Origin of the sequence: Exiguobacterium sp. s59 (assembly GCF_018617475.1) — a bacterium.
Classification (GTDB): Bacteria; Bacillota; Bacilli; order Exiguobacteriales; family Exiguobacteriaceae; genus Exiguobacterium; species Exiguobacterium aestuarii.
Genome location: NZ_JACSKG010000005.1, coordinates 1 through 57671 on the forward strand (window position 1 = coordinate 1; position 57671 = coordinate 57671).

A 57671-nucleotide genomic window follows, 5' to 3' on the forward strand; every position below is an offset into this window, starting at 1 on the left:
GATATAGCTCTTAAATTGACGAAGCTTGCGCTTCATTCAAAAATTGTAAAACTTATTTTTGCCTCATCGTTCAGTTTTCAAAGTTCGTCAGTTTAAATGGTGGGCCTAAGTGGACTCGAACCACCGACCTCACGCTTATCAGGCGTGCGCTCTAACCGGCTGAGCTATAGGCCCATAAAAAAGAATGGTGCACCCTGAGAGATTCGAACTCCCGGCCTTTAGATTCGTAGTCTAACGCTCTATCCAGCTGAGCTAAGGGTGCATATGGTGCGGTCGAGAGGACTTGAACCTCCACGGTGTTAACCACCACTAGGCCCTCAACCTAGCGCGTCTACCGATTCCGCCACGACCGCAGCGTATAAAGTTAAAAAGGAAAATGGTGAGTCATGCAGGGCTCGAACCTGCGACCCTCTGATTAAAAGTCAGATGCTCTACCAACTGAGCTAATGACTCAAATAAAAGCTGGGCTGGAAGGGATCGAACCTTCGCATGTCGGAATCAAAATCCGATGCCTTACCACTTGGCTACAGCCCAACGTAAATGGCGGTCTTGACGGGATTCGAACCCGCGATCTCCTGCGTGACAGGCAGGCATGTTAACCCCTACACCACAAGACCAGATTACGTTTTTATTTGAAATGGTGGAGGATGACGGGATCGAACCGCCGACCCCCTGCTTGTAAGGCAGGTGCTCTCCCAGCTGAGCTAATCCTCCATATATGGTGACCCGTACGGGATTCGAACCCGTGTTACCGCCGTGAAAGGGCGGTGTCTTAACCGCTTGACCAACGGGCCAGTGTATGTGTCTTCTAAGTAATTTTAAGTGGCGGAGACGGAGGGATTCGAACCCTCGCACCGGTTTCCCAGCCTACTCCCTTAGCAGGGGAGCCCCTTATAGCCTCTTGGGTACGTCTCCAAAATAAAATGGCTCCGCAAGTAGGATTTGAACCTACGACCTACCGGTTAACAGCCGGTTGCTCTACCACTGAGCTATTGCGGAACGTTGCTTGAAATTATCGAAGTAACGATTTATATTGTAACCGCAAACCAGAAACCTGTCAATCACTTTCTTAGAAAAACTTTCAATTCGCATGCCGTCTCTCGGCGACTTCTATAAGATATCACGGTACAAAAAGACCGTCAACACTTTTTCTAAAAAAAATCAGGTAAAATGAAAAACATTTTACCTGATTCGAGTTTCTTCTTATTAACTGTTCGGTTCAAGCATCGTTAAACTAATTCGTCCTCGGTTCACATCCACCTGTTCGATCCATACCGTAACGATATCACCGACCGCCACGACATCTAGCGGGTGCTTCACATAACGATTTGATAATTTGGAAATGTGAACAAGTCCGTCCTGTTTCACACCAATATCCACAAACGCACCAAAATCAATGACGTTCCGAACGGTGCCTTGGAATTCCATTCCGACTTGAAGGTCTTCAAGACTCATGACATCCGTACGCAGTAATGGCTTTTGAATGTCTTCTCGTGGATCTCGACCCGGCTTCGCTAACGATTTTAAGATATCCTCAACCGTCGGCAGTCCTGCCTCTAATCGCTCACTCAATGTATGTGCATCAACTTGTTGTAGTCGTTCACGTAATGCAGCCGTCCCAACTTCCGCTTTCGAAGACCCAATCTCTTTCAAAATCGATAATGCAAGCGGGTAACTCTCTGGGTGAATCTCTGTCTGGTCGAGAACATCCTTCCCATTCATGATTCGCAAGAACCCTGCCGCTTGTTCGAACGCCTTCGCTCCAAGACGTGGAACTTTCTTAATTTCCTTCCTTGTTTCAAAGCGTCCATTCGCTTCTCGATATACCACAATATTTTTTGCGGTCGTTTTATTGAGTCCCGACACGTAAGTCAATAAAGACTCCGAGGCACGGTTCACGTCGATTCCGACCATGTTGACGACACTCTCGACGACGAATTCTAAAGATGCCTTCAGTTTATTCTGGCTCACGTCATGCTGATACTGCCCGACACCGACGGATTGTGGATCGACTTTGACGAGTTCCGCCATTGCATCTTGGATTCGACGTGCAATCGAGACCGCTGACCGTTCCTCGACTTTTAAATCCGGAAATTCACTTCGTGCGACTTCCGATGCGGAATAGACACTCGCTCCCGCTTCGTTCACAATCGCGTAGGCAATCTCACGTTCCGCTTTCTTCAACCAATCCGCAACGAATTGTTCGGTCTCCCGTGATGCAGTTCCGTTTCCGACTACAATGACGGAGATTGGATATTTTTTCGCAAGTCTCGTCAATACTTTTTCAGCGCCGGCGATATCGTGTTTCGGTGCTGTCGGATAAAAGACACCGACCTCTTCGACTTTCCCGATTTCGTTCACCACCGCCCATTTACATCCTGTGCGATAAGCCGGGTCAATCCCTAAGACGACTACCTCACGAAGAGGTGGTTGCATGTAGAGTTGTTTTAAGTTTTTTGAGAAGACATCGATTGCTTGTTCTTCTGCCTTTTCTGTCAACTCACCACGAATCTCTCGTTCAATTGCTGGGAAGACTGATTTTTTATAAGCTTCTGTCACAGCCGCTTCGACAACTTCACGCTTTTCTTTCGGAAGTCGTTCATATGTACGAAGGGCTTGATCCATGAAGCGTGTCTCGTCAAAAATGACTTTCACTTGAAGGACATCGGTACGCTCCCCACGGTTCAAGGCGAGTACACGGTGTGGGACAATCCCAGCAATTTTTTCTTCATATTCATAGTACTGCGCAAAAATCTCTTTTTCGTCTTCCGCTTGTTTTTTCTTCTTCGAGCGCAAAAGTCCTTCTTTGCGTATGCGGTCGCGAAGCATCTGGCGTAGTTTCGCTTCCTCGCCCCATTCTTCCCCGATGATGGCATGAACGAGCGGAAGCGCTTCTTCTAACGTGACATCCTTCAAGAGTTTCTCAATCACATCTACCGAGTAAGGTGATTTGTCACGGAACCAGTCTGCAAGTGGTTGCAACCCTTTCTCCCGTCCTTGTTCTGCTTTCGTGCGTCGTTTCGGGCGATATGGTAAGTAGATGTCTTCAACTTGTTGAAGGGTTGTCGCTGCTTCCAACGCTTTCGCAAGTTCCGGCGTGTTCTTTTCTAACTCTTCTAACTTAGCAAGAACATCCATTTTTCGTTTTTGTAGACTTTCTTCATATTGAAGGGCGTCCAAGATTGCTTTAATTTCAACTTCGTCTAGATTTCCCGTCATCTCTTTTCGATAACGAGCCATGAACGGAATCGTCGCCCCTTCAGATGCGAGCTGTTGAACCGTCTCCACTTGGTTCACTTTCAAGTTTAACGCTTTAGCCACTTTCGTAATCACTTGAATCACTTCCTTTTATGATCTCTTTCAAAGTGTAGCAAACATTCAAACAAAAAAGCGATGACTCGATTAGTCATCGCTTGAGAATACTTCATTGAGTGGGACTTTGATGGCTTCACGCAGCTTTTCGAGTGCTCGCCGCTGCAAACGGGAGACGTGCATCTGCGAGATACCGAGAAGTTCCCCAGTCTCTTTTTGACTCATGTTCTTATAGTAGGCACATTCTAAGATGGCGCGTTCCCGTTCATTTAAGACGTTGAACGCTTTCTCTAGAATGAGGCGTTGGTCAACCGATTCATACCCACGTTCTTGGCTACCGACCAAGTCGAGTAACGTGACTGTGCTACCCTCATTATCCGCTTCGATCGAACTATCGACCGACAATGCTTGATAACTTTTACCCATCTCGAGCGTTTCGAGAATTTCTTCATCTGATACGCCGAGGTGATCGGCAATCTCATCAATCCGTGGTGAGCGTTGCAATTCAGTCGTCAATTCTTCGACCGTCTTCTTAATTTTAGGTCCGAGCTCTTTGATTCGACGTGGAACATGGACACTCCATGTTTTATCGCGGATGAATCGTTTAATTTCACCGATGATGGTCGGGACGGCAAACGATTCGAAGCTACGACCGAATTCTGGGTCAAATCGACGAAGCGCCGCCAATAACCCAATCATCCCAACTTGCACGAGATCATCGTGAATCGCTCGCCCTCGCGAGAACTTACGGGCGAGTGCTTCAACGAGGTCCGAATAGCGATTGATGAGTAGCATTTGCACTTCTTCGTTTTGATCGTCTTGTTGGTAGCGTTCAATCCACTCTAGTACCTCGTCATCACTGTGATGGCGTTGTTGAGATTTTGCTGGCACTCTGATCCACCTCGTCCCTGTTGAGGAGTTTTGTCATCGTCACTTTGACACCATTGTCTTTATTGATCGAGACATCGTCCATTAACGCTTCGATAAGGAAGAGACCAAGTCCTCCTTCGTGGAGCGATTCAATTTCTGTCGTCTCTTCGACCGGAGCCGCCTGACGCTTCACATCATCTGCGAACGTCTTGCCTGAATCTTCAATCGTGATCTCAAGACGATCTGCGTATACGCCACAAGCGAGTTTGACCTCTCCATCTTGATGATCATATGCATGTTGGACGGCGTTACCACATGCTTCCGAGACCGCGATTTTAATATCCTCGATCTCGTCGTACGTATATCCCATACGGTTAGCGATTCCTGAAACGACTAAGCGAACCACACCGACATATTCGGGTTTGGCCGGGAACGTCATGACCGTCTGTTCAACATTGTTCATTGCGTGCCACCTCTTACGTTCGAATTAATAGAAAGAAGTTTGTGGAGACCCGTCAATTCGAATAGACGATTGACTCGCTCCGTGACTCCGACAAGTGACAACTCTTTTTCGTTGCGCGTGGCAATTTTTAATGCGCCGACGAACACACCGAGACCTGTCGAATCCATATACTCCACTTCGTCTAAATGAACGACCACGTCTTGTTCACTGATGGCCGGATGCAATACTTCTTTCAATTTTGGTGCAGTATATGTATCCACTTCTCCGGATACGTAAAGGTGTAATTGTTCTCCAATGACTTGCTCACGAATCGATAAATCCATCGTCTATTCCCTCCTAAATGTCCGTACAGATAAATTGAGTACGATTTACTTTAATTCCCCACTATCAAAATCTTAAACCACATTTTAAGAAAATGTTTAAAAAAAGACCGATACCTATGTACCAGTCTTGATCTATGTAAGGCTAGAGAGGGATCAATCCCATACTAATCTCTAGCGCTCGGTCAACTTTATGCATCGTCTCATCATCGAGATGAGTGACTTTATCCGTCAGACGACGCTTGTCAATCGTTCGAATCTGTTCAAGTAAAATCACAGAGTCTCTCTCGAGTCCATGCTTCTCTTGATATACTTCCACATGAGTCGGCAGTTTTGCTTTTTGAATCTGAGCTGTAATCGCAGCGACAATGACGGTCGGGCTAAAGCGATTGCCGATGTCGTTCTGCACGATAAGAACGGGTCGAACGCCACCTTGCTCTGAGCCGACTACGGGCGACAGATTCGCATAAAATACGTCACCACGCTTTACGATCACTCTGCTCACACCCCACTTACTTGACGTAAGAGAGCGTGTTCGGCTTCGGCTTCAATCGTTAGCATCTCTTCTGCCATATTCAAGTTAAACGCGGCCATCTCTTGATAGCCTTTCGCCAATTCTTCACGCAGTGTTTGTTGTCGATCAGCAATTTCTTTAGACAAGTATGTCACTACATCGTTCAAGGACAGTGTTTCACGGTCTTTCATCGAAATCGGACCCCCTTGTTGCGAGAACCGATCTGGGACGGACGCTAGCGCACCCGCAGTTCGCTGCTTCAACATCTTACACCTCCAGAATCGTTTCATGGACTGGCGGAAAATCTCCCGCGTTCTTTATCAATATAACACGCGGGAATGGGAAAATATAGAGAAATCGAGAAAGAATTCAGATAATTTCACACGATTTGTGATTCACACATAGTGACGCGGTAATCGACTCGTAAGCTGGCAGACGATCTCATAGTTGATCGTCCCAAGATAGGAGGCGAGTTCATCAATGGCGACGTTTCCACCGACAAGCGTCACATCCGTACCTACTGGAAACTCTTCTGGGAGACGGATCATGAAGCGGTCCATGCAGACGCGTCCCACAATCGGGCAACGGACACCCTTTACCTCAACTTCAAATCCGCTCGCCTTCCGTAACCATCCGTCCGCATATCCGACTGGGACGGTCCCAATCCATTCATTGGCTGACGTCGTATAGGTCGCTCCGTAACTAATCGTTTGACCTGCCTCAAGTCGCTTCACCTGCATGAGCTGGCTTTTCAAGGTAAAGGCGGGGCGGAGAAACGAGTAGAACGTCTCCATCTCGTGTGATGGGTATAACCCGTAAATTGCGATACCAACACGGACCAGATTATAAGGAACGTCTTGTCCCGCCATCCGGATGGCCCCCGCTGAATTGGACGTGTGAATATAGCGGAACCGCTCGTGTAGCCCTTCCATCAAACGTTCGAATCGTTCTTGTTGCGTGTAATACAAGTCGCTATCGAGCTCATCGGCTGTCGCAAAATGGGTGTAAATCCCCTCTACAACAAATGAGTCGGTCGCTTCCTCGAGTAGCGCATCAAGCTGTTCGCGCGTACGAAGACCGAGACGCCCCATGCCTGTGTCGACTTTAATATGGACCGTCAACGGCTTTTCTTCTATATAAGCAGCAGCTTCTTTTACCCATTCAGCAGAAAAGACGGACAACGTGATGTCTCGTTCCGCTGCAATTCCCGCATATTGGGGAAATTGCGCCTCCATGACTAAAATCGGTGCCTTAATCCCTGCATCCCGAAGTTCGATTGCTTCTTCTAACAAAGCCACCCCAAGCATCGTCGCCCCGTTCTGGAGTGCAATCTTCGCTACTTCAACCGCCCCATGACCGTAGGCGTTCGCTTTGACGACCGCCATGATGTCTTGTGGGATTCGTTTGGTTAATTCTTTTATGTTATGGGCGATGGCCGCCCGATCAATCTCGATTCGACTTGGACGAAACATGTTGCCCCTCCTCTTCTAAGATGACTTGTGCGACGGCGTATGCACTGCTATGACTAATGCTGACATGAATCCGACCCGAAAAAGGCGCGGTCATGACAGGACGTCCCGTCTCATCCGGTAAAATTTCAATGTGACGCCATGATAAACCGTGTGCGATTCCAGTCCCAATCGCCTTGGCGTAAGCCTCTTTTGCGGCGAAACGTCCCGAAACAAACTCGATTTGACGCGGAAGTGGGTATTTTTGAACCATCTCATATTCAGCATCGGTGAGCAGACGCATTAAAAACCGTGGTTGTTTCATCGAGCGAGCCATCCGATCAAGCTCGACAATATCGACTCCAATTCCTACAATCACAGGACACTCGCTCCTTTCCTTTTTCCATCGTTTCCCTATACAATTGAGGAAAGAGGTGATGTTATGTTTAGTCGTACGGAAAATGTACAAACGTTTGTACGGGCATATCCACTCGTAACGCTGTTCATTGTAATCCAACTCCTTGTGTTTGTCATCGATTCTTTCGCTCCTGGCTTACGAATCGTGGCGACAGGCGGGTCATTCCATTTGGCACTCGCCGATGGACAATGGTATCGCTTGGTGACGGCCAACTTTATTCACTTGAGTCTTGGTCATCTATTGTTTAACTCGTTTGCACTGATCATCTTCGGACCTGCGATGGAACGTATGGTCGGGCATGTGAAATTTGCCCTGTTTTATGTATTCGCCGGAGCACTTGCCAACTTGTTCACCTATTTCACCGTCAGCAACTTGTTTTATTTACAAGCCGGTGCGTCTGGTGCCATCTTGGCCATTCTCGGATTCTACGTGTTCATCGGTCGTTTCCGTCGCACGTTAATGCTTAGCCAAGATGCCCGCTTGGTTTACATTTTCGTCGCCATCAGTGCCGCCTTCACATTGATTGGTTCGAATGTTTCGCTTTGGGGACATGTTTATGGCTTTTTGGCAGGATTTTTACTTGCCATTCCACTCTCGCGATTCACAGTTCCGTATACGCGCCCGATGCGCTATGGAAAGTATAAGCAACGTTCGTATGCACCCCCGATTGTTCATTCCGGAGACGGAAAATGGTTCTTCTACATCATCATCGGACTGGCTATCTTCGGTTTATTGGCACAGTTCCTATAACGAAAGGGTGACACATGGCGTGTCACCCTTTGTTGTTACGTCACTAATGTCAGCATCAATGCTTTTTGTGCATGCAGACGGTTCTCGGCTTGATCGAACACCCATGACTGTGGTCCATCGATCACATCAGCCGTCACTTCTTCCCCGCGATGCGCCGGTAAACAGTGAAGGAAGATTGCATCGGTTTTCGCAAGAGCCATTAGGTTACTGTTCACTTGGAACCCTGCAAATTTCATCAATCGTTCATCGGCTTCCTCTTCCTGCCCCATACTCGCAAAGACGTCCGTATAGACAATATCTGCTTCATTTGCAGCAAGCGCCGGATCATCAAACAACTTGATGCTACCTCCAGTCGTCTGCGCCAACTTTTGTGCATTCTCATAAATCGCTTGATCGACGGTGTATCCGTTCGGCGACGCGATTCGAATATGCATCCCACTCAGCGCACCGCCAATCATGAGCGAGTGCGCCATATTGTTCCCGTCTCCGATATACGTCAACACTTTCCCTGAACGACTTCCGAACTGTTCTTCAATCGTCAACAAATCCGCGAGCACTTGGCACGGATGATGCAGATCCGTCAGTCCGTTCATAATCGGAATCGTTCCATGTTGCGCCAACGTCTCCACCGTTTCATGCGCATACGTCCGAATCATGAGCGCATCCACATACCGACTCATCACTTGAATCGTGTCCGTCAATGGTTCCCCGCGCCCGATTTGCAAATCTTGACCGCTGAGGAAGAGCGGGTACCCGCCTAGTTCGACGACACCCACCTCAAATGACATGCGCGTACGAGTCGATGCCTTTTCAAACAACAAGGCGACTTTCTTACCTGTCAGCGCTGTCGCAAAAGATTGAGGCGACTGTTTGACGTCATGTGCCAACTGAAGCAACGCATCGAGCGTGTCCGGTGTCAATTCTTCCATCGTCAAAAAATGTTGCATCGTCTTCACTGTCATTTAGCTACGCCCTCTTTCATTTGAATGGATTGTAACGATTGAACTTGATTGTCGGCCAGTGACTGACTCATTTGATAATACTGAGCCAACTGTCGCGACGAGATAATATGAACGCCGTTGCGGACGGCGGCTTCACGTGATTCCCGCTCATCGGTCGCATCCGAGAATAACACGGCGACATCTTGGAAGTCAGTGACGTCTGCGAGCGGTGTATCCCCGAAGTGCTCAAACCCTTCCCCAAAAGCAATCTGCGAACGTGTCATCACCCGCGTCGTCAGCGCATCATAGGTGAACCGCTCCGGCACATATGGATGTGAGCTGAACTGGAGCGTCTCGCCTGTCGAACGCATGACCGGGCCTGTCATCGGGTCGACGCCGGGCAACTTGACGTTCGAGAAGATTGGCGTCTTCACCGCATAGTTCGTCAATGGGCGAACGCTTGTCGGAACGTAATCAGCTAACGACAGACCATACGCTGCATAGGTCGCCCATTCGATTAACGGTTCGCCCGTCACTTTGCTGACAATCGGAACGGTCCGAGATGCACGCGGATTGATTTCGAGGACATAGATCGTTTCTTCGTTTAACACAAACTGAATGTTCAAGGCCCCCTTATAATCGAGTGCCTGCCCGATTCGTTTTGCAATCGATTCGACTTTCTCTTGAATCGACTTACTCGTCTCGACTGGCGGTAAGACCATCGTCGAATCTCCCGAGTGAACACCTGCCGCTTCAATTTGTTCGAGGATGACTGGCACATACACCGTTTCCCCATCTGTCACACAATCCACTTCGAGCTCACGTCCTGGAACGTATTGATCGACAAGGATTGGATAGGCAAGATTCGGTAACGCATCTGCCAACTGTTCCTCCGTATGAATGAGCAGCATCCCCTTCCCACCAATCACATATGACGGGCGAAGGATGCATGGATAACCTAGCTGTTGTACCGCTTCATTCAATTCTTGTTGGGAAGACACTTCCTCTCCCGGAATGTGTTCGACCTCAATCGAATCAAGGAACTGATAGAAACGATCCCGGTCTTCCATTTGGTCGATGGTTTGCGCGGAGGCACCGAGCAAATGATATCCAGCCGCCTCTAAATCATGGGCGAGCGCAATCCCTGTCTGGCCACCGAACTGAATCAAGACATCGTGACAACCTTCCGCCTCTAACACGTGCATGACATCCTCGCTTGTCAGTGGTTCCACGTACAGTTTGTCCGCGATCGAGAAGTCGGTCGATACGGTCTCCGGGTTATTGTTGATCATAATCGTTTCGACACCAAGTTTTTGAAGCGCCCATACCGCGTGGACTGAACTGTAGTCGAACTCAATGCCTTGTCCGATTCGAATCGGCCCTGCCCCGATGATGGCAACTTTCCGTTTGCCACTTGGCTCTACTTCAGATGTCCCGTGCCAGGAGCCATAAAAATATGGGGTCTGACTTTCAAATTCAGCGGCGCATGTGTCAATCATCTGATATACCGGCTGAATCGAAGCCGATTCCCGGAGCGTCTTGACGTCCGCGACTTGTACGTGCATGATCTCGGCAATCTGTGCGTCCGTGAATCCGAGGCGCTTCGCCTGTAACAGTCCGCTCGGTTCCGTCAAATCTTGCTTTGTCATTTGGAGGAGGCGTTTCAACATCTGAATGAAGTGTGGCGTGATTCCCGTGATTTGCTGCAACGAATCGTCAGACAATAATTCACGATCGAGCAAAGCGAGACAAGCATGAAGACGACGGTCCGTCGGTGCCTCGATTTCTTTCATTAACACATCGACGGTGGCTTCTTGCATCCACTTTGGATAGAGTGGCGCCTGTTCAATCCCGGCTCCACGCCATGCCTTCTGCAATGCCTCCTCTAATGTTTTCCCCATCGCCATACTCTCGCCAGTCGCTTTCATTTGTGGACCGAGCGTACGGTCTGTCTCGGCGAACAGGTCGAACGGGAAGCATGGCACTTTCGCCGTAATATAATCGAGTGCCGGTTCAAAACTTGCCATCGTGTTTGTTGTGACCGGATTGATACAACGGTCTAACGGTTCCCCTAAGGCGAGACGTGTCGCGATTTTCGCAATCGGATACCCGGTCGCTTTTGACGCAAGCGCTGAGCTGCGCGAGACGCGAGGATTCACTTCAATCACATAGTACTCTGATTTCGTCGGATGAACAGCGAACTGAATGTTACACCCACCAATCACACCTAGCTCGGATACGATCCGAAACGAAGCACTCCGTAACGTTTGATGCATGTGATCCGATAACGTTTGTGCTGGTGCGAATACGACGGAGTCCCCCGTATGCACACCGACCGGGTCAATGTTTTCCATGTTGCAGACGATGATGCACGTTCCGAACGCATCACGCATCACCTCATATTCAAACTCTTTATAGCCGGCGATGCTCTTTTCGACTAAACATTGCGAGATCGGACTCGCTTCAAGACCTCGACGTGCCATCTTGTAGGCTTCTTCTTCTGTCGTCGCGATGCCACCACCTGTTCCGCCGAGCGTAAAGGCTGGTCGAACGATGAGCGGAACACCCGTCGACTCGATGAAAGTCGTCAATTCTTCTATCGATTCAATCGTTGTTGACGTCGGAATGGGTTCATGTAGCAGTTCCATCTTTTGTTTGAATCGTTCACGGTCTTCTCCGTCTCGAATCGTTTCAAGTGATGTCCCGAGTAGTTCGACTCCATATGTCGTCAATACTCCAGCTTCCTCGAGATCGAGTGCCAAATTCAACGCCGTCTGTCCCCCGACCGTCGCGAGTAAGTGAGTCGGACGTTCTTTTTCGATGATGGCGGTCGCTTTTTGTACGGTCATCGCTTCGATATACGTCGCATCCGCCATCCCTGGGTCTGTCATAATCGTGGCAGGATTGGAGTTCAATAAGACAACTTCACATCCGGCTTCTCGTAGCGCTTGGCACGCTTGTGTTCCGGAATAATCAAACTCTGCGGCCTGCCCGATCACGATCGGTCCTGAACCAATGACGAGTACTTTTTTATGCATACACGTTCACTCCTTGCTGAATCATTTCGTCAAAGCGGTCGAAGACAGATTGTGCGTCAGTTGGTCCTGGACTCGCTTCAGGATGAAACTGTGTCGTGAAGATTGTTCCATTCGGATGCACAAGTCCTTCGACCGAGTGGTCATTCACATTCTCATAGAGCAACTCAAGCGGGCTTTGTTCGATACTCGTCCGTTCGACAACATATCCATGGTTTTGTGACGTCATCCACACTTCGTTCGTCTTGACGTTTCGAACCGGGTGATTCGAGCCCCGGTGTCCATATGTTTGCTTTTCAATGTTGCACCCGAATGCGAGCGCGAGCAGTTGATGCCCCATGCAAATTCCGAGCGTCGGATGAGATAGCGCTAATTCCCGAATGACCTCAATCCGTCCGAGATGGTCTCGCGGGTCCCCTGGCCCGTTCGATACTAAGATCGCATCCGGTCGCAACGCATCCACGACATCTTTGGGAGAATCATATGGGACACTCGTCACGCGATATCCACGTTTCACGATTTCCCTGACCATCGACGCCTTCACCCCAAAATCTAAACAGACAACATGTCCTTTCTCCCCGTTTCCTTCATGAACGATCGACGTCGTCGTGACACGCTCTGTCAGCTGCTGGAGTGGTTGCGGATTGTTGGATTCCATTTCATGAGACATCACCCCAAATTGATCTCCTTCTTCACGCAACACGTGGACGAGGGCACGCACATCGACTTGTGATAGTACCGGGATCCCTTCCTTTTCTAACCAATCCTTCAATTCGGGACGCCCTCCATGATCCGCCAATGTTTGAACGAGGACGCCGGCCACTTGAATGTGAGCACTTTCGTTCCCGTCTGATTCCAGTCCATATTGTCCGATCAGCGGATAGGTGAAAGCGATGATTTGTCCTGCGTATGACGGGTCGGTCAACACTTCTTGATAGCCTGTCATCCCGGTGAAGAACACGACTTCGCCACTCGCATGTCGTGCACTCGTCTCCCAAGTTCCTGTTAACTGCATTCCGTTCAATAAGCTGATGTTTCCGTTCATACGACGCCCTCCTTCTGTAAGATTTGTTCAAGTTTCATCAATGCTTCGTCGATTTCAGATTTCGTGACTCGTAATGAGGGCAGGAAGCGAATGACATGGGGACCCGCCATCACGACTAGTAACCCCGTCTCTGCCAATTGTGTGATCCATTCGGCTACCGGTTCTGATGAAACAAGTCCAACCATCAGTCCGAGCCCTCTCACTTCTATGAAACGTTCCCCGTCCACGAATTGGGTGAGTCCTTTCTTCAAGTATTCTCCCATGTCTTTGACATGTTGAAGGGACGTTGGTGTGAAGAGAATATCGAGCGTCGCTTCCGCCGCCGCCATCGCTAGCGGGTTTCCGCCGAACGTCGATCCGTGACTCCCGGGTCCAAAGATTTCCGTCGCTTCCGTCGTCGTCAACATCGCGCCAACCGGGATACCACTCCCCAGTCCTTTCGCTAACGTGACAATGTGTGGTTGAAGTGGTGTTTGCTCGAATGCAAAACGTGTGCCAGTACGGGCGATGCCGGTCTGCACTTCGTCGACGACGATTTTCACATCATACTCGTCTACCTTTTCTTGCAGCGCCTGTAACCACGACTGATTCGCGACGACGACACCCCCTTCACCTTGCACGATCTCTAGCCATACAGCGGAAGTTTCTTCATCGATTAAGTTCAGCGCCTCCATGTCGTTGAATGGTGCGTGTATGAAATCATTCACCATCGGACCGAATCCTTGCTTCACTTTATCCTGGCCGGTCGCCCCGAGCATCGCGAACGTACGACCATGGAACGATTGGGTGAATGTGACGATTTTCGTCTTCTTCGTCCACTTGCGCACCAACTTGAAGGCCGCCTCATTCGCTTCCGTACCACTGTTACAAAAGAAGGCATGTGTGAGATGTGTTCCTTTTGTCAGTTTCTCAGCTACACGCTGTTGACCGGATATCATATATAAGTTTGATGTATGCCACACTCGATTTAGTTGTTCTTCAATCTTTTGTTGCACGTATGGATGGCGATGTCCCGTCCCACACACAGCAATCCCCATCACAAAGTCTAAGTATGTGTTTCCAGACACGTCCGTCACGTACGACCCGCTCGCTTGCGCAATCTCAATCGTTCGTGGTCCGTATGTCGGTAAAAGCGAATTCATAGTTCCCCTCCCATAATCTTGTCCCTGCCAGTGTTGCGTCACGACCATCCCGGATACGGGCTTGTTTGACACCACCTGCCACCGCTGCTAATAACGCCTCTACTTTCGGCACCATCCCGCCATAGATTTCTCCGTTCGCGATCGCCTCATGAACATCCCGTTCGTTTAACGTCGTTTGGAATTCGCCATGAATGCGAATCCCGTTCACATCTGTCAGCAGTTCAAATTCATCCGCTTGTAACGAAACGGCAAGTGCCATCGCACAATCATCACCGTTACAGTTCAGCGGTCCGTTCGCGCTCGCAATTACAGACGTCACGACCGGTACATGACCGGAATCCATCAATCGTTCGAATACGTCATTCCGAATCGCTGTCACCTCGCCGACTTTCCCGAGTCCGGTGATCGGATGACCCCAAATCGCACTTCCGTCGACACCTGATAAGCCAAACGCATCGATGTCATGTTGTGTCAGCGTCGACACGACATCCGTCTGCATTTCCCCGGCCAACACTCGCCAAGCCCCAATCAACACCTCGTCCGTCGTCACGCGACGACCGTCTTGAAAGGTCGGCTCGATGTGTTGAGACGTGCAGTACGCCGATAGTTTTGGTCCCCCTCCGTGAACGATGAGCAGTTCATGACCGGCTTCCATCCAGTTACGCCACTCCTCAAAATACTCGGGCGCCATCGAATCCCAGACGCTACCTCCAAGTTTGATGATTTTTCGCTTCTTCATGTCCGGTAACTCGCATTGATTTTGACGTAGTCATACGTCAAGTCACATCCGTATGCCTGACCTGACCCTTCCCCGTCATGCAAGTCGACCGTGATCGTGACGACGTCCCGACTCATTTCTTCTGTGGCATATGTCTCATCAAACCAGACGGGGGTACTGTTTTGGAGGACGAGCTGACTACCGATCTGAATATCGATCGCCGTTACATTCACCGGGAACGGAACGGCACCGATTGCGGCAATGATTCTTCCCCAATTGGCATCTTGGCCGTACACCGCCGTCTTCACGAGGGAAGATCCGACGATTTGTTTGGCAATCGTTCTAGCCTCTTGATCGGATGTAGCTCCATTGACATGAACTTCAATCAGCTTCGTCGCCCCTTCTCCATCTTTCGCAATTGCTTTGGCAAGCTCTAAACAAACCTCTGTCAATGCCTGTTGGAACGCATCATGTGCTGAAGTCCCCTCTTTGATTTCTTCCATTTCTAGTGCCCCACTCGCCATGACGAGCACCATATCGTTCGTCGAGCTGTCTCCGTCCACCGTGATGTTGTTAAATGAAGCGTCGACGCTTTGCTTTAGCGTCTGTTGCAAAAGCTTTGGTGCGATGACGGCATCCGTCGTGACGAATCCGAGCATCGTTGCCATATTCGGATGAATCATCCCCGACCCTTTGGCGACTCCCGCGATGGTCACGGTCGTTTCTCCTTCGCCGTACTGGACGACCGTCTGTTTCGTTCCGGTATCCGTCGTCAAAATCGCTTCAGCGAATGATTGCCCATCTTCCCATGCGGTTGTCGGATGCAGATGACCGATTCCGTTTACGAGCGGGATCATCGGGAGCGGTTGACCGATGATGCCTGTTGAGGCGATCGCCACCTCCTCCGGCTTCACACCTAACTGTGTCGCTGTCACGTCGCGCATCGCATAGGCATCCTTCAATCCTTGTTCGCCTGTACACGCGTTCGCGTTACCACTATTGATCAATACGGCCCGAAGGTAGCCATTTGATTCGGTCAGAGATGCTTTTGTCACTTGAATCGGTGCCGCTTGAAAGTGGTTGGTCGTATAGACCGCTGCCGTACTCGCCGGTCGTTCACAGACGAGTAACGCCAAATCTTTACGTTTTCGTTTTAATCCCGCATGGATCCCACACGCTTGAAATCCTTTCGGTGATACGATGCCCGGCTTTTGGGTCGCCATGATGTCGATCATGCTTCATCCTCCTAAATGTATTGTGGTTGACTCAACAGTCCGAGTGTTTCTTCGAACCCGAATCGAACGTTCGCATTTTGTAACGCTTGTCCGGCTGCTCCTTTTTGCATATTGTCGATGACCGAGACGATGGTCAGGCGATTCGTCCGTTCTTCTTTGTACACCCAGAGATTGCAGTAATTCGAACCGACAACTGACTTGATCTCAGGTTCACCTTGCTGCACGCGGATGAATGGTTCGTCTCCATATACGTTCTGAAGACGATGTACCCACTCATCTTCTGAAACGTCATCGTTCGGTTGAACCGTGATCGTCGCCATGATTCCTCGGTTGATGGGGAGTAAGTGTGTCGACATCGAGACGGTTGCTTTCGTTCCACTCCATGTGTTCAACGTTTGCTCGATTTCCGGGATGTGTTGATGCGTATGAATTTTATAGAGTTGCACGTTCTCATTCGATTTAGCGTGATGCGTCTTCTCACTCAATCCCTTTCCGGCACCCGTAATTCCTGAACAGGCAGAGACGATGATATTCGTCGGGTCGATCCAGTCATGTTGAACGAACGGTACTAAGGCGAGCGAGACCGCTGTCGCGTAACAACCGGGATTTGAAATCCATTTCGCGGTTGAGAGCTTGTCTCGACTCCACTCGGTCAAGCCGTAGACGGCCTCTGTTTGAATGAAGGCCGCTACAGGCGGTTTCCCGTACCACGTTTCGTATAAGTTGGATGGTAATCGCAAGTCCCCACTCAAATCGATGACCACCCCGTCAAAACATTCCAACTGTCGTATATAATCAGCGGACACGCCGCTCGGTGTCGCAAGAAACAATACATCGATTCCAGCCAGGGCATCCGCTTGAAACGGCTCAAGTTGTTGTGCACCTGTCTGCAACCACGGATACAGTTCCGATAAGGTCATTCCGGCGCGCGAATCGCTGATTGCTTTTTCTAAATGGATAGTCGGATGTTGTTCGATCAGCTTCAACAACTCCAACCCGGCATAACCTGTTACGCCGACGATGCCACACGTAATCATCTTCCTACCTCCTCTAAAGAATAAAATGATTGAACCATATGTATATTTATTCTGTCAATTGTATTTTTATTCATAGGAGGCAGATTATCTTCACCATCGCTTTTGTTTCAAGGGTTTGATGCGCATAAAAAAAGCCCGATGCGTAAGCATCAGGCGTGTGATTAGATTTGATTTTTATGACGAGCCTCTTGAAGCGCGTCGACTAAGTCTTTCACGTCTTCGACGAGGTTTTGAATCGTATCTTGGTTTTCTTCGTAAAGCGACTTCCATTCCATGACACGGTCTTTCAAGTTCCCTTTCGATGACGCTTGAAGACCAACCGCGTGTGCTTCTGTCGATGCGTTCGATGACTTCAACTTCGACTTCATGCCTTTCAGTTGTCTCACTTGTTGATCGCGTGTTTCGCTATGGAGAAGTGATGCCGCTGCGCCGATTACTGCACCCGCAGCCATCCCCAACCAGAAATAATTCTTGTTCATAAAAATCCTCCCCTAACATGACGTTATCTTTTATTATAGATTATCTGACTCAGTGACGACATAGTGTTTTATGACAGGACCTGCCCCTCGTTGTTCGACTGCCCGTTTCAGGCGGTCTTCAAGTACCGCATAGTCCGCTGTGTCTCGGAAGTGTTTCCCACCAGACGTGAATTGAATAAACAAGACCGCATGATTGTCGTCTGGGTCGACACCTAGTCGGTAAGCCGAAAATCCATCATGCCCGACACCAAGCGGCGCCTTTTCCGTCAACAACTGGTGAAACAGAAGGGAACGGGCATTTTCATCCGTCGGCACGTTCGCATATAAGACGTTTCCTTTTTTTACGAATTCACCGGATGCCTCTTCGATTTCAAACACCTTGCCACTTTTAAACGGAGATTTTTCTCCTTCTGCGAGTAGAATCGTTTCGTGACCATTCGCAGCGATCACACCCGGCTCTTTCCGGAGGCGCTCCGCCACACTACCTGACGCAAACGTCATATATAGTTTAGACAAGTTCCTCACACCCTTTCGCAAGTGTGATGTCTTTCTCCGTAATGCCCCCTTCATCATGGGTCGATACGGTCAATGTCACATTTCGATATTCAATCAAGATGTTCGGGTGATGATCAAGCGATTCAGCCAAATCTGCCACCAGATGGACGAACTGGATGGCTTCAGGGAACGTCTCGAGCCGATACGTCTTTTGAATTTCCCCGTTCACTTCTTCCCAACCGTTTAACCGTGATAGTTCATCTGTCAATTCACTTTGTGATAAAACCATCGTCACAATCCCCTTTCCCTATACAGTCTACTGTCTTAATCTACCCAAACCGCAGAAAAATAATCTTCCGCGCATGATGTATAATGATTTAGAATGAGGTGGATAGCCATCATTTTGATTACGAGAGAGGAGCATCTCCTATGCGCGCATTGATTGTTATTGATTATACATTTGATTTTATCGCAGACACCGGTCGTTTGACTTGTGGGAAACCTGGGCAAGAGATTGAAGAGCGGATTGTCGAATTGATCGAAACGTTTTCGACTGAGGATTATGTCGTCATCGCGAACGATGTCCATGATGCAGGAGACACGTTCCATCCTGAGACGACATTATTCCCGCCTCACAACATTCGTGGGACGGAAGGTCGTGAATTGTATGGCACCGTGAAAGAAGCATCTAAAACGGCGGACCATTGGATCGACAAAACACGATATAGTGCGTTTGCCGGGACTGACCTTGACCTTCGTCTTCGGGAACGTGGGATTACAGAAGTTCATCTCGTCGGTGTCTGTACGGACATTTGTGTGCTCCATACAGCCGTAGATGCCTACAACCTCGGTTATCAAATCGTCGTCCACGCCGATGCCGTCCAAAGCTTCAATCCGGTCGGTCACGAATGGGCGCTCGAACATTTCGTCACGACTCTCGGTGCGACCGTCGTCGGAAAGTGACGTAAAACAGAAAGGAAAACATATGTTACATCGCAATTTAGCACTTCACACAGACCTTTACCTCCCACGTTGGATGTATATCTACTGGAAACAAGGTCGTCATAATGAAAAGGTCGTCTTTGACCTTTACTACCGTTCGAATCCCTTCAGCGGTGGCTATGTCGTCTTCGCCGGACTTGAAAACATCGTCCACTATCTGGAGAACGTTTCGTTCACAGAAGAAGACATCACGTATTTAAAAGCGCAACTCGGTTTCGAAGATGAATTTGAAGATGTGTTACGAAACTTTAAGTTCACTGGTTCACTATATAGTGTCCGTGAAGGAGAAGTCATCTTCCCGCACGAACAAGTCGTCCGGATTGAATCGACCATCTTTGAAGCAAAACTGTTCCAGACAGCGCTACTCAACATCGCGAACCACGAATCACTCATCGCCACGAAGTATGCCCGCATTCGTCAGGCTGCTCCAAACGAGACACTCCTTGAAGGGGGAGCTCGTCGCGCACAAGGTGTCGATGCTGCCTATTACGGGACACGCGCTGCTTATATCGCTGGTTTCGATGTGACGAGCCTCGTTTCTGCAGGACGCGATTTCGACGTACCGACAGGAGGAACGATGGAACATGCGGACATTCAGTTCCATGATGATGAATTGAGCGCATTCCGTTCGTTCGCCGAGATGTACCCAGATAACACGAGTCTTCTAATCGATACGTACGACACACTGAAATCTGGTCTTCCAAACGCGATTACGGTTGCGAAAGAACTCGAAGCAAAAGGACACCGCCTCAAGTCTGTCCGACTCGACTCTGGTGACCTCGCCTATCTGTCAAAACGCGCTCGCAAAGCGTTGAATGAGGCAGGTCTTGACTACGTCAAAATCGTTGTCTCTGGTGATTTGGACGAGTACGTCATTCAAGACTTACGCATGCAAGGGGCAGAAGCCGATACGTTCCTCGTCGGGACACGTGGAATCACGGCTTACGAGCAACCGGCACTCGGAATGGTGTATAAACTCGTCGCTCGTGAGGATGAATCCGGGGAATTAAAACCGGTCATCAAAGTCTCTTCTTCTAAAGTGAAAACGACAACTCCTCATAAAAAAGAGTTGTACCGCATCATCGACAAAGAAACGAAAAAGTTCAAAGGCGACTATATCGCCCTTGCCGACGAACCGGTCGAATCGTATACCGAAATCGACTTGATCGACGTTCGCGATCCTGCCTTCAAAATCAAGACGCGCAACTTCAACGTCAAACGCTTGTTACAACCAATTTTCCTTGACGGAAAACGGGTTTACGACCTTCCAAGCACAACCGAGATCCGAGCATACCATCACGAACAGATGAACGGACTCTGGGAAGAGTATAAACGCCTTCGCTTACCGGAAGTGTACTCCGTGACATTCAGTAAACCGCTCTGGGATTTAAAACTCGATATGATTCGCAAAACGCGAGTACCAAAATAAAAAACGGTTGTGGGTGTATTTCCCACAACCGTTTGCTTATACCATCGTCATCTCGCCTGCTTGGCTTTGATCTTCTTTTCTCCGAAAGTAAAGCGCCATCGACAAAGAGAGCAATATCAAGACAAAATAGACGGTTCGTTGCCAAAACGTCGCTTCGGTGTCCCCTTGGAACAGTGCAATGATATAATCGCTCCCACTGACTAAAAATAGTCCGGCAAGCAAAAGAAAGATTCGATAGCCGGCCCGACTCCGCTCCCGTTTCACTTTGAAGAAAAGGACGCCATAGTAGACAATCGCGAGAATCGTCACATACCCGATTACGCCAACAACCCAACTCATCTTGATGCCTCCCTCACTCTCTATTTTTTCTATTTCTTCCCCGTTATCTTAACACATTCTATTCGTCAGACTATGTTAAGATGGTCTAAAGAAAACGCGGAAAGGAACGATCCTATGAAAACGTTTCGCCTCGTCCAAGTCCGTCTCGTTCAAGACGAGTACGGCAATGAACTGAACTTACCAATCGATTTACTCGATGGGTTGATCATTTCGAAAGAGCACGATTCAGAATGGTTGCTCGAGATGCTCGTCCCGACCGAATCGGCCGTCACGCTTCACCATTACTTAAACAAACGAATCCTCATTCTCGCTGAAGCTGTCATCACGTCCCCGACGAACGCGCCTGCCGCACTCGCCTTGACGTTCACGAGTGAACGAGCCTTGAGCGATCATCATACGTTCGTCGCCGAAGGACTCATGTTGAATCCAAAACAAGATGCGACAAAACAAGTGCTCGACTCGCTTATTCAAGAAGGAGTCGCCACGTCGAATTTGAAGCCAGCCTTCTTCGAGAAGAAAGTGGAGATCCAGCAATCGTTCAGCCGCTCCGCCTTCAATCAATTAGTCAAAACCGGGTCATTCGAGTAATCGAATGACCTTGTTTTTTCTTTCCCCAAAACCATTCCCCTTTCAAACAAAAAAGACGGAGAAAGGTACTCCGCCTCACACATAGATCAAGAACAAGATGACCATCATCGTCATCCCGATTACTTTCAACAGGGTGCTGCCGAGAAATGCGAGGACTGTTCCGACACCGATGCTCCACGCTTCACGCGTTGACTTTCCGAGTGTCAACTCCGCTAGAAATGCGAAGACGAATGGGAAAATGAGGACACCGACGAGCGGGAAGATAAATGGCCCGGCAATCAAACCAATCGTCGCACCCCATTTCGCCCGTTCTGAACCACCTCGTTTATCCACTGTGGCTCTGGTGACAACATAGTCCACCACAAACAAGAAGATAAGGAAGACCGATTGCCATACCCAGAACGTCCACGTCAACGGCTCAAATGAAAAACCGAATCCGTAAATCATGTACCCGATGAACAAGAACAGGACGCTTGGGATCACCGGATAAATCAGTCCGGCAAAAGCGACTACAAATGATGCAATGATGAATACCCATAGCAAGGTCGTCATGACATTCTCCTCATTTCATGATGGCCGGATCGGTGATATGGTCAGCAACATTAATCGCCTTCACCTCAAAACGGCCATGTTGATGGATAATATAGTTCGAACAGGCGTTTCGCATCGCATGACGGAACGTATACGTATCATCAATCGCCGAGAGCGCCGCTTTAATCGCATGTGAATGACAAACGACAATGATGCGCTTTCCTGGATGCATAGTGACTAAATGTTCCATTCCTTCTAAAACACGAGCGCGCATCTCATCTTCTGACTCAAGACCGGGCACGCGATGCTCGTCATCTGCCTGCACCGCCTCATAAATACCTTTCACAGGTTGTCCGGACGCTGCTCCAAACTCGCGTTCAATAAATCGCTCGTCCAATTGAATCGCATCATGCTCGATTCCACACGCTGTCGCAATTGCCTGTGCTGTATGGACCGCACGCGTTAATGGACTAGAGATGATGAGATCCCACTGTTCTTGACCCAAAAAAGCTGCACTCTCTTCCGCCTGTTGACGTCCGAGTGCATTCAACGGATTGTCTTCACGCCCTTGAATAATTTCTAAACGATTCCAATCGGTTTGACCGTGTCTGACTAAACATAACTCTGTCACTACTTCCACTCCTTACTCTTTCAATCATCCCCCATCGTACCATCTTCCCTAAAAATCGCAACTTCAGACAAAGCATTCGTCAATAAAACGGTTGATGCGCGCCATCAGTTGCTCTTCTTTGATCGGGTTGTCTGATTGAAGGAAACTCGCAAGCGAATGTGTCCCATTCGGAAATGAGATGAGCTGAACGTTCGCGCCAACATCACTCGCATGTTCAACGAAGTGAAGCGCTTGGCCGAACGGCACAATCGGGTCTTTCTTTCCGTGTAACAATAGAATCGGAGGGGCATCGGCATATAGATGGGAGACTGGTGAGCATTTCACCATCAGTTCACGCCACTCCTCACGGCTTCCTTCATAAAATTTCAGATGAGCCAGCCATGTTTGAATAAATTTGAACAGTAAAAAGTTCGTCGGTGGATACAAGGCGATGACCCCTTTGATGATTGGAAGGTCATCCCCGAGTTCGCCTACAAATTGTTTATGGCGATCGAGCGCAGTCGCGAGCATCAAAGCCGCTCCAGCAGAATCGCCCCATACGAGTAACTGACTTGTATCAAGCGTCAGCAATGATTCATGCTGCTTTAAATAGCTAAGTGCATCCGAGACATCGATAATATTATCAGGGAAATATACCCCGTCCTCAAACAAGCGATAATCGATACTGACAACGGCGATCCCTTTCCCCAAAAAGTGATCGAGTAACGGATGGAACAGTGTGACCATACCGCGGCTCCCTCTGACAAATGCTCCCCCATGTGCATAGACCGCGACTGGGAACGGCCCCTCTCCTGGTGGGAGATATAAATCAAATTGGAGCGGACAATCATTGACAATCTTATACGTGTACGTGTGGCGCCGGCGTGTTGTCGGTCGAATCGGCAATTCAGGCTCTTGCCATCTGACAAGTGACCCGTACTGATTCCACACGCTAGCCCCGGCTGCCGTTGCCGCGGCTAACGCCGCACCCCCGACAAACCAGGCAGTCTCCTTTCTCATACAATCCACTCCTCGTTCCTTTTTTTAATCATATTCCCGCTTTTTTCAAAAATCTATCCATCAGAAGTCGGACTTGACGTGCTCCGAAGGTCACACTATAATATTACTCGCAGTCACAAAACGTAACAGTTACGATTTAATATTCAGATAACTTGGAAGGTGGACGATGGAAGATGAAGAAGACTTGGCTAGGTGCTGTCGCGGCCGGCACGCTTTTACTTGGGGCTTGCGGCAACACCGAGGGAGATAACGCAACAGAATCGACAGATGATCAACTGACCGTCTACGCTTCAACTTTTGCCTTGAAGTCAATGGCGGAGGAAATCGGTGGTGACCGTGTCAACGTGGAAATGGTCATTCCACCCGGAGCAGACCCGCACACATACGAGCCCACTTCGAAGCAAATGACTCAAATTGCAGAAGCAGATCTCTTTTTGACAATCGGTCATGACCTCGAACCTTACGTGGAATCGATGGAGAAGAGCTTAGAAGGACAGAACGTCGCTTTCGTCAAAACAGCTGAGGACGTGACGTTACTCGATGCCGCTGATACGGTCCATGTCCATGAAGAGGATGGTCATTCCGAGGATGAACATGGTCACGAAGAAGAAGGACATTCTGAAGACGAGCATGCTCAGGAAGAAGATGGTCATGACCACGGACAATACGATCCACACGTCTGGCTCGACCCGATGAATGCTGTATCGATGGCAGAAGCGGTAGAAGCAGCTTTCAGTGAAGAAGCACCGGACTATAAAGACGAGTTCGCTGAGCGGTTGAGTGCATTTAAAGATGAGGCGAACGCCCTCGACGCGGAATTAAAATCAGCAGTTGAAAATGGTTCGAAGTCAGAGTTGCTCGTCACACACGCAGCATATGGCTATTTGGCTGAACGATATGGTTTCGAACAATTGCCGATTGCCGGACTCACACCTTCTGAAGAGCCGTCACAACAAGCCCTGAAACGAATCATTGAAGAGGCTCGTCTCCACGACTTGAACTATATCGCTTTTGAAGATACAGTCACACCGAAAGTGGCCGAGGTCGTGAAACAAGAAATCGGCGCAGAAAGCGTGACAATCTACAACTTAGAATCTGTCACAAAAGAACAGATGGACAAGAGCTATTTCGACTTGATGCGCGAAAATGTCAAGGCACTCGAGACAGCTTTGAAATAATTAAAATCCCGAAACGAACTAATTCGTTTCGGGATTTTTTTATACCTCAAGCCGACGGTCCAGCGTCTTCATCGTCACGATAAGAAGGAGCAGTAGTGATACGATCACACCCATCATCCATACATCTCCATTCATGAAGGATGACCATCCCCACTTGCCCGCGCTCAGTCCGAACCACACTTGACTGAAACCGACTCCAGTCAGTCCGAATAGACCAAAACGAAACCATGTCATCTGCGGAACGAGCCGTTTGCCGACGAAGTAACTATTCAATAATAAAAGCCCAACGTAAGTAATTAACAGGACATTCCACGCTGTCTCAAAGAAGGGTACGACCGCACCTCCCGTCACCCCGTATCCCCATGTCGCCAAGAATACGGTGAATGAGATGAGCGTGATGCGATAGAGTGATACATTCTTCGTTTGATACGCAAGAAACGGATTAATCAGAATGCCGATCCAGATGAGTGTGCCGAGCACGTCCATGAATGAATCCCCTTTATACCATTTTTTTACAGTATATCATATGGATTCAACTTATTCATAATAAATTAAGACAAGCTCTTCTTGAGACGCGGCCGTCTCACAAAACTGTTGCAATCTTGTCCAGTCTTCCCAAATCGTCTCGAACTCATCTCTCGGTACGAGCGCCATATCTTTCACATCGTCCCGTCCGAACGCGTGTAGTGTGTCTTTGACGATATGAAGCAACTGCGGGGTCAAAATCCCGACCACGACCGCCTGCGCTTCATTCACGATCAACTCCTCGCCGACGAGTGCCATTTCCATATTGTACGTATCAGCCCCATCGATATACACTTCGATTTGACTGAGTACGCGTTGAAACGATTCGACATTCGGGAGCGTTAACGTGTCGTCCCGGTCACGGTATTGCTCATGCATATGAATCAACCAGTCTAAAATCATCTCCGGATCTTGTTCGAACGATACCCATACTTCTGGGGAAACACGTACATAGTGCGTCGTCTCCATACATGAACGCCCCCTTTTTTATGACATTACCCGTCTTATAAACATTAAAAAACCGCCTACGAAAATTCGTAGACGGTTCGATTCATTAAGAACGACCTGTTCCTGTTTGCTGTTCTTCTGTTTCGCTCTCCCAAGCCTCGATATATTCACGGCCAGGAAGATTTTCGACCGAATCGACATAGAATACTGGGTCTTCTCCTTCGCGGCGCTGTGCCAAGTAGTCATCAAGGACGGCTCGAGCCACTTTCGCCAAACGGAAGATTGCATACAAGTTGACGAGCGCCATGAGCCCCATGAACACGTCAGCAATCGACCAGACGAGGCCTGCAGAGCGGACCGCTCCAAACAAGACCATCCCGACGACACCGATGCGATAGAGTGTAACGTAGATTTTTTTATCCGAGATGAACTGAATGTTCGTCTCGCCGTAGTAGTAGTTTCCAAGAATCGAACTGAAAGCGAACAAGAAGATCGCAATCGTCAAGAACGATGTTGCTACTGAACCGACTTCCGCTGTCAACGCAGCTTGTGTCAATTCGACACCAGCGAACGATTCTGAACCCGCTACACCTGAGATCAAGATGATCATCGCTGTCGACGTACAAACGAGTAATGTATCGACAAATACACTGAACGATTGGATCAACCCTTGTTTGACAGGGTGTGACACTTCCGCTGTCGCAGCGGCGTTCGGCGCAGAACCCATCCCTGCTTCGTTCGAGAAGAGACCGCGACGGATCCCTTGGAGCACCATCGCACCAATCGCACCGCCGAAGAGTTGCTCAATTCCAAGAACTCCTTCTGAGAAGATGAGGCTGAAGACGTCTGGTAAGAGGGATACGTTTGTCACCATAATCCAAATCGCGAGTAAAATGTAGCCACCCGCCATGACTGGAACGATAATACTCGACAAGAGCGCGATGGATTGAATACCACCGAATACGACAACTGCCGTAATGATTGCGAGGACAATCCCCACGACTGTCGTGCTGATACCGAACTGGTTACTCACAGAAAGTGAAATCGTGTTCGACTGAACAGAGTTGAACGCGAATCCGAATGAGAACGTGATTAAAATCGCGAACAAGATACCAAGCCAACGCTGACCGAGCGCACGCTCCATATAGTAAGCCGGACCTCCGCGCCATGTGCGTCCGTCACGGATTTTATACACTTGTGCCAATGTACTCTCGACAAATGCAGACGCCGCTCCGATCAAGGCGATGAGCCACATCCAAAAGACTGCCCCTGGGCCACCTAGCGCAATCGCTGTCGCCACACCGGCAATGTTTCCTGTTCCGACACGTGCCGCCGTTCCGATTGCGAACGCTTGGAACGAAGACACTTGGCCTTTTTCACGCGCTGTGCCTTCTTTAAATAAAAGGCGGAACATTTCAGGAATCATGCGGAACTGAACAAAGCCCATGCGGACTGTGAAATAAATACCTAATGCGACAAGAACAACGATGAGCACTTGCGACCATAACAAGTCGTTCGCCTGCGAAACAAGGTTCTCTACAAATTTCTCCATACTAATCCTCCATCACTCTAAAAATCTCAACAGAAAAAGTCATGTCAACTTTTTTAACATGACTAGAATTATAGGTAAATTATACGAAAATTGCAATATTAATTCGTTTTTTTGAATAGGCGGGGCATTCATTCGATTCAACCTTACAAACAAAAAATGGATCGGAATTGCTCAGCGCAACCCGATCCATCGCCTAGTCTATTTAGATAAAGAGGTTTAAGTTACCGCCCTCTGCTGCGCCGAGATACGCCGCAACACCACCAAGGTCGACACCTTCAATCAACTCTTCTTCTTTGATACCCATGACATCCATCGACATCGTGCAGGCTACCATCTTCACGCCTGCCTCTTGAGCTGACTTGATCATTTCTTCAACAGAAGGAACGTTCTTGTCACTCATGACTTTCTTCATCATTTTCTGGCCGACACCACCGAAGTTCATGTTCGAGAGTGGAAGTTCGCCAGCATGCCCTGGCATCATCATGCCAAACATTTTCTCAAGACCTTGTTTCTTCACTTCAGGTGCGTCCGGCTTGCGGATGACATTGAGTCCCCAGAATGTGAAGAACATCGTTACTTCTTTCCCCATCGCCGCAGCGCCTTGCGCAATGATGAGAGATGCGAGCGCACGGTCGAGATCACCACTGAAGACGACCATTGACGCGCCGTCTCCTGCTGGAGCGCCTGCTTGTGGTGCAGCTGGTCCTTGTCCTTTTTGAAGGATGGCTTCGACTCGTCCATTGACGAATTGTTTCGAGACAAGTTTGTTACCTGTCTTCTTCGCCCATGCTTCGATATCGGCAAAGAACCCTGGGTCACTTGCGAGTACACGAAGTGTTTCGCCTTCTCCGAGTTCTGCGACTTTTTTATTCACTTCTAAAATAGGTCCCGGGCATTGTAGACCACATGTGTCTAACACGACCGCTTCACCGATTGGTGCGTTCGTCATTTGTGTTGGCTCCTCCTCTACAACGGTAGCCGCTGTTTCATTTGATGTGTTCGCTTCTTCAAGCGCCTCGAAATCACGATTGATTTGTGACCATGTTTTGTAGCCACCGCTCAAGTTTTTCACCTTGAAGCCGTTTTGACGCAAGATGCGTGATGCGAGATATCCACGAAGACCGACTTGGCACGTCACATAAATCGTTTCGCTTCGGTCATAGTTGTCTAAGTTTTCACGTAATGAGTTAAGTGGGACATTGATGGATCCTGGAATCTTCCCAAGTTCATGTTCTGATTCGTCACGGACGTCAAGTAGCGTCGCCCCATTTTTCACAAGCTCATCGATTTCATCCCAATGCACGACTTCATTATCACCGAGTACGACGTTAGAGGCGACGTATCCAATCATGTTGACCGGATCTTTCGCCGAGCTGAACGGTGGTGCGTAACTGAGTTCGAGGTCAGGAAGATCAAGGACCGTCAAACCGCCTTTCATCGCTGTCGCAATGACGTCGATTCGCTTGTCGACACCGTTGATACCGACACCTTGTGCACCGTAAATCTCACCAGTTGTCGGGTGGAATAAGAGTTTGAGCGATACTGGCGTCGATCCTGGATAGTATCCGGCGTGCGAACCTGGATGCACGTGAACGGCTTCATACGTCTTACCGGCTGCTTTTAAGCGTTTCTCGTTCCAACCAGTCGATGCGACCGTCATATCAAACACTTTCGCGATTCCTGTTCCCATCGTTCCGTTATATTTCACGTCACGGCCGTTAATGATATCGGCAACGAGACGACCTTGACGGTTCGCCGGCCATGCGAGTGGGACGACGGTTGGTTCTTGGAAGACGTAATCGAGCACTTCGACCGCATCTCCAATCGCGTAAATCGACGGGTCAGATGTCATCATTTTTTCATTTACACGAATCGCACCGCGCGTACCTGTTTCAAGGCCTGCTTCACGGGCAATCGTTGACTCCGGCGTAACCCCGATCGACATGATGACCATATCTGTATCGATGACACGACCGCTCGTCAAATGAACTTTCTTCCCTTTTTCAGAGAATGAAGAAACACCATCAGACAATTGAAGCTCAACACCATGAAGACGTAAATGTTCATGGATCGGTGCGACCATCTCACGGTCGAGCGGTGTCATGACTTGGTCTGCCATCTCGACGAGGGTGACGTCAACGCCACGCTCACGTAGGTTTTCTGCCATCTCAATCCCGATGAAGCCCCCACCGATTACAGTCGCGTGTTTTGGTGCTTTGTCATCGACATAGCCACGGATTTTATCTGTATCTGGAATATTGCGAAGTGTGAAGATGTCTTCTGCTTCGTCGATTCCAGGGATGTTTGGACGAATCGGTTTCGCTCCCGGTGAAAGGATGAGGACATCATACGACTCATCGTACGTCTCACCTGTTTGGACGTGCTTAACCGTCACCGTTTTCTCATCACGGTTAATATTAACGACTTCCGTCAAATTACGGATATCGAGTTGGAAACGTTTGTTCATTCCTTCGACCGTTTGGACGAGCAATTTTTGACGGTCTTGGATGACGTCCCCGATGTAGTATGGAAGACCACAGTTTGCGAATGAAATATATTCCCCACGGTCGAACATGACGATTTGATTTTCTTCATTCAAACGACGGAGTCGTGCAGCTGCAGATGCACCACCTGCTACCCCACCGACGATTACGATTTTTTTACTCATTGTCCATTTCCTCCTCTGACGACTTCTCCTGGCCAACTCATCAAGCCATCTTCTATATTGACCACTTTATAGCCTTTTGCCTCCATTTGCCAAGTTGCTTGCGTGCTGCGTGCACCCGAGCGGCAAAGGACGACATATTCTTCAGCAGGATCGAGTGTATCGATCCACTCTGTCATTTCTGATAATGGATAGTTTTTAGCACCTTCGATATGCGCTTCTTGAAACTCGTCGCGTTCACGAACGTCGACAATGTTTACAGGCACTTCAAAGTCCATTTGACGTTTTAAAGCAGATGCTTTCATCATTAATCTACCTCTCTATTTTCGATTCAATCTATACCATTCGGCTTGGTAGCTGGCGCTCAATAAAGTTTGTGATTTATTGAACATTTCGCTTCCACGTCATTAATATACCCCCTTAGGTATTCAAATGCAAGAAATAAGTTTGACGAAATGTAGAATTTTTCATCCCGCCTTTATAAAGTAGTTGATGCTCGACACATACTCCCCCATGTATTAAGATGAGCCTACACAAGAAATAGTTGGGTAACTGAACAATTTTTCCTATAGAGGTGAATGATATGGAACCGTATGTATACGATGCGAAAGTATTGAATCGCATGAAACGAGTGGAAGGACAAATTCGCGCCATCATCCGCATGATGGAAGAAGGCAAGGAGTGTCGTGATGTGGTGACGCAATTAAGTGCCGCACGTTCTGCACTCGACCGCGCCTCGACGATTATCGTGGCCAAGAACTTAGAGCAATGCATCATCACAGCGCAAGCAGATGGCGAAGATACGTCCGAAACGGTCGAAGAAGCCATTAAAATGTTGATGAAACGCTAGTTCCCCTTGCTTTCCCCGTCCAAATGGGGGAAAGTTAGAGTAACGACTTACTAAGGGGGATTTCCTTGTGAACTTCGAAGAAAAAGTAGAATCATTTAGAGCGCTCGCCACTGAACGCAACATGACGTTCAAAGAGAGCGACACTGAAACGCACGTCACGTTTTTGACGCGTGAAACAACAAAATCCGGGGCTCAGCCCGTTATGATTATCGCTTTTAACAAAAAGACGACAGACGCTGAGTTGTATGCTGCGACCGTAACGCACGTCCCAGACTATGTAGAAGACTTACCGATTCTAAATGCCTTGAACGAGTTCAACCAGGAGTTCAAATACTTCCGTTGCGTACTCGACAGCGATCGTGATGTCACACTCGCATCTACACTCGACCTAGACCTCGGTTTCTCGCCAGAGATCATCTTGCAACATTCATTCATGATGTTCCAAGCGGCCGACGAAGTGAACGAGTACATGCAAAAGCTCTACACACAAGTACAATAATCAAAAGCCGTCCGGAAATTGTTCCGGGCGGCTTTTTTTGAAACATCTTCTTATTGTAGCTCGTATGGTTGACCAAGGAGGCGATTCGATATGACACGTTATGATCGATATGTAGAGGCGTTAGACGCCATTAAAGAGGCGACGAAATGGGAACTGACAGATGACTTCCGACGTTTGATGGCCATTCATTATGCGATTCACGACACCCCGTTCGAGGCATCTCGCTTTTCAATCGCACGCGATACATTGAAACAAAAAACGAAGATGTTCTCAAAGTTTCGAGGCAGTCAAAACCTCGTCTGGCTCTCGTTTCTTGATGCCAAGTATGAGGACATCGGAACTGCCATCGACGAGGCGCTCCGTCTCGATACGTTACTCGACCGCAAACACTTCCGTTTCAGTTCGTTGCGACCCTTTTTAGCAAATCAACTGATTAATGTAGAGGATCCTGAGCGCCGACTCGATGAGGCGACTGATTTATATCAAACGTTCAAACAACATCATCCCTGGTTGACGAGCGAGGAGGACTTGTTATCGTCGCTCGTTCTCGTTCAAGCGTTTGATGATGTCATCGATTTGAACGAGCGTATCGAGCAGCATTATACGTTATTGAAAGACCGACTACCGAAGTCAAACGAACTACAGCTCGTCTCACATCTTCTGACGTTCAGCGACTCTTCCGCAGAAGAAGCGGTGTCCCGACTACTCGCTTGGAAATCACATTTAGATGAAATACAAATATCCATTCGTCGTGAACACTTGCCTGCGCTCGCCTTGCTGAGCATTGTCGCAGAACCGAATGCGGATGTCATACATGCCATTCAAGAAATTGTGAATGCCGAAAAAGAAAAACAACGCTGGTCTAATACGCATAGCGTACTTGTCGCGCTTCAACTCGTAGCTGCCGATCACATCACTGGAGAGGCAAATGACTTATTGTTGCACGGGACGTTTGCCCATTTGCTGGCGATGCAACAAGCAATGACTGCCGCTACAACTGCCGCCGTTATCGCCAGTACCTCGTCGTCTACGAACTAAATCAGAAGATATGTTGTAAGACATGTCAGTACAAATACAGAGTTCGCGATTTCCAAGATCCCAATCTTCATGATCGGGATCTTTTTGCCATAAAACCAAACAGCGCGTATCAGGCTCGGTGCATAAGCCAATGCGAGAAGAGGATATCCGAGTACAATGAATACGCTGATTAGTAACATATGATATCCCCACGAAAGGTTCCGATACACGATGCTCTTCTTTTCCCGAATCATCGTCTTGACGAAAAAGATGCTTCCGAGGAAATAAAGATATGGCAAAACGAATACCCATATAATCGTTTCATCAAAGATGTGTGCCCCGTGGTAATAACTCGCCATTCCTCCGATACAGAATGACGTGACTGCACTCACATCGTTCCACACGTTCCGCTCATCTTTGATGTTGGCAAAATAGGCGTTCACGAGACCGAATGGAATCATCGCGAACGCGAACCCGATGAGATGCCATTGTACCCATAAGACTGGGATGATGGCTAAGATCGCAATCATCAAATAAATCACCACTGTGCGTAATAGCTCACGCGATTTCTTACGTTGTTTGATGTATTGGAACAAGAAGAACGTCCCCATATAAACAAATAGCCATGCGATGGCAAAAGGCACATGTGTCCACGTCCATCCTCCGACCGTTCCTCCAAGAACGAACGGCAAAATGAGCATCGACCATGCCCCATGTTGTGTTGGAATCATCCATTTCATCACCTATCACTCCTTCATCCACTAGTGTAATGGATGGTGACAGCATGCGCTGTGAGGTTTAGCACAAATAACGAAAAAGAAAAATAGGTAGCCTCAGCCACCTATCTCCTCACATGACTCTCTTTTTGTTTTGCGTGTATTGTATCGCGTATACAATACCGATAACAGACAATGTCAAAATCGCCAGACTGTTCACTACTGTCTTGAACGTGTGCATTTCTTCGAGATTATTGATTACCATCACTGCCATAAGCAACACGAGGATACTAAAATTTACGATCTTTCGATTCTTCATAAGATGCACCTCTCATTTCTAGTCATCCTTCATGATACCATCTTCAGCAAACAAAAAGTTATTTATTGTATGTTTTAACCAAATATCTCATCTATACTAAATGAAAGTGTACAAATTGTTCAGTGAGGTGAGATTTGATCATGTCTTTCCTACCAAAAAATCGAAAAAGTCGGTTTATCTTCAAGTGTATCCTCGGTATGAGTTTCGTTCTGTTTTTCATCGGCCGAAGCGAAATTCCTTTGCCAATTCCAGCAACGATAGCGTTCGTTCCATTCGAGGTTCACGGTCCCACACACCTTCCTTTTGTTGCAGAGACTGAATACGCACATCTTGTCAGCCTAGGGAAAGTCGAACTCGTCTATGAAAACGAAGAGGAATCTATGACCATATGGGCAACTACGGAGCTCGGATGGCACCATACAGAACAGTGGGAAACATACTCTCAAACCATTCAAGATTCTCCTGTATATTTTAATCAAATCGAGGCACTCACCATTCTCAGCTGGCAACGAGATGGTGTTGAATATGCAATCGACTACAAAGGACATGAACTCTCGATGCAGGACTTGTTTGACGTCGCCGCTTCGATGAACTAAAAAAAACGACCTCACGCGAGATCGTTTTTTGGTGTCCAATTTGGTACGACAGGTGTCGCTTTCGGTTCGTCGACGACGAGCATCTTAGTGACGACTCGTCCGGCGATTGATACCGCGATCAGCGTATACAACGCGTTCGATAATGGTAAATAAATGAGTGAAATCCCAAGGACGATCACATCAAAAATAATTAAAATCGTACCGACCGACACACCTGTCCACTTCGACAATCCGAGAGCGAATAAATCGTCGCCTCCGGTCGCTCCGCCTGACTTCAAGACGAGACCGAGACCATACCCGGTCACAATCCCACTCGCGATGGCAGCGAATAACGTCGCTGGCCATACTTGAATCTCAAATGTGAGCAAATCGAGACGGTCCCACATCGCATAACTGAGCGAAAGGGACGAAGCGGCTAATACCGCTTGTCCGACAAAGCGCCATCCTTTCCACCACAATGCGATGATAAAAAATGGGATGTCGAGCACGATCATCGAGATCGCCGGGTCGATATCAAATAAATAGCGACCGAGTAGCGATAACCCGACGAATCCACCTTCCGCCAAACCAAACTGTTCATTCAAATAATAATAACCGAACGCCATGATCAGCGTTCCGAGCACTATGGTAGCAACTCGTTTCATTCCGATTGTCCTCCCCGTTCTTGACGGAGAGGAGGATCCTCAGTCGTAGCTGCGGTTCCATCTGTTCCATCTCCGATCTTCCGTTTGTTGATTGATACACGTCATGGTGATCATTCAACGCTAGAAGTCCGGAAGTTGGAACAGAGGCCACGTCCTCTCGGTATCCATAAAGACCTTCCTTTCTCAAATTGCGCGTAATCTTGTACGTAGTTTACCACACACTTTGATTCAGTTCATGAATTTTACCTTTAGTGCATGTTACGTTTCGGTAAATGCTTCTTGCCGAACCACCACCAGTTCCAATCCCCGAACAGCTTCATGAGTGACGGAACGAGCAGGATCCGGATAATCGTCGCATCGATGAAAATGGCGAGGGCAATCCCGACACCGAGCTGTTTGATCGGACTGACACCCGTGAAGGCGAACGCACCCGTCACGACAATCATAATGATCGCGGCCGAGGTGATGATTTTACTCGTTTTGGCCAGTCCCATCTCTGTCGCATAGTCGTTGTCACCTGTCTCGCGGTAATATTCCTCGATTCGTGAAACGAGGAATACCTCATAGTCCATCGACAATCCGAAGACGAGCGAGAAGATAAAGACCGGTGTCAATATACTGATTGTTTCCGCGTCATATACATAACCGGATTCGAAGATGATGACGAGTAAGCCGAACGTCGCTCCGAGGCCGAGCACGTTCATGAGAATGGCTTTAATCGGAATCAAGATGGAGCGGAACGCCCACATGAGGATGAAGAATGTGGCCAAAATGACCGTAATCACCGCATATGGGATGCTGTCATAAATTTCATCATAAATTTCTTCGTTAAAGGCAGCAGGTCCACCGACCTCAAATCCTTGGTCTCGCCAATCGCGGACAAATGCCTGTGCTTCCTTGTCACTCGGCGGTACATCGAAGCTCACATTGACGAGTGCCAAATCTGTGTTCCCGTCAAGGGTCACAAGTCGTTCAAGCGGAGCGAGTTGTTCTGGTGCCGCCTCGACGAGCTGTGTGAAAGCTTCCGGTGTCAAACCGGACGTCGTCAAAAAGGTTGAGACGTTATCGACAATGTCCACTTCGTTCAAGTCGTCCGTGAGCATTGTCAGTTCTTCTAAGATCATCGGATCCGTCAGATCATTCGCTTCAAACAGAATGACGGCATCGGTTGAATTTTCTCCAAACACTTCGTCAAAGCGTTCAAGTGCCGCCCGTGATTCATAGGAAGTCGGGAGCGCGTCGGCATCTGGAATATTTAACTCCAAGTCGCGAACGAACCAGAGACTTGGCAGAAGTAACAATAACGCAATGAGCGTCATCGTCACAGGACGTCTCATCACGAAACGCGCGAGTTTTTGCCAACGTCTTTCTGATTTTGTCTCATCAGACTTGATGATTCGTCCTTTATTCAATGCATCCCCAACTAAGTATAGAGATGACGGCAGGAGGGTCAGTGCCGACAAAACCGCCCCTGCGACGGCAATAAGCGCACCGAGTGCGACCGCCTGGAAGACATCGACCTGGATAAAGAGTAGACCGGCCAACCCGACGAATACACATAGTCCTGAAAAGAGAATCGAACGTCCGGCCGTTGCAACAGTTCGAACGATCGCCTCTTCTCTCGATTGTCCTCGCGTCAACTCTTCACGATAGCGGTTGACGAGTAGCAATGAGAAATCAATCCCGAGCGCAATGGCAATCATCGCCACGGCGTTCAAGACGAATATGGATAATTCCATGTTTTGCGCAAAAAAGAATAGAGACCCCGCCGCTACGATGAACGTGATCAGTCCGACGAGCAACGGCATGAGTGCCGCGAGCGGCGTTCCGAAAACGAGTAATAATACGACCAGTGCGACTGGAATCCCAATCAACTCCGCCCGAATCAAGTCATTTTTCGATGCCTCATTCAGGTCGTCCGCAAATACCGGTTCCCCAGTCAAGCGCACTTCTGTATCCGTGTCTGTGATAAGCGCATCACGGACCGCAGCAATCGAAGATTCGGCCGCTTCATAGTCTTCAAACTCAAGCACGAAATAGGCGACGTCTCCTGAACGGGCATCTGGATTCTCGGATGGAGTAATCACGCCATCAACCGACCGAATCGTCTCCAATTGTTCTTGCTGTTCGTCCATGACCGTATCCAAATCTCCGCCTTCGAATAGTACGATCATCGAGGCGCCAGCACGATCAAACCGTTCATTCAACGTATCTTCTACTTGTTGAAACCGTCCGTCTTGAATGGCGAAGCCGTTTCCTCTCAACTCACCCGGGAGCTGAAGCCCAAAATAGACCGATCCCGCGAGTAAAATCGTCCAAACGAGTAGTACTACATATCGAAAGCGAACCAACTGCCTACCTAACCATTCCATCCTCGTCACTCCTCCCTGTCTAACCATCTACTTCCCGTTTCTTTCTCCATTCATCATCACTTCACAAAAAATTCCTGAACCTGTTTCTGGTTCAGGATTCTTGTCGTTCAAAAACTTGCAGCCAACTATGACAAAATCGCGGTGGTGCGGATAAGACGACGAGTCGATCCCCTCGGTCATCTAACAGCATGACCTTCAGTAATTGGTTGTCCGCGCACACCGATGAACAAAACAGTTCTTGCTCTCGATGAAACAATTGGAATGATTCAGTCGAGGTGATCGCCGTTGTTTCCCCGACTTGATCGAGAATGACCGTTTCGCGGTCTCCTTGATATGGGATACGCCAATTTTCATTCGTTTTCACATTTTCGACTAAAAAGTGATGCGTGTTTTCATCATATACCGTCACACATGTGTCAGGTGTGAATCGTTCAAAATCATACGTCCCCTGATACGCCAGCTCGATGATGTCCCCAAAAACCGGGACTTCTTCATAACGACTATATCGAAACGTATGATCATGGAGATTCAACGCCACGACATCCGATTCGGCTGAATATAAGAAGATGTCATCTCCTTGCCAATAGTGCAAATTACTAAACCAGTCACCATTAAAACGTTGTGGAATCGCATGCGTCTCCATCTGTCCTTTTTGTAAATCAATCACTCCGTAAAGTCCTTTTTCTCGGAACCATGCCACGGCACGCGTGGCATTCGGTTCCACATATAGGGCGCACGGTGTCCAAGCCCAGTCAATTTCCCAGCGAATTTGGGACGACTCGTCAAAGAACAAAAATCCGGTTTGCGCCAAGTACAACATCCAACCTTCACCGACACGTTCTAGCCATTCGATCGTTTGATGAAATTGAAAGTCTGCTGTTTGTTTGTACATTTGATCACTTCCTATTTTCAGCTTAGCAACGACCGAAACGAAATTCGATTTTGAATGTGTTCGTTCAACACATTTTCGATTTTCCTGTATACTGTCGGTATAGATGGATGATTTAGAAAGGAGTCTACCCATGCGCCCATTACAGTTATCACCAGAGACAGCCGTCGAGCTTGCGAAAAAGTTAAACGTTCCGCTCGAAGAGTTGATGCATATGCCGAAACACATTCTTGTCCAAAAAATGATGCAACTCGAAGCATCGAAATCAGAGGAAGACACACCAAAGGAGACGGATTAACCCGCCTCCTTTTTGGTTACTGCTCTTTACGCTTCCGTTTCTTCGACACATACCAGAGACCACCGAGCACGGCGAGTGCGGCACCACCGGCAACAGCGTATTTGCTGTAGTCCGGACGACGTTCCGTCACCACGAGTGTCGACAGTGGCGCGACCATCATATGACGGTCTTCGATTTGACGCGGCGCCGTCAAATTGACCGTATGGTCTTCCACGTTCACTTCAAACTTACCAGATGGAAGTTTGACCTCGACCGCTTCTTCTAGCGCGTTATGGTACACGACATGTCGTTCGACATACCCTTCGACGTGACGGCTCAACTCGAATGCAATCACACCTTCTTCTTCATCGAAGAAACGCAAATGTTTCCGAATCTGTTCCGTGTTCTCGAGTCGGAAGAGCGGATACTGCTTCCGCAGACGCAACAGACCTTTCACATATTCCACACTTGGCGCTTCTTGTTCAGCTCGTGTCCAGTCGACACGGTTGACGACCTCACCTGAGTTAAAGCTATTCTCGTCCCCATCTTTTGTGCGGAAAAACTCTTGTCCACTATGAAGGAACGGAATCCCTTGCCCCAGGAGTACGATGGACGTCGCCAAACGATGACGGCGACGACGTGTCGTCTCATCATCTTCTGGATTCGTCACGGACAACTTGTCCCAAAGCGTCAAGTTATCATGACATTCAACGTAGTTGACGACCTGATTCGGTTCATCAGCAAAACTTTGGCTCGTGATTCCGCCAGCAATCCCACGTTTCACGTCAGCCGTCATGTCTGTATTCCCACTCACCCAACCTGGCAAGTCCTCGATGAACACGTCTCCACGGACGCCGTCTCGAATCCCGTCATTGAATTGCGCGATTCGTGGCATTTTATGGGCGTTGTGTTGATTCGCTTTTTTACGGACAGGGAGTGGCGTGTCCAAATCCCAACCTTCTCCGATGACAAGGATGGATGGGTCGACGCGATCAAGCGCCTTCCGAATTTGATTCATCGTCTTCACATCGTGTAATCCCATCAAGTCGAAACGGAACCCATCGATCATGAATTCTTTCGCCCAATACGTGACACATTCGACCATGAGCTTACGCATCATCGCACGCTCAGATGCCGTGTCGTTCCCACAGGCCGAACCGTCCGCGAGTGTCCCGTCCTCATTTAGTCGATAATAGTAGTCAGGGACGAATTGACCGAGCGGTGTCGTCAACGCATCGTGCGTATGGTTAAAGACGACGTCCATGATGACACGGATGCCTCGATCGTGGAGGGCTTGAATCATCGCTTTCAATTCGATGATGCGTGTCGCCGGATCATCTGCTGACGAGGCGTACGATCCCTCGACCGCAAAATAATGTACCGGGTCATATCCCCAGTTATAGTTATCTTCGCTCTCGCGTGATTCATTCACCGATCCATAGTCAAAGAATGGCATCAACTGAAGATGCGTGATACCGAGCGATGTGATGTAGTCAAGTCCGGTCGGGTATCCGCTCGTTGTCGTCGTTCCCGTCTCAGTCATGCCTAAGAACTTCCCACGATGCGTGGCGCCACTTTCCGGATGACTCGTCAAATCACGGACGTGCGCTTCGTAAATGACCGCCTCTTGTGAAGAATTGAATAGCGGACGTTCTTTGATCCAATGGTCAGGGTTCAAGGATGCCGGGTCAAGCAGGCATCCACGTTTCCCGTTCACTCCGACGACTTTTGCATAAGGGTCGAGTGATTCCACTTTTTTCCCATCAATCATTGCTTCAAATACATAAAATTGACCTTCGAACAGGGCGCGGTCGAGTTCAATGACCCAAGTCCTCTTCTCAGCCGGTTCGAGCTCGAGTCGTTCAAACTTACGTGCACGGGCTGTGCGATATAACTTGACCGACATTTGTTCCGCTACCGGAGACCAGACACGTAGTCGAATCTGTTCCCCTTTGAACGTCACCCCAAGGTCTTTCCCGTGATAGGCAACGTGATCTAAGTCTGCATGTGTATGTTGATCCATTGTACGTTCCATCTCTTCACTCCTTCACTGCTTCAAATCTGCTATCATTATAACAAAACCACACAAAGGATGGATGAAACATGGCAAAAGACAATTCTTTCGATATCGTGTCGGAAATGAATCTTGAAGAAGTGAAGAACGCGATTCAAATCGCGGAGAAGGAAATTTTAAACCGTTACGACTTTAAAGGATCAAAAAGTGAGATGTCGCTCGACAATGGCGACCTCGTCCTCATCTCGGATGATGACTATAAACTTGAGCAATTAAAGGACGTCTTAATCACGAAGTTGATTAAACGCGGTGTTCCGACCAAAAACCTCGATTATCAAAAAGTAGAGGGTGCTCTCGGTGGCACGGTTCGTCAACGCGTGAAATTGAAGAGCGGGATCGACAAAGATGACGCGAAAAAAATCAACAACGCCATCAAAGAATCAAAACTAAAAGTCAAATCGCAAATTCAAGACGATCAAATCCGTGTCACGGGTAAATCGCGTGACGACCTTCAAGCTGTCATGCAGCTGGTTCGTGAGCTCGAGTTGTCTGTCGACGCCCAATTCACGAACTTCCGATGAAACTCGCCATCATCAGTGACCCACACGGTTCGTTTGATGATTTAAAGGCGATTCTCGATGACGTCCGGCGGGAAACCGAACATATTCTCTGTCTCGGCGACCTATACGAATGCCACATCGGCAAAAAACGACGCCACGAGCGCTTTCATCATGTGGAGGAGGTCGTGACGTATGACCCGAACTATGAAGCGCTGCTGACGTTCCCGAGTCTACGAGGCAATCAGGAGGAGCGCATCGACGAGGTGCTCGTCATCGACCACCCTGTGAAAACACGGATTTCCTTGTTACCGGAACAGACAACCCTTGGTGAGGCGCGCTTTTTACATGGGCATCAAGTCAAGTGGAACGAGGACTGGGAACCGATTGTCGAGAAAGGAAAGTATCCGCTCGTCTTCATCGGACATAGTCATATCCCAGGGATTTACCGGAAAGGGAGATCTCTGCCCTGGGAAATCGGGATCCCATTCCATTTGAAGAAAAAGCGGTATGTCATCAATGTCGGAGCCGTCATCTTCGACAGGGAATGGTGTCTCTATGATACGGAAGCCCGAACGGTGACGCGGATGAAAGTGTAAGCATAGGAAAAGGACCTCAATGATTTTTGAGGTCCTTTCGTCTGTCTTATAGCTTACATTTCTTCCGGAGCTTCGACACCGAGTAAACGGAGTCCTTCCGTCAATACGAGCGTCACTGCCTTCACGAGCGCGAGACGCGATTGTTTGCCTGCATCTTCTTCTAAGACGCGGACATGACCGTAATACTTGTTGAACGCTTGTGCGAGATCAAGTACGTAACGGCTGATGATTGATGGTTCGCGACGTTCATGTGCACGTGTGATGACGTGTGGGAACGCGTTGAGCATCGTGACGACACCCCATGAGTAATCATCATCTGCACCAGTGAACGGTGAGCCGTCATAGTTTCCTTTGCGAAGGAGTGAATTCGCACGGGCATTCGTATATTGAACGTAAGGTCCTGTCTCTCCTTCGAACTTGAGCATGCTGTCGAGATCGAATTCGATGTTGTTGATCCGTTCATTCTTCAAGTCGTGGAAGACGACCGCTCCGACACCGACCATACGGGCAACGTCTTGTGCGTTCGCAAGGTCTGGGTTCTTTTGTTCGATGTTCGCTTGTGCTTTTTCGATGGCTTCTTTCAACACTTCTTCAAGAAGAACGATGCGCCCTTTACGTGTCGACATCTTCTTCCCTTCTTGCAAGATCAAGCCGAATGGTACGTGATGCATCCCATCGACGAAGTCGTATCCGAGCTTACGAAGAACCGAGAAGAGTTGTTTGAAGTGAAGCGCCTGTTCGCCACCGACGACATAGTTCGCTTGCACGAAGTTGTACGTCTCGTAGCGATAGATTGCCGCAGCCAAGTCACGTGTCGCGTACAATGTTGCGCCATCTTTCTTTTTAATCAAGCATGGTGGCAAGTTTTCTTCTTCGAGTGAGACGACCATCGCGCCTTCACTTTCGACTAAAAGGTTTTTTGCTTCGAGCATCTCGACGACGCGTCCCATCTTGTCGTTGTAGAACGCCTCACCATTGAAGCTCTCGAATTTCACACCGAGAAGGTCATATACTTTTTGGAACTCCTTGAGTGACTCGTCACGGAACCATTGCCAAAGCTCTGTCGCTTCCGCATCACCATCTTCAAGTTTCTTGAACCAAGCACGGCCTTCATCTTCGAGTTCTGGCTGTGTCTTCGCCTCTTCATGGAAATGGACGTATAGCTTCAAGAGTTCTGCGATCGGGTTAGCACGTACCGCTTCCTCATCGCCCCACTTTTTATAGGCGACCATTAATTTACCGAACTGTGTTCCCCAGTCACCGAGGTGGTTGACGCCGACAACGTCGTATCCGTTTTTGCGTGCGATTTGGTTAATCGCATTCCCGATCACCGTCGAACGTAAGTGACCCATCGAGAACGGCTTCGCAATGTTCGGTGACGAGAAGTCCGTCACAATCGTTTCGTTGCGCGCTGCGTGTGTTGCATAATCCGACTTCTCGTCGAGTACCGTGTTAATGATTTCTTTTGACACGACGTCACGGCTCAAGAAGACGTTGACGTAAGGTCCTGCTGCCTCGACTTTTGTGAACAGTTCATCGTTCAAGTCATTCGCAATATCTGTCGCAATCATGACAGGTGCTTTACGGTAGGCTTTCGCCAATTGGAAACATGGGAACGCGAGATCACCGTGTGCCTCATGTTTCGGCTTTTCAATCAATGCTTCAATCTGGTCAATCGTGAGTTCGTCTCCGATGACACGTGATAACGCTTCTGCGTACTTGCGTTCATAACTCATTTGTATGTCCTCCTTCTTCGTATCACAACTCATAAAAAAAACGCCCTTTGCATAAATGCAAAGAGACGGGAATTCCCGCGGTACCACTCTTCTTGCCTGCATGACGCAGACCGCTTTATGGTGATAACGGTTCCCTCCGGCTATGCCTACTCTCGTTTCGGATAGCATCTCAAAAGTGCGTTTCGCGACGTTTGTCAGCCCAGGCTCTCACCAATCCCTAGGTCGCTTTGTTGACTAAACCATCGTTACTCTCTTTTTCATCGACATTCGTCTATGCGGTTGAAAAGCAATTTCATTATAGAGGATATTCCCTCTATACTCAATGCTAGAATTCAAGCATCATGGAAGAGAAGCAGGACTCACACGAAAACGTGACGAATCTTTACTATTAGATCTCGAAATGTCCCATGCTAGGAGGGAACGCATGAACCACTTTCGTAAGATGTCCGTGCTCGGTTGGAGTATATGGAGTGCCTTATTCATCTTCACCATCTCGTTATTTGCATTGGATGTCCTACACGCCCCGACGATCGATCCATTGTCGTTTATTTTAATTTCATTATTGGTCATCATTTTTCAACTCGACTCGATCGAAGTCAAAGGTGTGTACTTCACTTTTTCTGAAAGTATTGTCTTAATCTTATTTTTATTCTTTGGATTTGAAACAGCACTCATTGTCAACCAAATCGGGTTGTTCGTCTTTCAATTCGCCAATTTGAAACCGAAAGTCGCCATCCGTCGCTTCCGCTTCACATATCCTTGGAATGCCGTTACGGCGTACTTAGAAATCGTCATTCCGGCAGCGGTTTATCTCGCCCTTGGTGGTGAGACCGGTCTCGACTTTTATTCGCAAGATTCGTTCGTGCCGCTTGCCGGACTGTTCCTTGCCATCTTCTTAAACACGGTATTCCAAAAATATCAGGTGAAATGGTGGTTCCGCGTCGACATCGCATTGAGCGATTTTATGAAAATCGCTTTCTACACATACGTCGTCAGTTTGACCTTCATTTTAGCGGCATCATTCTTCCGGGAGACGAGTTTACTGGTCGTCAGTAGTATCGCCGCTGCCTTGACGTTCTTCATTAAACGACTTCTCATTCAAAAAGAACGGCAAGACGCCTTCAAATCTTTGATCGAGCAATATGATGAAGCTAAAGAAGCCGTCTCTTTGTCACAGAGTGAGGCGCAAGCAATCGAAGTCTTTTTAAGTCAGTGTGAACAGTTGAACCATTACGACGAAGGTTATATCGAGTTCAAATTGTTCGACCGCACGCTCTACTTCGATTTGAAGACGCGACAGCCCATCGATCGACCGGTCGTCTTTGCACTGCTTGAGATGAGTCAACCAATCGAGCAAATTCTCGACTATGAGATGCGGTTTGAATGGGATACCGCACTTTCCGACGCCTTCCATGACGATTATCATAGCTTTGTTTCTGTCCGTTCGGAGGAAATCGAAGAGATTCGTACATGGATCGTCATGACGGGAGAACCCGTATACGCATATCCGAAAATCATTCAGCATGAAATCATCAAGTTGTTGAAATCGTTCAATCGAACGATTAGCCGTTGTCACGAGCGGGATCGTCTCTATACCGAGAGCCGGACAGACAGTTTGACGCTTCTTGCCAATGCGCGTGCGTTTTATGAATACGGCATTCAACAAATATCGGATATGTCGATGTATCCGATATCTGTCGCCATGCTCGATATTGATTTCTTCAAAAAAATTAACGATACGTACGGTCATCAGGTCGGTGACCGAGTGTTACAAGAATTCGGTCGACGCATTCGGCAGGTACTTCGAACGGATGACTTTGCCGCACGTTATGGCGGCGAAGAATTCATTTTACTACTCAACCATTGCGACATGACCCAAGCCATCGAGATCACAGAGCGGATTCGCCACCAAATCGAAACGAAACCGTTCCTTGTTGACCATCATGAGATTTCTGTGACCGCGTCCATCGGGGTCGATACGATTGAAGCGTTCGGGAACAAACGTCTAGATGACACGATTCGAAACGCTGACCGTGCGCTCTATGTCGGTGGGAAATACGCAGGGCGGAACCGAGTAGCTCACTTCAACAATTTAACGACGTAAACTCCCCTTTCTCACATCGAATTGGGGAGTTTTTAGGTTGACAACCGGATTCGAAACAGGTACGTTAGGGAACGTGTTTAATAATTAGATAGATTCACTTTTTATCGAGAGAGACGGAGGGACTGGCCCTGTGAAGTCTCGGCAGCGGGGGACCTGTGCCAAATCCAGCGGGCGTATTGCTCGAAAGATGAAAAGGGTATTTCGCACGAAGGACCTTTTCTCCAGAAGAAGGTCCTTTTTATTTTTTAGTGAGGTGATTATTTTGGAACAACCAACAGCCAACAAGTGGGCACTTTTGCCGTTATTCGTCTTCTTGCTCTTTTTCATCGGGGCAGGTGTCTACTATGGGGATTTTTATAAGTTCCCAGTTCTCGTCGCAGCGATCATCGCATTGCTAGTCGCAGCATTCATGACAAAAGGAAGTGCGACACAAACCGTGGAGCGCATCGCACAAGGTGCCGGAAATCCGGGAATCATCATTATGATTTTTATTTTCTTACTCGCCGGTGCATTTTCAACCGTAGCCGAATCGATTGGCGCCATCGATGCGACGGTCAACGCCGCGTTGATGCTCTTACCACCATCGCTTCTCTTGAGCGGACTATTCGTCATCGCTGCTTTCATTTCAATGGCGATGGGAACATCGACCGGAACGATCGCGGCACTTGCACCAATCGCTCTCGGTATTCATGAAGAGAGTGGCGTGAACGTCGCCATCGCAGCCGCCGCAGTTGTCGGAGGCGCGATGTTCGGGGACAACCTTTCGTTCATTTCGGATACAACAATTGCCGCCGTAAGGACGCAACGGACGAACATGCGTGATAAGTTCCGGACAAACTTCTGGATTGTCTTACCGGCCGCTATCATCACGACGATTTTACTAGCGGTCTTATCGAACGGTGAGTCGACGGTCGATGTCGCTGCATTCGAATGGTATAAACTGATTCCCTATCTCGCGGTTATCGGCTTAGCGTTAACAGGACTGAACGTTATTCTCGTCCTTTTGGGCGGCATCACGCTCACTGGTATCATCGGTCTCCTCGACGGAAGCTTATCGGTGACAGCATTCGTGACCGCTATCGCCGACGGCATGGTCGGCATGGCCGAAATCTCGTTTCTGACGTTACTCATGGGCGGACTCGTCGGACTCATATCGCACAACGGCGGACTCACGTATTTGCGTGACGCGTTGACGTCACGAATCCAAAAACGTGCCGGTGCCGAGTGGAGTATCGCTGGTCTTGTCAGCGCGACGAACGTGGCGACGGCAAACAATACAATTTCGATTCTCGTAGCCGGACCGCTTGCCGCAAACATTGCGGACGAATATGATATCGAACGGAAAAAATCAGCGAGTGTACTCGATATCTTCTCATGTGGGGTACAAGGAATTCTGCCATATGGAGCACAACTCCTCATCGCGGCAGAGCTGACGAAGACCGCATCGCCGGACCTCGTGCCGTTCATGTTTTATCCGTTCCTCCTCTTTATTTGTGGAGGGATCGCCATCGCATTTAACTTCCCGCGCTTTAAAAAACAGTCTTAAGCGAAAACACCCCTTGTTCAAAGGGGTGTTTGTCGTTTCGTGACCATTTCTTGTTTCAGTTGCTCGTTTCGTTTCTTGAAAGCGCGTCGTTTGAGAATTTCTTCTAATCCCCGGCTGATGGCCCATAATGCGACCAAAAGAAGACCGAGCATCGATAAACGAAATGGACTTTGGATAAACTCTTCCCATTGATCCCCGATGACAGAGAAAATGACGACGACGAGTAGTTTCCCGAATCCTGCCGCTAAAATGAATGTGCGGAGCGGCATCTGAATGAGCGCCAGCAAATAAGTGATCAAACTGACTGGAATGAACGGGAGTGAATACAAGAATCCGAGTGAAATCGGACTCATATGATTGATTCGTTCTAACCAATAAACCGCCGCCTTATGTTTTTCGAGCCAGCGCGTCATCGGTTTTCGGAACACATACCGGACGGCTGCGAAGACGACAATCGTTCCGAGAAGGTTCCCAATCCACGATAAAAGGACCCCTAATAAAAATCCGTATGTTGCCGCATTAGCAGAAATGATTAAAACGAGTGGCAAAAACGGAAAGATTGCTTCTAAAAACGGAGCGCCCAGTCCGGCCCAAGGACCGCCCGGCAAGCTTTGAAGCCATTCAATCACTTGGATGATGTACTGTTGGAGAGAATTCAGCATAGTCGTTCCACCTTCAACTTTCGTTACTACTCTATTCCCCGAATTCGATTTACAAGACGCATCTCCCTGGATTCGTCAAAAAAAATTAAAAACCATTTGCGAAAATTCGTCGTGATATTTATCATATAATAATGGACTTGTGGTTGCAGGCAAGTCTATTCGTCGAACGACACAACCCAACGTTCGTTTTCCTGCAAAAAACTGAACACAGGGGAGCAACACAACATGGAAACAAAACCAATGCGGGTCTTACTGTACTATAAGTACGTCAATATCGAAGACCCAGAAACACTCACGCAAGAACATTTGAAGTATTGTAAGGATCTCGGCATTAAAGGACGTATCTTGATTTCCTCCGAAGGAATTAACGGGACGTGCTCTGGTACTTGGGAACAAACTGAGCAATACATGAACGACTTGAAAGCAAACCCACTCTTCAGCGATATCGAGTTCAAAATCGATGAAGTCGAAGAGCATGCATTCAAGAAAATTTTTGTCCGTCACAAGAAAGAGCTCGTGACGTGGCGCTTTGATGGCGAGTTTGATGTGCCGAAACAACACGGTGCATACCTCGAACCAGCAGAATGGAAAGAGATGATGAATCGTGATGATGTCGTCATCCTCGACGTTCGTAACAACTACGAGTACGAACTTGGTCACTTTAAAAACGCGATCAAAATCGATGTAGAGGCTTCACGTTACATGCCGGAATGGCTCGAAGAGAACAAAGACCTCTACGAAGGGAAAACACTTCTCACGTACTGTACCGGTGGCGTCCGTTGCGAGAAATTTACAGCATATATGCGTGACCAAGGTCACGACAACATCTTCCACTTAAAAGGTGGCGTCGCGATGTATGGAAAAGACGAAGCGACAAAAGGAGAAAACTGGGATGGTGAGCTTTACGTCTTTGATGAGCGCATCAACGTCCCTGTCAACTCTGTGAACCCGACTGTTGTTTCACACTGCATGCACTGTGGGACAGAGACGGTTCGTTACGTTAATTGTGCCAACCCGGAGTGCAATGTACAGCATTTCTGTTGTGAAGAGTGTGAACCGAAACAAATGCGTTCATGCTCGAAAGAGTGTCAAGAACACCCACGCAACCGTTATATCATCGATAACATTGCAGAGAGACTTCAGGAAACTGAAGGAGTAGTCGGGTAACAAAAATCGACCAAAAGGTGTCATGGACAAGCCGTCCATGACACCTTTTTTTGACGAAATCTTAACGTCTAGCCTGCCCCGCTTTCGGGTATAGTGAAGATACTATGTCAGACAGGAAGTGAATAGATGCATGTTTAACGAACCTTTACTCGCCGCGATTCTCGCTTGGTTTATCGCCCAAGCAGCCAAGCTCGTAACCGAACTTATTAAAACACGAGATTTTGAAATTGAAATCATGTTCGCTTCAGGCGGTATGCCAAGCTCACACTCGTCTACGGTCGTGGCACTCGCGACGGCAATCGGACGGATGGAAGGCATCGACTCGAGCATATTCGCTCTCGCTGTCGTCTTCGCCACCATCGTCATGTACGATGCGACCGGCGTTCGGCAAGCGGTCGGCTTTCAAGCTCGACTGCTGAATGATTATTTCAAAGGAATTAAACACGAGACCCCACTCTTGAATGAACTCGTCGGTCACACACCGTTCCAGGTCATCGTCGGGGCGTTATTAGGTCTCGCCGTCGGCTTATTCTTCCCAATGTAATCCACTGAAGGTATGTCATTTCTCACACTCTCGATTCTTTTTGTGAAGTTTCACAAAGAAGAAGTTATACTCAGAGAGAGGAGGAATCGACATGCCTTTTTTGCAGAAATCTTACGAGTCTCTCGATACACTCGCTGAGGCAATCGGTCAAGCGATTCGAGCACCCATTACGATCGAGAACCGTCACCACCAATTGCTCGCCTATAGCACCCATCCCGATTCGACCGATCCGGCCAGAATCGCGACGATCATCGGTCGTCGTGTCCCAGAAGCCGTCATCGAAGATTTATGGGAAAGCGGGATTTTACGAGAAGTGATTGACCAGGATGAACCTGTCGTCATTCCGGCACGTCTCGCTGTCGGGCTAGGAGAACGTGCGGCAATTGTCATCAAACAACATGACGAAGTGCTCGGCTATATTTGGAGCCTGGCTCGAACGAACCCGTTCACGAATCAAGAATTGGCCATCTTGCAAGAAGGAGCGACCATTGCCAAAAAGTTGCTCATGACGATCGCGATGCACGAACGGCGTATTAGCGCGGAACTCGAACGCTTTTTGTTAGATGTCCTCGCTTCCCCGACCCTCTCTGATGCCAATCGCGAACGATTGAACGAACTTGCACCCATCGCCGTCGCAAGCCGGTTGACGATTATTGAATGTGCCCAACCGATCACCCCTCAACTCGCTGAGCGTCTGCATTATGTGCTCGCGACACAGGAGGCAATCGAAGTCGTCTTACATGCCATCGATGGACAGCAGTTGCTTGTGTGGCACTATATGAAATCCGAACTCTCCGATGAAGAAGTAGAATTGCTCGCTTGGGCGGAACGGTTCGAACAGTTGCTTCAAGACAAATTCACCGAATCCGAACCACGGCTCGGAATCAGTCGACGCTTTTTCGAAAGTGACATGTTATACGCCGCAGCCGAAGAAGCAAGACGCGTCACGACACTTCGTCGTAAGTTCCCTCTCGAGCTCGCAACTTCTCGCGCTTTCGAACAGATTGGGATTTATCAGCTCGTCCCGGAACTCGCCCGTCGCATCGGGCTTCGACTAGAGACCCATCCGACCGTCGAACGGTTGCAACAATATGATTCATCCCATCAGACCGAACTCGTGAAGACGCTCGAATGGTATTTTTATTTCGACGGGAACGTAAAGCGGGTCGCCGCTCATCTTCATATCCATCCGAATACCGTCTTGTATCGGATTCGACGCATCGAAGAGTTGACGAATATCACGCAAGTTTCATTACCCGAACGGTCCATGATTTATTTGGCGATTAAAGCCGGTCAATATCGATTAGAAGACTAGACGTTCGCTTTGTGTTTTTTCACAAAGTGAGCGTCTTCGTTTTTAGAATCCATGATAAAGACAGCGTTTTCGAATGGGTCTATACTAGGGGTGTGAACAATTTGTGTCAACGGAATGAAAGGGGAATGTTCCATGAAAATCGGGGTATTAAAAGAGATTAAAAACAATGAAAATCGGGTGGCTTTGACACCGATGGGTGCATTTATGTTAACGGAACTTGGCCATGACGTATTCGTCGAAACGAATGCTGGTCTCGGCAGTGGTTTCACGAATATGGAATATATCGATGCTGGCGCAACCATCGTCGAAACGGCGAAAGACGTTTGGGAAGGCGTCGAACTTGCGCTCAAAGTCAAAGAGCCACAGCCGTCTGAATATCAATACTTCCGTCCTGATTTGACGCTCTTCACGTATCTACACTTAGCGGCGGAGCCAGAATTGACGAAAGCTCTCGTCGAATCAGGAATCACTGCAATCGCGTATGAGACGGTAGAAGTCGATCGGACGTTACCGCTTCTCACACCGATGAGTGAAGTCGCAGGTCGTATGGCTGCTCAAATCGGGGCACAGATCCTCGAAAAACCGCACGGTGGCAAAGGAATCCTCATGTCAGGTCTCCCGGGCGTACCTCGTGCGAACGTCACGGTCATCGGGGGCGGTGTCGTCGGAACGAATGCAGCCCGTATCGCAATCGGTCTCGGTGCGAGCGTTACGTTGATGGATATTAGTCCGGCTCGTCTTCGTCAAATCGACGACTTGTTCGGAAACACAATCAACACGTTAATCTCGAACAAATATAATATCGCGAAACAAGTGGCGGAGAGTGATCTCGTCATCGGTGCCGTTCTGATTCCAGGCGCAAAAGCACCGAAACTTGTCACAGAAGAAATGGTACAACGCATGTCACCAGGTTCAGTCATCGTGGACGTCGCCATTGACCAAGGTGGAATTTGTGAGACAATCGATCACATCACGACACATGATGCACCGACATATGAGCGCTATGGTGTCCAGCATTACGCTGTTGCCAACATGCCTGGCGCTGTACCACGCACATCGACAATGGGGCTGACGAACGCGACGATGCCATATATCATCGAATGTGCACAAAAAGGTGTGTTCCCGGCACTTCTTCAAAACGACGCGCTCCTCAAAGGCTTAAACGTCATCAACGGAACGGTCACATATGAAGCGGTCGCTCGCGATTTGGAGTATCCATTCGTACCTGCCTATGAGGCAGTTGCCAAACAAACACAAGCGTAAGCGAAAGGCGACGAGATGCCCGTTCTCGTCGCCTTTTTTTGTATGAAATAAAAAAGGGATTGAACAACATCGTCCAATCCCTTTCCATGATTATGCGTTCTCGACAGCGATATCTTCGCCGATGATTTTTACTTCCGGTTCTAAATCCACTTCGAACTTCTCTTTAACGGTCGCTTGGACGTGACGGATGAGTGAAATATACTCTGTCGCCGTCGCCTCCGCAATGTTGACGATGAATCCGGCGTGCTTGAGCGATACTTCCGCTCCCCCGATTCGTGTGCCCTGAAGACCAGAGTCTTGAATCAACTTACCAGCAAAGTAGCCTGGTGGACGTTTGAAGACACTGCCGCATGAAGGATATTCGAGCGGTTGCTTCGATTCACGTTTGTACGTCAAATCGTCCATCACTTCTTTGATCAATTCATAGTTTTTCGGTTCAAGCTCGAACGTCGCCTCTAAAACGATGAATCCTTCTTTTGATACACGGCTCGTTCGGTAGTCGAGTTCTAATTTGTCTTTTGACAAATGAAGGACTTGTCCCTCTGACGTCAATACCGTCGCAGACGTAATCACGTCTTTCGTTTCTCCACCATAGGCACCCGCGTTCATATAAACGGCACCACCGACCGTTCCAGGGATGCCACAAGCGAACTCGAGGCCAGATAAGCCTTCCGCAAGTGCTTGACGCGATACATCAATAATCGCTGCTCCAGCCTGTGCCACGATTTGGTTACCCTCACGACGAATCGTATTCAGCTCATTCAAGTTTAAAACGACTCCGCGAATTCCCCCGTCGCGAACAATCAAGTTTGAACCGAACCCGAGAATCATGAACGGCATCGCTTCCTGATGGGCTAGTTCTAAGACGGCTTGTACCTCTTCGTACGTATGTGGGGCTACGAAGTAATCGGCTTTTCCGCCTAGTTTTGTATACGTGTGTGCCGACAACGGCTCGTCTTGGAGGACGCGCTCGGCCGGAATAATACTTTGGAGTTGCTGTAAAAAGCTCATGCGTTCACTCAATCCTTTACGTTCTATTTAATCAGTGTCTCGGTCACGACTTTTGGTACCGAGCACGTCACTGAATGGTTTCAGTACGAAACACAGTATACAAATGATTGTCGGACGTGACAAGCAACGTTTTTCTTACAATGTCACGATTAGTTTATAACAATAGCGATGTCGCTACGGCAACGATAATCGGAATTGTAAAGTTATCCCAATCTCGGTATGAAATCGCTTCAGTCAGTGTAGCGATGATAGAAATGATAAATCCATATGTTACCACTTGCCACATGACGACATCATTCCACAAAAACAATAAAAATAAGACTACATACGAACTTAAGAACATGGCGACGCTCCCTTGAAAGGAACGCTTTTGACCGTACAAATCATAGATGACTGTTCCGTACTTCCGCCCGATCAATGCGGCCATCCCGTCACCCCATGCGAGAACGAGTGAGCCCGCTAAAAATGCAATCGGCTCTGATTCAAAGAAGAAGTATAAAATGATGAGTAAGGCAATCGGATAATAGACCGTCCCAAAAGACTTTCGCTCCGTCTGATGGACCGGTGAGGGGCTTTTATACAATAAGACTGCGTTCGCAAACGTGAAGAAGACGAGCGGGACTGCCGCGACGTACCATGAATCCATTAACCAGACCGCTAACAGCGACCAATGTCCGACTGCGATATGTACACTCTTTCGAATCGTTTCATCTGTCCATCCAAGACGCTTCCCGACTTGTTCAAGACCGACGAGGAACGCAAGGACGATTACGATGGAAAGAATCGAACTAATCCATTCATTCATTGCTTGACCACCTCTATGTATAGGATATGTATGATATCGTCATTATACCTTAATCAGTGCCCATCCTAGCTTACTTTTCAAACATTTGGTAGAATGAGGTCAAATGACTGTATAGCCAACGTACGATGTTGGTCATAGAAAGGGTGGCCGTATGCGCGACGCAACTTCAATTCAAACTTTGGCAGATTGCCTTCATTTCATGCAGGTCGGAGAAATCGAGCGAGCCATCGCCCTCTTCCCTGAAGACGTGCGTGAACATTTTCCAAAAGAGCTTCGAAAAATCCACTTGTTTCATATTGAAAAGAACGGCTTGTCCATCAATCAAATCGTCGCCCTTGCGAACGCATTGACGGGAGAACATCTCTCGGCGACGACGATTCAAAACTGGACGAAGCGTGAAGTCCGTAAAATCATCGGTGTCCCACGAATCGGTAAAAAGTATTCCTTGCATCAAGCGGCAATCATCTATCTCCTTGATGACTTGAAACACCTTTTTTCACTTGAAGAGACGAGTTCCTTGTTGGCACTCATCTTCAACAACCCTGACCGGGACGAAGACGACTTTATCACCCCGATTGATTTTTATCGTTTGTATGCGGAGTATGCCAAGTCGACGAGTCCAATCGACTTACTCGATACGCGTGCCAAGCGTTCCCTCGAAAAAACGAAGTACACGCATCCAAATATCATTCACGTCTTAAAGCTCTGTCTATATGCACACCGTGTGACGACACTCGAGCTCGAGGCCAAGCACTACTTAAACCGTTTCATTTGATGAAACGGTTTTTTCGTTGCACCAAAAAGCACCGGTCATAGACCGGTGCTCGTCATCGTTATGAGACAGATGCTGCGAGCGGCATCCGCGATTTAACCGTTAACGTTTTTAAGACAGAAAGGAGTTCGAACATCGATAGCTGATCTGCTTCTTTCGTTAAGCAGAACGTGTCGTTCTCTTCTTTCCGTAGCTCCGCAACAAGCTTACCTGCTTTGTCACGGACGCTGAACTTATGACGTTCCACATCGTATTGAATCGTGAAGAGTCCGCGTTCATAGACGTTGTACTCACACTTTTTCCCGAATAACGAGAACTTGTCTTTCAATTGACCAATCGCCTGTCCGTCATGGTTCATCACGACCCATTTTTGGCAGTTCGGGATATACTTCCCGTGAGCGATCTGTCGTCCAGACAAATTGTGCACTTGGACACTGCCTTCCGCGTCGCGGTGAACAGATCCGATCGCATCATTTGTCTCATCATAAATGGTCGCCTCGCCTTGCGTAAAGACGCAACCTTTTACATAAATTAATTTGCGCACCGCTTTTTCCTCCTAGCACGTTCCAACCGTGATTGTTTGTATGTGTACGGTCGGGCATTTCTTGAAACCCCAATCGTTTCTCTCTGTAGTTTTGATCTCGTTTCAACTACTACATATTTCATATGACGAAGATGATTATTGCATCGATTAAAGAAAAAGACAAGCCCTTTTTTTCGACATCATTTTGGATTCTGTCGAACTTGTGAACATGCCTATTCTTAACGCTTATATCCCGCTTCTTTTAAGAGTTCTTCAAGCTCTAATCTTGCAATCAGACGAACTTGATTTGGTGCCGCCAATTCGTACGCACTGTCCGTGAACGTCGAGTTCGTCACGACCCATCCTTCGTGAACCTGATAATAAGGAACCGCAGCTGCGATTTGTTGAACCGCCTCAAGACCGACTACCTTTTCATAACGTTTCGCTTGTACCGCAATCAACCATCCGTCCGGGGTCTCAAGTAACAAGTCGGCCCCAAAATCACGCGATGCCGGGGTCACGGTGACCGTGTAACCGAGCGCCGTGAACACATCTTCTAAGAACAGTTCGAATTCCCGCCCATCCATCCGGTCGATTCGGTCGATGGTCGACAGCTGTGCTCTCCAAATGAACCACGCAATCCCAAACAGGAGTAGCAAGATACTGCTCCAAAGCGGTGCCCCGAACCACCATAAACCAATGGCACCAATCATACTTAGAAGTAATCCAATCATCCCCATCTTTCCTTTCCAACTCCTCTCTCCCACTTTACCGTTTTGAGGGCAGGAAATGAAAGGGGGATCTGTCGAATGTTATAGAAGATGTGCTCGTCTGACACCAACGAAGGAGGGATGATCGTTCATGGAGAAACCCACCAATCTCCACAGTGAGTTATTACATGCATTACCTTACGGGGTTGCTTTAATACAAAAAGATGGAACAATCGTTCAGGCAAACCGCCCATTCTTAGAAAATTTCCCAGAGAATCTGCAGACTCGTACGAACCTCTTTCATATGGTCAACCAGTCTCCGATTACAATGGAATTATCTCGCCGAATGGAACAAGGACTTCCTTGGATGTATGAATTGCCGACGATGCGTGTACATGCCATTCCTTGGGAAGATCATTACATTCTATCCATCGAACCACTCCCTCTCGATACGCGCGTGACGATTCAACATAATGCGTTTGAAGCGATGATGCATACTGAACTCGACATGGCGATGATTATGACCGATGCGAATATGTTAATCACACGATTTAATCAGGGAGCGACCGAACTGTTCGGTTATGCGCCCCATGAAGTGCTATATGAAATGACACCGTTCGCTTTGTTCGAGTCGAGAGAGCTGAGCGAAAAGCGCTCTGCTTATCAAGATGAAACGGAACGGTTGCTGTCATTCGAGCAAATGTTACGCCTTGCGCTCGACAAAGGAGACCGTGAATGGAAATTCCAATGTAAGGACCGGACACATTTTATTGGAAAACTCTTCATGCATCCGGTATATGAACAAGAGCAACTCATCGGCTTCTTTTTCTTCGTGTTCGATGTGAGTCCTGAGATTCAATTGAAACGAGAACTTCGTTATAAGGAGCAACGTTATCGCATGTTTGCAGAATCTGTCATCGAAGCCGTCCTGTTTCACGAAGACGGTATGATTCTCGATGCGAACAAAGCGGCGGAATCTATCTTTAAAATTCCTGCTGAACAAATGGTCGGTCGTCAAACGGTCGAATTTATCGCTGAAGGGTATCGTGCGGATGTATTGCGACGGATTCGGAATCATATCCAAACACCATACGAAGTGATTGGACGACGAGCAGACGGCACGTTTCTAGAGATGGAGGTTTACCCGAAAGAAGTGACGTATCAAGGCCAAACGTTACGGGTAGCCGTCATGCGCGACATTAGCGATCGCAAAAAAGTAGAGCGTATGCTCGAACGAGAGAAAAATGCGATTGCCCGCCAACGAGATATCATTCAATCGATTTTACAAGCGTCGAACGAAGCATTCGTCTTGACCGAGTCGAACGGGAGTGTCTTGTTCATGAACGTCCATGCGCGACGCCTCATGGATTTACCTGGAATCGCTCCAAACAAAATACAAGAGCGCATTCCCCTCCTCTCCACGTTCCGTCCACGCGACCGGAGCGAGATGTTGAAAAAGATGGACCAACTTCTCGACGGGACGGCCCGGGAAGTGTCGATGCGTTTCTCCATCCCCCAGCCGAACGACCGGGATGAGGAATATTATGAGATGTACGGCACGACGATGGATACGAAACGGCAAATCGGAATGGACAGCGGTTTCTTATTCGTATTCCGCAATCGGACAGAGGAAGAACGCATGGACCAGATTAAAAACGAATTAGTGAGCACGGTCTCGCATGAACTGAGGACACCACTTTCTTCATTATCTGGTTACATCGAGTTGATGCTCGCTCGCGATTTGACTCCCGATAAGCGGGAACGTTTCTTGAAGACGATGTCGCGAGAAGCGTCACGGCTAACAGCATTACTGAACGACTTTTTAGATATTCAACGCATGGAAGATGGTCATCAGGAATACAAGCAAGATCATTTCTCGTTGAATGAACTCGTCTTAGAGGTGGTTGAACGCTTCCGTGAAACGAATGATCATGCCATTCACTTCGATAACGCTGATGAAGATTTACTCTTGATTGCTGACCGAGACCGAATTGAACAAGTACTCGTCAATTTGATTTCAAATGCCATCAAGTACTCTCCGAACGAACAAGAGATT

The 57671-nt window shown here is 48.3% G+C and carries 58 protein-coding genes, 10 tRNA genes, 1 riboswitch and 1 other annotated feature (1 of these 70 running past the window's edge); of the genes, 20 read left to right on the plus strand and 48 right to left on the minus strand.

The window, feature by feature from the left end:
- Positions 1-97 precede the first annotated feature (97 nt).
- The 18 genes from KNO91_RS10415 to acpS all read right to left on the minus strand — a co-directional run bounded on the left by KNO91_RS10415 (position 98) and on the right by acpS (position 7306).
- Positions 98-174 (minus strand) — tRNA-Ile (locus KNO91_RS10415).
- An 11-nt stretch (positions 175-185) separates the two neighbouring features.
- Positions 186-262 (minus strand) — tRNA-Arg (locus tag KNO91_RS10420).
- A gap of 3 nt (positions 263-265) precedes the next feature.
- Positions 266-353, minus strand: a tRNA-Leu gene (locus KNO91_RS10425).
- Between the two features lie 24 nt (positions 354-377).
- A tRNA-Lys gene (locus KNO91_RS10430) sits at positions 378-453 on the minus strand.
- Between the two features lie 9 nt (positions 454-462).
- Positions 463-534 (minus strand) — tRNA-Gln (locus tag KNO91_RS10435).
- Between the two features lie 7 nt (positions 535-541).
- A tRNA-Asp gene (locus KNO91_RS10440) sits at positions 542-617 on the minus strand.
- Positions 618-638: 21 nt separating this feature from the next.
- Positions 639-714, minus strand: a tRNA-Val gene (locus KNO91_RS10445).
- 5 nt (positions 715-719) lie between these two features.
- Positions 720-794, minus strand: a tRNA-Glu gene (locus KNO91_RS10450).
- A gap of 29 nt (positions 795-823) precedes the next feature.
- Positions 824-915: transfer RNA gene (locus KNO91_RS10455), tRNA-Ser, on the minus strand.
- A 9-nt stretch (positions 916-924) separates the two neighbouring features.
- Positions 925-999: transfer RNA gene (locus tag KNO91_RS10460), tRNA-Asn, on the minus strand.
- 207 nt (positions 1000-1206) lie between these two features.
- A complete protein-coding gene (locus KNO91_RS10465; protein WP_214817853.1) occupies positions 1207-3333 on the minus strand; it encodes a Tex family protein in 2127 nt (708 codons plus the stop codon).
- A 69-nt stretch (positions 3334-3402) separates the two neighbouring features.
- Positions 3403-4203: an RNA polymerase sigma factor SigB gene (gene sigB / locus KNO91_RS10470; protein WP_015880560.1), complete on the minus strand. Its 801-nt coding sequence runs from the start codon at positions 4201-4203 to the stop codon at positions 3403-3405.
- On the minus strand, positions 4169-4645 hold the full coding sequence (rsbW, locus tag KNO91_RS10475; RefSeq protein WP_214790447.1) for an anti-sigma B factor RsbW: 477 nt from the start codon (positions 4643-4645) through the stop codon (positions 4169-4171). Before rsbW ends, sigB begins: the two co-directional genes overlap by 35 nt.
- Positions 4642-4968: an STAS domain-containing protein gene (locus tag KNO91_RS10480; RefSeq protein WP_214696023.1), complete on the minus strand. Its 327-nt coding sequence runs from the start codon at positions 4966-4968 to the stop codon at positions 4642-4644. Before KNO91_RS10480 ends, rsbW begins: the two co-directional genes overlap by 4 nt.
- Positions 4969-5110: 142 nt before the next feature.
- The gene (locus tag KNO91_RS10485) at positions 5111-5461 is read right to left on the minus strand and encodes a type II toxin-antitoxin system PemK/MazF family toxin (RefSeq protein WP_026824472.1); all 351 of its coding nucleotides are present in this window, start codon (positions 5459-5461) and stop codon (positions 5111-5113) included.
- Between the two features lie 5 nt (positions 5462-5466).
- Positions 5467-5745, minus strand: a complete 279-nt coding sequence (locus KNO91_RS10490) for a hypothetical protein (protein WP_026824473.1) — start codon at positions 5743-5745, stop codon at positions 5467-5469.
- Between the two features lie 129 nt (positions 5746-5874).
- The gene (alr, locus tag KNO91_RS10495; protein ID WP_214817855.1) at positions 5875-6951 is read right to left on the minus strand and encodes an alanine racemase; all 1077 of its coding nucleotides are present in this window, start codon (positions 6949-6951) and stop codon (positions 5875-5877) included.
- Positions 6923-7306 (minus strand): holo-ACP synthase, encoded by a 384-nt coding sequence (acpS, locus tag KNO91_RS10500; protein ID WP_214790443.1) that lies wholly within the window; start codon positions 7304-7306, stop codon positions 6923-6925. The genes alr and acpS overlap by 29 nt, the downstream gene beginning before the upstream one ends.
- Before the next feature lie 63 nt (positions 7307-7369).
- On the opposite strand from acpS, the gene KNO91_RS10505 reads away from it, so the two are divergent.
- The gene (locus tag KNO91_RS10505; protein ID WP_214790441.1) at positions 7370-8095 is read left to right on the plus strand and encodes a rhomboid family intramembrane serine protease; all 726 of its coding nucleotides are present in this window, start codon (positions 7370-7372) and stop codon (positions 8093-8095) included.
- 35 nt (positions 8096-8130) lie between these two features.
- On the opposite strand, the gene argF is transcribed toward KNO91_RS10505, so the two are convergent.
- The 10 genes from argF to KNO91_RS10555 form a co-directional block, all read right to left on the minus strand.
- Positions 8131-9057 (minus strand): ornithine carbamoyltransferase, encoded by a 927-nt coding sequence (gene argF, locus KNO91_RS10510; RefSeq protein ID WP_214817857.1) that lies wholly within the window; start codon positions 9055-9057, stop codon positions 8131-8133.
- Positions 9054-12074, minus strand: coding sequence for a carbamoyl-phosphate synthase (glutamine-hydrolyzing) large subunit (carB, locus tag KNO91_RS10515; protein ID WP_214817858.1), 3021 nt, complete (start codon positions 12072-12074; stop codon positions 9054-9056). The genes argF and carB overlap by 4 nt, the downstream gene beginning before the upstream one ends.
- A complete protein-coding gene (locus KNO91_RS10520; protein WP_214817859.1) occupies positions 12067-13116 on the minus strand; it encodes a carbamoyl phosphate synthase small subunit in 1050 nt (349 codons plus the stop codon). Before KNO91_RS10520 ends, carB begins: the two co-directional genes overlap by 8 nt.
- Positions 13113-14258 (minus strand): acetylornithine transaminase, encoded by a 1146-nt coding sequence (locus KNO91_RS10525; protein ID WP_214817860.1) that lies wholly within the window; start codon positions 14256-14258, stop codon positions 13113-13115. The genes KNO91_RS10520 and KNO91_RS10525 overlap by 4 nt, the downstream gene beginning before the upstream one ends.
- The gene (gene argB / locus KNO91_RS10530; protein ID WP_214817861.1) at positions 14218-14997 is read right to left on the minus strand and encodes an acetylglutamate kinase; all 780 of its coding nucleotides are present in this window, start codon (positions 14995-14997) and stop codon (positions 14218-14220) included. The genes KNO91_RS10525 and argB overlap by 41 nt, the downstream gene beginning before the upstream one ends.
- Entirely contained in the window at positions 14994-16211 is a 1218-nt protein-coding gene (argJ, locus tag KNO91_RS10535) for a bifunctional glutamate N-acetyltransferase/amino-acid acetyltransferase ArgJ (protein ID WP_214817862.1), read from the minus strand. The genes argB and argJ overlap by 4 nt, the downstream gene beginning before the upstream one ends.
- An 11-nt stretch (positions 16212-16222) precedes the next feature.
- Positions 16223-17248, minus strand: coding sequence for an N-acetyl-gamma-glutamyl-phosphate reductase (gene argC / locus KNO91_RS10540; protein ID WP_214817864.1), 1026 nt, complete (start codon positions 17246-17248; stop codon positions 16223-16225).
- 161 nt (positions 17249-17409) lie between these two features.
- Positions 17410-17727: a hypothetical protein gene (locus tag KNO91_RS10545; protein WP_214790419.1), complete on the minus strand. Its 318-nt coding sequence runs from the start codon at positions 17725-17727 to the stop codon at positions 17410-17412.
- A gap of 33 nt (positions 17728-17760) precedes the next feature.
- The gene (locus KNO91_RS10550) at positions 17761-18243 is read right to left on the minus strand and encodes a type III secretion system chaperone (RefSeq protein WP_251126177.1); all 483 of its coding nucleotides are present in this window, start codon (positions 18241-18243) and stop codon (positions 17761-17763) included.
- Positions 18236-18511, minus strand: a complete 276-nt coding sequence (locus tag KNO91_RS10555; RefSeq protein ID WP_015880543.1) for a 4a-hydroxytetrahydrobiopterin dehydratase — start codon at positions 18509-18511, stop codon at positions 18236-18238. The genes KNO91_RS10550 and KNO91_RS10555 overlap by 8 nt, the downstream gene beginning before the upstream one ends.
- A 140-nt stretch (positions 18512-18651) precedes the next feature.
- Between KNO91_RS10555 and KNO91_RS10560 the strand changes: the two genes are divergently transcribed.
- Entirely contained in the window at positions 18652-19185 is a 534-nt protein-coding gene (locus KNO91_RS10560; RefSeq protein WP_214796158.1) for a cysteine hydrolase family protein, read from the plus strand.
- Positions 19186-19207: 22 nt separating this feature from the next.
- On the plus strand, positions 19208-20653 hold the full coding sequence (locus KNO91_RS10565; RefSeq protein WP_214796156.1) for a nicotinate phosphoribosyltransferase: 1446 nt from the start codon (positions 19208-19210) through the stop codon (positions 20651-20653).
- Between the two features lie 36 nt (positions 20654-20689).
- Here KNO91_RS10565 and KNO91_RS10570 read toward each other — a convergent pair whose 3' ends face one another.
- Positions 20690-20992, minus strand: coding sequence for a 7TM diverse intracellular signaling domain-containing protein (locus KNO91_RS10570; protein ID WP_031424443.1), 303 nt, complete (start codon positions 20990-20992; stop codon positions 20690-20692).
- Positions 20993-21106: 114 nt separating this feature from the next.
- Between KNO91_RS10570 and KNO91_RS10575 the strand changes: the two genes are divergently transcribed.
- Positions 21107-21580: a YwpF-like family protein gene (locus KNO91_RS10575; protein ID WP_214790413.1), complete on the plus strand. Its 474-nt coding sequence runs from the start codon at positions 21107-21109 to the stop codon at positions 21578-21580.
- Positions 21581-21655: 75 nt separating this feature from the next.
- Here the strand turns inward: KNO91_RS10575 and KNO91_RS10580 are convergent, their stop codons facing one another.
- The 3 genes from KNO91_RS10580 to KNO91_RS10590 all read right to left on the minus strand — a co-directional run bounded on the left by KNO91_RS10580 (position 21656) and on the right by KNO91_RS10590 (position 23741).
- Complete coding sequence (locus KNO91_RS10580) at positions 21656-22132, minus strand: DUF456 domain-containing protein (RefSeq protein WP_214790411.1); 477 nt, start codon at positions 22130-22132, stop codon at positions 21656-21658.
- Between the two features lie 10 nt (positions 22133-22142).
- Positions 22143-22742, minus strand: a complete 600-nt coding sequence (locus KNO91_RS10585) for a histidine phosphatase family protein (protein ID WP_214790409.1) — start codon at positions 22740-22742, stop codon at positions 22143-22145.
- Between the two features lie 63 nt (positions 22743-22805).
- A complete protein-coding gene (locus tag KNO91_RS10590; RefSeq protein ID WP_214817867.1) occupies positions 22806-23741 on the minus strand; it encodes an alpha/beta hydrolase in 936 nt (311 codons plus the stop codon).
- Positions 23742-23914: 173 nt separating this feature from the next.
- Here KNO91_RS10590 and KNO91_RS10595 point away from each other — a divergent pair, with 173 nt between their 5' ends.
- Positions 23915-24919, plus strand: a complete 1005-nt coding sequence (locus KNO91_RS10595) for a metal ABC transporter solute-binding protein, Zn/Mn family (protein ID WP_214817870.1) — start codon at positions 23915-23917, stop codon at positions 24917-24919.
- Between the two features lie 39 nt (positions 24920-24958).
- Here the strand turns inward: KNO91_RS10595 and KNO91_RS10600 are convergent, their stop codons facing one another.
- The 5 genes from KNO91_RS10600 to KNO91_RS10620 form a co-directional block, all read right to left on the minus strand.
- Positions 24959-25405, minus strand: a complete 447-nt coding sequence (locus KNO91_RS10600) for a hypothetical protein (protein WP_214817873.1) — start codon at positions 25403-25405, stop codon at positions 24959-24961.
- 51 nt (positions 25406-25456) lie between these two features.
- The gene (locus KNO91_RS10605; RefSeq protein WP_214790401.1) at positions 25457-25912 is read right to left on the minus strand and encodes a hypothetical protein; all 456 of its coding nucleotides are present in this window, start codon (positions 25910-25912) and stop codon (positions 25457-25459) included.
- A gap of 85 nt (positions 25913-25997) precedes the next feature.
- Positions 25998-27443, minus strand: coding sequence for an alanine/glycine:cation symporter family protein (locus KNO91_RS10610; protein ID WP_214817875.1), 1446 nt, complete (start codon positions 27441-27443; stop codon positions 25998-26000).
- Between the two features lie 202 nt (positions 27444-27645).
- Complete coding sequence (locus tag KNO91_RS10615) at positions 27646-30111, minus strand: CoA-disulfide reductase (protein ID WP_214796138.1); 2466 nt, start codon at positions 30109-30111, stop codon at positions 27646-27648.
- On the minus strand, positions 30108-30413 hold the full coding sequence (locus KNO91_RS10620; protein ID WP_015880530.1) for a rhodanese-like domain-containing protein: 306 nt from the start codon (positions 30411-30413) through the stop codon (positions 30108-30110). The genes KNO91_RS10615 and KNO91_RS10620 overlap by 4 nt, the downstream gene beginning before the upstream one ends.
- Before the next feature lie 278 nt (positions 30414-30691).
- On the opposite strand from KNO91_RS10620, the gene KNO91_RS10625 reads away from it, so the two are divergent.
- From KNO91_RS10625 to KNO91_RS10635, 3 genes are all read left to right on the plus strand, one after another.
- Complete coding sequence (locus tag KNO91_RS10625) at positions 30692-30958, plus strand: metal-sensitive transcriptional regulator (RefSeq protein ID WP_015880529.1); 267 nt, start codon at positions 30692-30694, stop codon at positions 30956-30958.
- 67 nt (positions 30959-31025) lie between these two features.
- Positions 31026-31457, plus strand: coding sequence for a type III secretion system chaperone family protein (locus tag KNO91_RS10630; protein WP_214817877.1), 432 nt, complete (start codon positions 31026-31028; stop codon positions 31455-31457).
- A 90-nt stretch (positions 31458-31547) separates the two neighbouring features.
- A complete protein-coding gene (locus KNO91_RS10635) occupies positions 31548-32495 on the plus strand; it encodes a DUF4003 family protein (RefSeq protein WP_214817878.1) in 948 nt (315 codons plus the stop codon).
- On the opposite strand, the gene KNO91_RS10640 is transcribed toward KNO91_RS10635, so the two are convergent.
- Entirely contained in the window at positions 32492-33214 is a 723-nt protein-coding gene (locus KNO91_RS10640) for a YwiC-like family protein (protein WP_214817879.1), read from the minus strand. The two genes, KNO91_RS10635 and KNO91_RS10640, sit on opposite strands and share 4 nt — an antisense overlap.
- A 534-nt stretch (positions 33215-33748) precedes the next feature.
- Here KNO91_RS10640 and KNO91_RS10645 point away from each other — a divergent pair.
- Positions 33749-34105 (plus strand): hypothetical protein, encoded by a 357-nt coding sequence (locus tag KNO91_RS10645; protein ID WP_214817880.1) that lies wholly within the window; start codon positions 33749-33751, stop codon positions 34103-34105.
- Positions 34106-34116: 11 nt separating this feature from the next.
- Here KNO91_RS10645 and KNO91_RS10650 read toward each other — a convergent pair whose 3' ends face one another.
- The 3 genes from KNO91_RS10650 to KNO91_RS10660 all read right to left on the minus strand — a co-directional run bounded on the left by KNO91_RS10650 (position 34117) and on the right by KNO91_RS10660 (position 38013).
- Complete coding sequence (locus KNO91_RS10650; protein WP_214790386.1) at positions 34117-34749, minus strand: YitT family protein; 633 nt, start codon at positions 34747-34749, stop codon at positions 34117-34119.
- A gap of 248 nt (positions 34750-34997) precedes the next feature.
- Positions 34998-37121: an MMPL family transporter gene (locus KNO91_RS10655; protein WP_214817882.1), complete on the minus strand. Its 2124-nt coding sequence runs from the start codon at positions 37119-37121 to the stop codon at positions 34998-35000.
- A gap of 91 nt (positions 37122-37212) precedes the next feature.
- On the minus strand, positions 37213-38013 hold the full coding sequence (locus tag KNO91_RS10660) for a hypothetical protein (RefSeq protein ID WP_214790383.1): 801 nt from the start codon (positions 38011-38013) through the stop codon (positions 37213-37215).
- A 130-nt stretch (positions 38014-38143) separates the two neighbouring features.
- Here KNO91_RS10660 and KNO91_RS10665 point away from each other — a divergent pair, with 130 nt between their 5' ends.
- Positions 38144-38308 (plus strand): YycC family protein, encoded by a 165-nt coding sequence (locus tag KNO91_RS10665; RefSeq protein ID WP_214796128.1) that lies wholly within the window; start codon positions 38144-38146, stop codon positions 38306-38308.
- Positions 38309-38324: 16 nt separating this feature from the next.
- Here the strand turns inward: KNO91_RS10665 and pulA are convergent, their stop codons facing one another.
- Entirely contained in the window at positions 38325-40322 is a 1998-nt protein-coding gene (gene pulA, locus KNO91_RS10670) for a type I pullulanase (RefSeq protein ID WP_214817883.1), read from the minus strand.
- A gap of 68 nt (positions 40323-40390) precedes the next feature.
- Here pulA and KNO91_RS10675 point away from each other — a divergent pair, with 68 nt between their 5' ends.
- Together KNO91_RS10675 and KNO91_RS10680 are read left to right on the plus strand one after the other, a co-directional pair.
- Entirely contained in the window at positions 40391-40882 is a 492-nt protein-coding gene (locus tag KNO91_RS10675) for a YajQ family cyclic di-GMP-binding protein (RefSeq protein WP_214742658.1), read from the plus strand.
- A complete protein-coding gene (locus tag KNO91_RS10680) occupies positions 40879-41457 on the plus strand; it encodes a metallophosphoesterase family protein (protein WP_214817885.1) in 579 nt (192 codons plus the stop codon). The genes KNO91_RS10675 and KNO91_RS10680 overlap by 4 nt, the downstream gene beginning before the upstream one ends.
- A gap of 53 nt (positions 41458-41510) precedes the next feature.
- Here the strand turns inward: KNO91_RS10680 and argS are convergent, their stop codons facing one another.
- Positions 41511-43193: an arginine--tRNA ligase gene (argS, locus tag KNO91_RS10685; RefSeq protein WP_214796122.1), complete on the minus strand. Its 1683-nt coding sequence runs from the start codon at positions 43191-43193 to the stop codon at positions 41511-41513.
- A 58-nt stretch (positions 43194-43251) separates the two neighbouring features.
- Positions 43252-43463, minus strand: a binding site (T-box leader).
- 154 nt (positions 43464-43617) lie between these two features.
- On the opposite strand from argS, the gene KNO91_RS10690 reads away from it, so the two are divergent.
- Entirely contained in the window at positions 43618-45297 is a 1680-nt protein-coding gene (locus KNO91_RS10690) for a GGDEF domain-containing protein (protein ID WP_214817887.1), read from the plus strand.
- 98 nt (positions 45298-45395) lie between these two features.
- Positions 45396-45491: riboswitch (SAM riboswitch) on the plus strand.
- Entirely contained in the window at positions 45485-46843 is a 1359-nt protein-coding gene (locus tag KNO91_RS10695; protein WP_371816662.1) for a Na+/H+ antiporter NhaC family protein, read from the plus strand. It overlaps the preceding riboswitch by 7 nt.
- Positions 46844-46860: 17 nt before the next feature.
- Here the strand turns inward: KNO91_RS10695 and KNO91_RS10700 are convergent, their stop codons facing one another.
- Complete coding sequence (locus KNO91_RS10700) at positions 46861-47505, minus strand: TVP38/TMEM64 family protein (protein WP_214817891.1); 645 nt, start codon at positions 47503-47505, stop codon at positions 46861-46863.
- Between the two features lie 225 nt (positions 47506-47730).
- Here KNO91_RS10700 and trhO point away from each other — a divergent pair, with 225 nt between their 5' ends.
- From trhO to ald, 4 genes are all read left to right on the plus strand, one after another.
- Positions 47731-48672, plus strand: a complete 942-nt coding sequence (gene trhO, locus KNO91_RS10705; RefSeq protein WP_214817894.1) for an oxygen-dependent tRNA uridine(34) hydroxylase TrhO — start codon at positions 47731-47733, stop codon at positions 48670-48672.
- Positions 48673-48790: 118 nt separating this feature from the next.
- A complete protein-coding gene (locus tag KNO91_RS10710) occupies positions 48791-49216 on the plus strand; it encodes a divergent PAP2 family protein (RefSeq protein WP_214796116.1) in 426 nt (141 codons plus the stop codon).
- A gap of 91 nt (positions 49217-49307) precedes the next feature.
- The gene (locus KNO91_RS10715; RefSeq protein ID WP_214796114.1) at positions 49308-50531 is read left to right on the plus strand and encodes a PucR family transcriptional regulator; all 1224 of its coding nucleotides are present in this window, start codon (positions 49308-49310) and stop codon (positions 50529-50531) included.
- A gap of 132 nt (positions 50532-50663) precedes the next feature.
- Positions 50664-51794 carry an alanine dehydrogenase gene (ald, locus tag KNO91_RS10720; RefSeq protein WP_214790362.1) on the plus strand — a complete coding sequence of 377 codons (1131 nt, stop codon included), beginning with the start codon at positions 50664-50666 and terminating at the stop codon, positions 51792-51794.
- Positions 51795-51884: 90 nt separating this feature from the next.
- Here the strand turns inward: ald and murB are convergent, their stop codons facing one another.
- Positions 51885-52805 carry a UDP-N-acetylmuramate dehydrogenase gene (gene murB / locus KNO91_RS10725; RefSeq protein WP_214818172.1) on the minus strand — a complete coding sequence of 307 codons (921 nt, stop codon included), beginning with the start codon at positions 52803-52805 and terminating at the stop codon, positions 51885-51887.
- Positions 52806-52959: 154 nt separating this feature from the next.
- A complete protein-coding gene (locus KNO91_RS10730; protein ID WP_214817897.1) occupies positions 52960-53610 on the minus strand; it encodes a diacylglycerol/polyprenol kinase family protein in 651 nt (216 codons plus the stop codon).
- 151 nt (positions 53611-53761) lie between these two features.
- On the opposite strand from KNO91_RS10730, the gene KNO91_RS10735 reads away from it, so the two are divergent.
- Positions 53762-54385: a DUF1836 domain-containing protein gene (locus tag KNO91_RS10735; protein WP_214747004.1), complete on the plus strand. Its 624-nt coding sequence runs from the start codon at positions 53762-53764 to the stop codon at positions 54383-54385.
- Between the two features lie 58 nt (positions 54386-54443).
- On the opposite strand, the gene KNO91_RS10740 is transcribed toward KNO91_RS10735, so the two are convergent.
- Both KNO91_RS10740 and KNO91_RS10745 read right to left on the minus strand, forming a co-directional pair.
- The gene (locus tag KNO91_RS10740; protein ID WP_214790358.1) at positions 54444-54926 is read right to left on the minus strand and encodes an LURP-one-related family protein; all 483 of its coding nucleotides are present in this window, start codon (positions 54924-54926) and stop codon (positions 54444-54446) included.
- Positions 54927-55144: 218 nt separating this feature from the next.
- On the minus strand, positions 55145-55639 hold the full coding sequence (locus KNO91_RS10745; RefSeq protein WP_214817900.1) for a restriction endonuclease: 495 nt from the start codon (positions 55637-55639) through the stop codon (positions 55145-55147).
- 127 nt (positions 55640-55766) lie between these two features.
- Between KNO91_RS10745 and KNO91_RS10750 the strand changes: the two genes are divergently transcribed.
- Positions 55767-57671, plus strand: partial view of a PAS domain-containing sensor histidine kinase gene (locus tag KNO91_RS10750; protein WP_214796106.1) — the 5' portion only. It continues 270 nt past the right edge of the window; only the first 1905 of its 2175 coding nucleotides appear in the window; it begins with the start codon at positions 55767-55769; its stop codon lies beyond the right edge, outside the window.

Coding starts and splice junctions, on each gene's coding strand:
- KNO91_RS10580 (WP_214790411.1), bottom strand. CDS start 22,132: ATGACGACCTTGCTATGGGTATTCATCATTGCATCATTTGTAGTCGCT.
- KNO91_RS10680 (WP_214817885.1), top strand. CDS start 40,879: ATGAAACTCGCCATCATCAGTGACCCACACGGTTCGTTTGATGATTTA.
- KNO91_RS10570 (WP_031424443.1), bottom strand. CDS start 20,992: ATGAGTTGGGTTGTTGGCGTAATCGGGTATGTGACGATTCTCGCGATT.
- argJ (WP_214817862.1), bottom strand. CDS start 16,211: ATGATCGACATCATGGCGACCCAAAAGCCGGGCATCGTATCACCGAAA.
- KNO91_RS10715 (WP_214796114.1), top strand. CDS start 49,308: ATGCCTTTTTTGCAGAAATCTTACGAGTCTCTCGATACACTCGCTGAG.
- rsbW (WP_214790447.1), bottom strand. CDS start 4,645: ATGAACAATGTTGAACAGACGGTCATGACGTTCCCGGCCAAACCCGAA.
- KNO91_RS10735 (WP_214747004.1), top strand. CDS start 53,762: ATGCGCGACGCAACTTCAATTCAAACTTTGGCAGATTGCCTTCATTTC.
- KNO91_RS10605 (WP_214790401.1), bottom strand. CDS start 25,912: ATGGAGACGACGCACTATGTACGTGTTTCCCCAGAAGTATGGGTATCG.
- KNO91_RS10520 (WP_214817859.1), bottom strand. CDS start 13,116: ATGAACGGAAACATCAGCTTATTGAACGGAATGCAGTTAACAGGAACT.
- carB (WP_214817858.1), bottom strand. CDS start 12,074: ATGCATAAAAAAGTACTCGTCATTGGTTCAGGACCGATCGTGATCGGG.
- KNO91_RS10675 (WP_214742658.1), top strand. CDS start 40,391: ATGGCAAAAGACAATTCTTTCGATATCGTGTCGGAAATGAATCTTGAA.
- argC (WP_214817864.1), bottom strand. CDS start 17,248: ATGATTACGTGTGGCATCGTCGGCGTAACAGGTTATGCCGGGTTGGAG.
- argF (WP_214817857.1), bottom strand. CDS start 9,057: ATGACAGTGAAGACGATGCAACATTTTTTGACGATGGAAGAATTGACA.
- pulA (WP_214817883.1), bottom strand. CDS start 40,322: ATGGAACGTACAATGGATCAACATACACATGCAGACTTAGATCACGTT.
- KNO91_RS10745 (WP_214817900.1), bottom strand. CDS start 55,639: ATGATTGGATTACTTCTAAGTATGATTGGTGCCATTGGTTTATGGTGG.
- alr (WP_214817855.1), bottom strand. CDS start 6,951: ATGTTTCGTCCAAGTCGAATCGAGATTGATCGGGCGGCCATCGCCCAT.
- KNO91_RS10595 (WP_214817870.1), top strand. CDS start 23,915: ATGAAGAAGACTTGGCTAGGTGCTGTCGCGGCCGGCACGCTTTTACTT.
- KNO91_RS10565 (WP_214796156.1), top strand. CDS start 19,208: ATGTTACATCGCAATTTAGCACTTCACACAGACCTTTACCTCCCACGT.
- KNO91_RS10690 (WP_214817887.1), top strand. CDS start 43,618: ATGAACCACTTTCGTAAGATGTCCGTGCTCGGTTGGAGTATATGGAGT.
- murB (WP_214818172.1), bottom strand. CDS start 52,805: ATGAGCTTTTTACAGCAACTCCAAAGTATTATTCCGGCCGAGCGCGTC.
- KNO91_RS10480 (WP_214696023.1), bottom strand. CDS start 4,968: ATGGATTTATCGATTCGTGAGCAAGTCATTGGAGAACAATTACACCTT.
- KNO91_RS10620 (WP_015880530.1), bottom strand. CDS start 30,413: ATGAAAGCATCTGCTTTAAAACGTCAAATGGACTTTGAAGTGCCTGTA.
- trhO (WP_214817894.1), top strand. CDS start 47,731: ATGGAAACAAAACCAATGCGGGTCTTACTGTACTATAAGTACGTCAAT.
- KNO91_RS10625 (WP_015880529.1), top strand. CDS start 30,692: ATGGAACCGTATGTATACGATGCGAAAGTATTGAATCGCATGAAACGA.
- KNO91_RS10730 (WP_214817897.1), bottom strand. CDS start 53,610: ATGAATGAATGGATTAGTTCGATTCTTTCCATCGTAATCGTCCTTGCG.
- KNO91_RS10635 (WP_214817878.1), top strand. CDS start 31,548: ATGACACGTTATGATCGATATGTAGAGGCGTTAGACGCCATTAAAGAG.
- KNO91_RS10640 (WP_214817879.1), bottom strand. CDS start 33,214: ATGAAATGGATGATTCCAACACAACATGGGGCATGGTCGATGCTCATT.
- KNO91_RS10600 (WP_214817873.1), bottom strand. CDS start 25,405: ATGGACGTGCTCGGCACACTCATCTGGATCGGCATTCTGATTAATCCG.
- KNO91_RS10490 (WP_026824473.1), bottom strand. CDS start 5,745: ATGTTGAAGCAGCGAACTGCGGGTGCGCTAGCGTCCGTCCCAGATCGG.
- KNO91_RS10700 (WP_214817891.1), bottom strand. CDS start 47,505: ATGCTGAATTCTCTCCAACAGTACATCATCCAAGTGATTGAATGGCTT.
- KNO91_RS10665 (WP_214796128.1), top strand. CDS start 38,144: ATGCGCCCATTACAGTTATCACCAGAGACAGCCGTCGAGCTTGCGAAA.
- KNO91_RS10610 (WP_214817875.1), bottom strand. CDS start 27,443: ATGGAGAAATTTGTAGAGAACCTTGTTTCGCAGGCGAACGACTTGTTA.
- KNO91_RS10555 (WP_015880543.1), bottom strand. CDS start 18,511: ATGGTTTTATCACAAAGTGAATTGACAGATGAACTATCACGGTTAAAC.
- ald (WP_214790362.1), top strand. CDS start 50,664: ATGAAAATCGGGGTATTAAAAGAGATTAAAAACAATGAAAATCGGGTG.
- KNO91_RS10560 (WP_214796158.1), top strand. CDS start 18,652: ATGCGCGCATTGATTGTTATTGATTATACATTTGATTTTATCGCAGAC.
- KNO91_RS10545 (WP_214790419.1), bottom strand. CDS start 17,727: ATGAACAAGAATTATTTCTGGTTGGGGATGGCTGCGGGTGCAGTAATC.
- argB (WP_214817861.1), bottom strand. CDS start 14,997: ATGAAGAAGCGAAAAATCATCAAACTTGGAGGTAGCGTCTGGGATTCG.
- KNO91_RS10655 (WP_214817882.1), bottom strand. CDS start 37,121: ATGGAATGGTTAGGTAGGCAGTTGGTTCGCTTTCGATATGTAGTACTA.
- KNO91_RS10525 (WP_214817860.1), bottom strand. CDS start 14,258: ATGAATTCGCTTTTACCGACATACGGACCACGAACGATTGAGATTGCG.
- KNO91_RS10650 (WP_214790386.1), bottom strand. CDS start 34,749: ATGAAACGAGTTGCTACCATAGTGCTCGGAACGCTGATCATGGCGTTC.
- KNO91_RS10590 (WP_214817867.1), bottom strand. CDS start 23,741: ATGAGAAAGGAGACTGCCTGGTTTGTCGGGGGTGCGGCGTTAGCCGCG.
- KNO91_RS10660 (WP_214790383.1), bottom strand. CDS start 38,013: ATGTACAAACAAACAGCAGACTTTCAATTTCATCAAACGATCGAATGG.
- argS (WP_214796122.1), bottom strand. CDS start 43,193: ATGAGTTATGAACGCAAGTACGCAGAAGCGTTATCACGTGTCATCGGA.
- KNO91_RS10695 (WP_371816662.1), top strand. CDS start 45,485: ATGAAAAGGGTATTTCGCACGAAGGACCTTTTCTCCAGAAGAAGGTCC.
- KNO91_RS10615 (WP_214796138.1), bottom strand. CDS start 30,111: ATGAGTAAAAAAATCGTAATCGTCGGTGGGGTAGCAGGTGGTGCATCT.
- KNO91_RS10575 (WP_214790413.1), top strand. CDS start 21,107: ATGAAAACGTTTCGCCTCGTCCAAGTCCGTCTCGTTCAAGACGAGTAC.
- KNO91_RS10505 (WP_214790441.1), top strand. CDS start 7,370: ATGTTTAGTCGTACGGAAAATGTACAAACGTTTGTACGGGCATATCCA.